The 57,671-nt window shown below is 53.8% G+C and carries 52 protein-coding genes, 2 pseudogenes and 2 riboswitches (2 of these 56 only partly in view); of the genes and pseudogenes, 37 read left to right on the top strand and 17 right to left on the bottom strand.

Annotation, left to right across the window (positions count from 1 at the left end; translation table 11 throughout):
* From EHV15_RS27750 to EHV15_RS27715, 8 genes are all read left to right on the top strand, one after another.
* Positions 1–441: the 3' portion of a cell wall elongation regulator TseB-like domain-containing protein gene (locus EHV15_RS27750; RefSeq protein WP_128634080.1), read on the top strand. 45 nt of this gene lie to the left of the window's left edge; only the last 441 of its 486 coding nucleotides appear in the window; its start codon lies beyond the left edge, outside the window; the stop codon is at positions 439–441.
* Between the two features lie 282 nt (positions 442–723).
* On the top strand, positions 724–1,257 hold the full coding sequence (locus EHV15_RS27745; protein ID WP_128634079.1) for a hypothetical protein: 534 nt from the start codon (positions 724–726) through the stop codon (positions 1,255–1,257).
* Positions 1,250–2,755, top strand: a complete 1,506-nt coding sequence (locus EHV15_RS27740) for an AAA family ATPase (RefSeq protein ID WP_128634078.1) — start codon at positions 1,250–1,252, stop codon at positions 2,753–2,755. The genes EHV15_RS27745 and EHV15_RS27740 overlap by 8 nt, the downstream gene beginning before the upstream one ends.
* 136 nt (positions 2,756–2,891) lie before the next feature.
* Entirely contained in the window at positions 2,892–3,764 is an 873-nt protein-coding gene (locus tag EHV15_RS27735) for a 3-hydroxyacyl-CoA dehydrogenase family protein (RefSeq protein WP_128634077.1), read from the top strand.
* Complete coding sequence (locus EHV15_RS27730; RefSeq protein ID WP_128634076.1) at positions 3,761–4,969, top strand: acetate/propionate family kinase; 1,209 nt, start codon at positions 3,761–3,763, stop codon at positions 4,967–4,969. The genes EHV15_RS27735 and EHV15_RS27730 overlap by 4 nt, the downstream gene beginning before the upstream one ends.
* A 60-nt stretch (positions 4,970–5,029) precedes the next feature.
* Positions 5,030–6,325, top strand: a complete 1,296-nt coding sequence (asnS, locus tag EHV15_RS27725; RefSeq protein WP_128634075.1) for an asparagine--tRNA ligase — start codon at positions 5,030–5,032, stop codon at positions 6,323–6,325.
* 27 nt (positions 6,326–6,352) lie between these two features.
* Positions 6,353–7,045 (top strand): DnaD domain-containing protein, encoded by a 693-nt coding sequence (locus EHV15_RS27720; RefSeq protein ID WP_128634074.1) that lies wholly within the window; start codon positions 6,353–6,355, stop codon positions 7,043–7,045.
* A gap of 145 nt (positions 7,046–7,190) precedes the next feature.
* Complete coding sequence (locus tag EHV15_RS27715; protein ID WP_128634073.1) at positions 7,191–8,099, top strand: ATP-grasp domain-containing protein; 909 nt, start codon at positions 7,191–7,193, stop codon at positions 8,097–8,099.
* A gap of 336 nt (positions 8,100–8,435) precedes the next feature.
* Here EHV15_RS27715 and EHV15_RS27710 read toward each other — a convergent pair whose 3' ends face one another.
* Entirely contained in the window at positions 8,436–8,804 is a 369-nt protein-coding gene (locus EHV15_RS27710) for a DUF423 domain-containing protein (protein ID WP_128634072.1), read from the bottom strand.
* 321 nt (positions 8,805–9,125) lie between these two features.
* Positions 9,126–10,286, bottom strand: a complete 1,161-nt coding sequence (locus EHV15_RS27705) for an asparaginase (protein ID WP_128634071.1) — start codon at positions 10,284–10,286, stop codon at positions 9,126–9,128.
* A gap of 455 nt (positions 10,287–10,741) precedes the next feature.
* Here EHV15_RS27705 and EHV15_RS27700 point away from each other — a divergent pair, with 455 nt between their 5' ends.
* From EHV15_RS27700 to EHV15_RS27660, 9 genes are all read left to right on the top strand, one after another.
* Complete coding sequence (locus tag EHV15_RS27700; RefSeq protein ID WP_246061805.1) at positions 10,742–11,242, top strand: RNA polymerase sigma factor; 501 nt, start codon at positions 10,742–10,744, stop codon at positions 11,240–11,242.
* Positions 11,239–11,685 (top strand): hypothetical protein, encoded by a 447-nt coding sequence (locus tag EHV15_RS27695; RefSeq protein WP_128634070.1) that lies wholly within the window; start codon positions 11,239–11,241, stop codon positions 11,683–11,685. Before EHV15_RS27700 ends, EHV15_RS27695 begins: the two co-directional genes overlap by 4 nt.
* Positions 11,686–11,717: 32 nt before the next feature.
* Positions 11,718–12,809 (top strand): hypothetical protein, encoded by a 1,092-nt coding sequence (locus tag EHV15_RS27690; RefSeq protein WP_128634069.1) that lies wholly within the window; start codon positions 11,718–11,720, stop codon positions 12,807–12,809.
* A gap of 307 nt (positions 12,810–13,116) precedes the next feature.
* Positions 13,117–13,812 (top strand): response regulator transcription factor, encoded by a 696-nt coding sequence (locus tag EHV15_RS27685; RefSeq protein ID WP_128634068.1) that lies wholly within the window; start codon positions 13,117–13,119, stop codon positions 13,810–13,812.
* A 3-nt stretch (positions 13,813–13,815) separates the two neighbouring features.
* Positions 13,816–14,799, top strand: a complete 984-nt coding sequence (locus EHV15_RS27680; RefSeq protein ID WP_128634067.1) for a HAMP domain-containing histidine kinase — start codon at positions 13,816–13,818, stop codon at positions 14,797–14,799.
* A 103-nt stretch (positions 14,800–14,902) separates the two neighbouring features.
* Positions 14,903–15,673, top strand: coding sequence for an ABC transporter ATP-binding protein (locus EHV15_RS27675; protein WP_128634066.1), 771 nt, complete (start codon positions 14,903–14,905; stop codon positions 15,671–15,673).
* Positions 15,648–17,612, top strand: coding sequence for an ABC transporter permease (locus EHV15_RS27670; protein ID WP_128634065.1), 1,965 nt, complete (start codon positions 15,648–15,650; stop codon positions 17,610–17,612). Before EHV15_RS27675 ends, EHV15_RS27670 begins: the two co-directional genes overlap by 26 nt.
* Positions 17,613–17,656: 44 nt before the next feature.
* Complete coding sequence (locus tag EHV15_RS27665) at positions 17,657–18,280, top strand: DedA family protein (RefSeq protein ID WP_128635573.1); 624 nt, start codon at positions 17,657–17,659, stop codon at positions 18,278–18,280.
* Positions 18,281–18,348: 68 nt separating this feature from the next.
* The gene (locus EHV15_RS27660; protein WP_178075981.1) at positions 18,349–19,260 is read left to right on the top strand and encodes an undecaprenyl-diphosphate phosphatase; all 912 of its coding nucleotides are present in this window, start codon (positions 18,349–18,351) and stop codon (positions 19,258–19,260) included.
* Positions 19,261–19,567: 307 nt separating this feature from the next.
* On the opposite strand, the pseudogene EHV15_RS38115 reads toward EHV15_RS27660, so the two are convergent.
* From EHV15_RS38115 to gcvT, 4 genes and pseudogenes are all read right to left on the bottom strand, one after another.
* A pseudogene (locus EHV15_RS38115) lies at positions 19,568–20,077 on the bottom strand (aminomethyl-transferring glycine dehydrogenase subunit GcvPB); the annotation flags it as partial.
* 141 nt (positions 20,078–20,218) lie between these two features.
* Positions 20,219–21,232: pseudogene (gene gcvPB / locus EHV15_RS38110) on the bottom strand (aminomethyl-transferring glycine dehydrogenase subunit GcvPB); the annotation flags it as partial.
* Entirely contained in the window at positions 21,220–22,584 is a 1,365-nt protein-coding gene (gcvPA, locus tag EHV15_RS27645) for an aminomethyl-transferring glycine dehydrogenase subunit GcvPA (RefSeq protein ID WP_128634064.1), read from the bottom strand. The pseudogene gcvPB and the gene gcvPA, both read right to left, overlap by 13 nt.
* Positions 22,585–22,603: 19 nt before the next feature.
* Positions 22,604–23,734 (bottom strand): glycine cleavage system aminomethyltransferase GcvT, encoded by a 1,131-nt coding sequence (gene gcvT / locus EHV15_RS27640; protein ID WP_128634063.1) that lies wholly within the window; start codon positions 23,732–23,734, stop codon positions 22,604–22,606.
* 102 nt (positions 23,735–23,836) lie between these two features.
* A riboswitch (glycine riboswitch) is annotated at positions 23,837–23,978 on the bottom strand.
* Positions 23,979–24,082, bottom strand: a riboswitch (glycine riboswitch).
* Between the two features lie 199 nt (positions 24,083–24,281).
* Here gcvT and gcvH point away from each other — a divergent pair.
* Complete coding sequence (gene gcvH, locus EHV15_RS27635) at positions 24,282–24,677, top strand: glycine cleavage system protein GcvH (RefSeq protein ID WP_246061804.1); 396 nt, start codon at positions 24,282–24,284, stop codon at positions 24,675–24,677.
* 105 nt (positions 24,678–24,782) lie between these two features.
* On the opposite strand, the gene mtnB is transcribed toward gcvH, so the two are convergent.
* The 4 genes from mtnB to proB form a co-directional block, all read right to left on the bottom strand.
* The gene (gene mtnB, locus EHV15_RS27630) at positions 24,783–25,436 is read right to left on the bottom strand and encodes a methylthioribulose 1-phosphate dehydratase (RefSeq protein WP_128634061.1); all 654 of its coding nucleotides are present in this window, start codon (positions 25,434–25,436) and stop codon (positions 24,783–24,785) included.
* A gap of 39 nt (positions 25,437–25,475) precedes the next feature.
* Positions 25,476–26,336: a pyrroline-5-carboxylate reductase gene (gene proC / locus EHV15_RS27625; protein WP_128634060.1), complete on the bottom strand. Its 861-nt coding sequence runs from the start codon at positions 26,334–26,336 to the stop codon at positions 25,476–25,478.
* Between the two features lie 68 nt (positions 26,337–26,404).
* On the bottom strand, positions 26,405–27,652 hold the full coding sequence (locus EHV15_RS27620) for a glutamate-5-semialdehyde dehydrogenase (protein ID WP_128634059.1): 1,248 nt from the start codon (positions 27,650–27,652) through the stop codon (positions 26,405–26,407).
* Between the two features lie 31 nt (positions 27,653–27,683).
* Complete coding sequence (proB, locus tag EHV15_RS27615) at positions 27,684–28,790, bottom strand: glutamate 5-kinase (protein WP_128634058.1); 1,107 nt, start codon at positions 28,788–28,790, stop codon at positions 27,684–27,686.
* Between the two features lie 368 nt (positions 28,791–29,158).
* Between proB and EHV15_RS27610 the strand changes: the two genes are divergently transcribed.
* Positions 29,159–29,425, top strand: a complete 267-nt coding sequence (locus EHV15_RS27610) for a hypothetical protein (RefSeq protein WP_128634057.1) — start codon at positions 29,159–29,161, stop codon at positions 29,423–29,425.
* Positions 29,426–29,880: 455 nt separating this feature from the next.
* On the opposite strand, the gene EHV15_RS27605 is transcribed toward EHV15_RS27610, so the two are convergent.
* Positions 29,881–31,080, bottom strand: a complete 1,200-nt coding sequence (locus EHV15_RS27605; protein ID WP_281281676.1) for a pyridoxal phosphate-dependent aminotransferase — start codon at positions 31,078–31,080, stop codon at positions 29,881–29,883.
* Positions 31,081–31,475: 395 nt separating this feature from the next.
* On the opposite strand from EHV15_RS27605, the gene EHV15_RS27600 reads away from it, so the two are divergent.
* The 7 genes from EHV15_RS27600 to EHV15_RS27570 all read left to right on the top strand — a co-directional run bounded on the left by EHV15_RS27600 (position 31,476) and on the right by EHV15_RS27570 (position 38,615).
* Positions 31,476–32,489 (top strand): LacI family DNA-binding transcriptional regulator, encoded by a 1,014-nt coding sequence (locus tag EHV15_RS27600; protein ID WP_128634056.1) that lies wholly within the window; start codon positions 31,476–31,478, stop codon positions 32,487–32,489.
* 110 nt (positions 32,490–32,599) lie between these two features.
* Complete coding sequence (rpe, locus tag EHV15_RS27595) at positions 32,600–33,259, top strand: ribulose-phosphate 3-epimerase (RefSeq protein ID WP_128634055.1); 660 nt, start codon at positions 32,600–32,602, stop codon at positions 33,257–33,259.
* 29 nt (positions 33,260–33,288) lie between these two features.
* Positions 33,289–33,738: a ribose 5-phosphate isomerase B gene (gene rpiB / locus EHV15_RS27590; RefSeq protein WP_128634054.1), complete on the top strand. Its 450-nt coding sequence runs from the start codon at positions 33,289–33,291 to the stop codon at positions 33,736–33,738.
* A gap of 40 nt (positions 33,739–33,778) precedes the next feature.
* On the top strand, positions 33,779–34,738 hold the full coding sequence (locus tag EHV15_RS27585) for a DUF7916 family protein (RefSeq protein WP_128634053.1): 960 nt from the start codon (positions 33,779–33,781) through the stop codon (positions 34,736–34,738).
* Positions 34,739–35,057: 319 nt separating this feature from the next.
* Positions 35,058–36,932 (top strand): beta-glucoside-specific PTS transporter subunit IIABC, encoded by a 1,875-nt coding sequence (locus EHV15_RS27580; RefSeq protein ID WP_128634052.1) that lies wholly within the window; start codon positions 35,058–35,060, stop codon positions 36,930–36,932.
* Positions 36,933–37,019: 87 nt separating this feature from the next.
* Positions 37,020–37,688: a DUF4867 family protein gene (locus EHV15_RS27575; protein WP_128634051.1), complete on the top strand. Its 669-nt coding sequence runs from the start codon at positions 37,020–37,022 to the stop codon at positions 37,686–37,688.
* Between the two features lie 114 nt (positions 37,689–37,802).
* Positions 37,803–38,615, top strand: a complete 813-nt coding sequence (locus tag EHV15_RS27570) for a carbon-nitrogen family hydrolase (RefSeq protein ID WP_128634050.1) — start codon at positions 37,803–37,805, stop codon at positions 38,613–38,615.
* Here the strand turns inward: EHV15_RS27570 and EHV15_RS27565 are convergent.
* Complete coding sequence (locus EHV15_RS27565; RefSeq protein ID WP_128634049.1) at positions 38,610–39,524, bottom strand: LysR family transcriptional regulator; 915 nt, start codon at positions 39,522–39,524, stop codon at positions 38,610–38,612. The genes EHV15_RS27570 and EHV15_RS27565 overlap by 6 nt on opposite strands.
* Positions 39,525–39,657: 133 nt before the next feature.
* Between EHV15_RS27565 and lepB the strand changes: the two genes are divergently transcribed.
* On the top strand, positions 39,658–40,254 hold the full coding sequence (lepB, locus tag EHV15_RS27560) for a signal peptidase I (RefSeq protein ID WP_128635570.1): 597 nt from the start codon (positions 39,658–39,660) through the stop codon (positions 40,252–40,254).
* 125 nt (positions 40,255–40,379) lie between these two features.
* Here the strand turns inward: lepB and EHV15_RS27555 are convergent, their stop codons facing one another.
* Positions 40,380–40,997, bottom strand: coding sequence for a hypothetical protein (locus tag EHV15_RS27555; RefSeq protein ID WP_128634048.1), 618 nt, complete (start codon positions 40,995–40,997; stop codon positions 40,380–40,382).
* Between the two features lie 238 nt (positions 40,998–41,235).
* On the opposite strand from EHV15_RS27555, the gene EHV15_RS27550 reads away from it, so the two are divergent.
* A complete protein-coding gene (locus EHV15_RS27550) occupies positions 41,236–42,156 on the top strand; it encodes an AEC family transporter (RefSeq protein WP_128634047.1) in 921 nt (306 codons plus the stop codon).
* Position 42,157: 1 nt separating this feature from the next.
* Here EHV15_RS27550 and EHV15_RS27545 read toward each other — a convergent pair whose 3' ends face one another.
* The 4 genes from EHV15_RS27545 to EHV15_RS27530 all read right to left on the bottom strand — a co-directional run bounded on the left by EHV15_RS27545 (position 42,158) and on the right by EHV15_RS27530 (position 46,615).
* A complete protein-coding gene (locus EHV15_RS27545; protein ID WP_128634046.1) occupies positions 42,158–43,279 on the bottom strand; it encodes a GerAB/ArcD/ProY family transporter in 1,122 nt (373 codons plus the stop codon).
* Positions 43,276–44,430, bottom strand: a complete 1,155-nt coding sequence (locus EHV15_RS27540) for a Ger(x)C family spore germination protein (RefSeq protein WP_128634045.1) — start codon at positions 44,428–44,430, stop codon at positions 43,276–43,278. The genes EHV15_RS27545 and EHV15_RS27540 overlap by 4 nt, the downstream gene beginning before the upstream one ends.
* A 4-nt stretch (positions 44,431–44,434) precedes the next feature.
* Entirely contained in the window at positions 44,435–45,913 is a 1,479-nt protein-coding gene (locus EHV15_RS27535) for a spore germination protein (RefSeq protein WP_128634044.1), read from the bottom strand.
* A 237-nt stretch (positions 45,914–46,150) separates the two neighbouring features.
* Entirely contained in the window at positions 46,151–46,615 is a 465-nt protein-coding gene (locus EHV15_RS27530; RefSeq protein ID WP_128634043.1) for a hypothetical protein, read from the bottom strand.
* A gap of 33 nt (positions 46,616–46,648) precedes the next feature.
* Here EHV15_RS27530 and EHV15_RS27525 point away from each other — a divergent pair, with 33 nt between their 5' ends.
* The 9 genes from EHV15_RS27525 to nth all read left to right on the top strand — a co-directional run.
* Positions 46,649–46,924 (top strand): hypothetical protein, encoded by a 276-nt coding sequence (locus EHV15_RS27525; RefSeq protein WP_128634042.1) that lies wholly within the window; start codon positions 46,649–46,651, stop codon positions 46,922–46,924.
* Positions 46,925–47,079: 155 nt separating this feature from the next.
* Positions 47,080–48,504, top strand: a complete 1,425-nt coding sequence (gene leuC / locus EHV15_RS27520) for a 3-isopropylmalate dehydratase large subunit (RefSeq protein WP_128634041.1) — start codon at positions 47,080–47,082, stop codon at positions 48,502–48,504.
* Between the two features lie 27 nt (positions 48,505–48,531).
* A complete protein-coding gene (leuD, locus tag EHV15_RS27515; protein WP_128634040.1) occupies positions 48,532–49,122 on the top strand; it encodes a 3-isopropylmalate dehydratase small subunit in 591 nt (196 codons plus the stop codon).
* A 466-nt stretch (positions 49,123–49,588) separates the two neighbouring features.
* On the top strand, positions 49,589–51,124 hold the full coding sequence (locus EHV15_RS27510) for an N-acetylmuramoyl-L-alanine amidase family protein (protein WP_128634039.1): 1,536 nt from the start codon (positions 49,589–49,591) through the stop codon (positions 51,122–51,124).
* A gap of 38 nt (positions 51,125–51,162) precedes the next feature.
* Positions 51,163–51,777, top strand: coding sequence for a GerMN domain-containing protein (locus EHV15_RS27505; RefSeq protein ID WP_128634038.1), 615 nt, complete (start codon positions 51,163–51,165; stop codon positions 51,775–51,777).
* A gap of 260 nt (positions 51,778–52,037) precedes the next feature.
* Complete coding sequence (locus EHV15_RS27500; protein ID WP_128634037.1) at positions 52,038–53,486, top strand: N-acetylmuramoyl-L-alanine amidase family protein; 1,449 nt, start codon at positions 52,038–52,040, stop codon at positions 53,484–53,486.
* Positions 53,487–53,508: 22 nt separating this feature from the next.
* Positions 53,509–54,117: a GerMN domain-containing protein gene (locus EHV15_RS27495; RefSeq protein ID WP_246061803.1), complete on the top strand. Its 609-nt coding sequence runs from the start codon at positions 53,509–53,511 to the stop codon at positions 54,115–54,117.
* Between the two features lie 70 nt (positions 54,118–54,187).
* Positions 54,188–56,980 (top strand): S-layer homology domain-containing protein, encoded by a 2,793-nt coding sequence (locus tag EHV15_RS27490; RefSeq protein ID WP_128634036.1) that lies wholly within the window; start codon positions 54,188–54,190, stop codon positions 56,978–56,980.
* Between the two features lie 87 nt (positions 56,981–57,067).
* Positions 57,068–57,671, top strand: the 5' portion of a protein-coding gene (gene nth, locus EHV15_RS27485; protein WP_128634035.1) for an endonuclease III. Its footprint extends 68 nt past the window's final position; 604 of the gene's 672 nt are visible here — the first part of the coding sequence; it begins with the start codon at positions 57,068–57,070; the stop codon falls past the right edge of the window.

Here is a 57,671-nt window from a genome sequence, read left to right as displayed (position 1 = left end):
GTGATCGTGCTTTTTGCCCTTCACCGTTTTTATATCTATGTTCTGCAAGATACTTGGGCAAGCGAAAATGCAGTGATTGAGCAGGCGAAACAGGAGACGGACCTGGTCCAGGGCGATAAAGTCTGGAAATCGGTATGGGACGAAGTGTGCTGGGTGGTACAGGGCCAAGACGCATCCGGCCACGAGATGATGGTATGGCTGCGGGAAGGGCATAAACCCGAGGTGCGGCTGCTTTCGGAAGGGGTGTCGGAGACCCAGGTGCGGACGATCATTAACAAAAGCCTGCCCGAAATCAATATCGTCAGGCTGATGCCCGGCATCTATAATGAACGGCAGGTGTGGCAGTTGTTTTATAAACAAAAGGATCATCACTACTACCGTTTTTACGATTTCGGCACCGGCGAGGCGCTGAATGATGTATTTACGCTTCCGAACCGCTGATCCGCCATGGCGTTAACAGAATAAGAGATATGAAGCATACGGTTTCTATGTTCAGCTGCTTGAACGTGGAGGCCGTTTTTTTTGTAAGTGCTTGAGAATTTGTAGCAGTGAACCCATTTAAAATTTGAAATATAGTCATACTTTTTTTCGATATTTGATAGATCATGTGATATACTCTTATTTGTGGATTTGATATACGATTTGATATATCAAGAATGTATCCAATTAGTTCGGTTCTTGCTAAAAGCAACCACTTCAGAATATAGATAAGGGGGACATCACGTGAAACTGCGTATTGGACCAGTTGTGTCGAGTGTTGTCATTTCCGCCGTATTACTGTTTGGCGGATGGTTCATATATCGGCAGTGGGCGATTGAGCGTCCGCTGGAAAATATCGTAAAAACTTATGATGGCGTAAACGGCGTTCAGTTGGATATTAAGCCGAACGAACTTGCCGTGAAGCTGGATCTCGCACCCGGGACGGATCTCAGCAACCTGGTAAAAAAAATAGAACAGGACGGAAAGCGGCAAATCGGCAGCCGGACGCTGAAGCTGGACGTGAAAGATCATTCCTCGCCGGTGTTGGACGAGTTGTGGCAGAAGGCTTTGTTCAGCGTGGCGCAGGCGATGGAGACGAAGAAATATACGGAAATCACGTCCGCTCTGGAGCAAATGGAGCAGGCGAACACCAAGGTGACGGCCAAAGCGGAGATGGACGAGGATAATGTCTACATTACGCTGACGGACGGACAAGCCAGCAAGTTTATCATTTTGCCGCGGACTCCACAGCGATTGGGGGCATGGCCAAATGCGTAAATGGATGGTGGAGGCGGCGGTAGGATTTATTCCGGTGCTGCTCGTGTTCCTGGCGATCGTCGGTTATAACGTCGTACCGCTTGTGATTTTATTTGTTTTGTTCGGCGTGCTGTTTGCGGCGATCAAAATGCGCGGGGGCGGAATTGCGATCGGAGCGGCCCAGGAGCGGAAAAGCCAGCAAAAAGGCCCGGCCAAGCTGACGTTCGAGGAAATCGGCGGCCAGGAAAGCGCCAAGCAGGAATTGCGTGAAGCGCTTGATTTTATGGTGCGCCATGAGGAAATCAGCAAATTCGGCATACGGCCGATTAAGGGGATTTTGTTGACCGGTCCTCCCGGGACCGGGAAAACGCTGCTGGCGAAAGCAGCCGCACAGCACACCAACGCGGTGTTTGTGGCGGCTTCGGGCTCCGAATTTGTGGAGATGTATGTCGGTGTGGGCGCGAGCCGCATCCGCGACCTGTTTAAGGAAGCGAAGACGCGCGCGGCCAAAGAAAACAAGGAGAACGCGGTTATTTTCATCGATGAGATCGAGGTGATCGGCGGCAAACGGGAAGGCGGGCAGCAGCGCGAATACGACCAGACGCTGAACCAGCTCCTGACCGAAATGGACGGGATCTATTCGTCAGACGCGCCGCGCATTCTGCTGATCGCCGCGACCAACCGCAAGGAAATGCTGGACGGCGCTTTGCTCCGGCCGGGCCGTTTTGACCGGCACATTCAGGTCGACTTGCCCGATAAAAAGGGCCGGCTCCACATTCTGGAGCTGCATGCGAAAAATAAGCCGCTGCACGAAAGCGTCAGCCTGGAGAAGGTGGCCGAGGAATCGTTCGGATTCTCGGGGGCGCAGCTCGAAAGCGTCATGAACGAAGCGGCCATCTACGCGATGCGCGAAGGTGCGGCCGAGATCCTGCAGCCCCATCTGTCGATGGCGATCGATAAAGTGATGATGGGCGAGAAGACGGACCGGCAGGCGAACGAGGAAGAGAAGCGCCGCGTGGCGATCCACGAGCTCGGCCATGCGATCGCCGCCGAGGTTGTCGCTCCGGGCAGCGTGAATCAAGTCGCGCTTAGTCCGCGCGGAAGAGCGCTGGGCTATGTACGGCACAACCCGCAGGATGAAAAATATTTGTACACGAAAGACTATCTCGAAGGACAAATCATGGTTGCTCTGGCGGGCGCGGCCGCGGAAGAAATTTATTACGGCGGGCGCAGCACGGGCTCGAGCAACGACTTTGAACAAGCGCTGAGAATCGTGCATACGATGATGACCTCCGGGCTGACTTCGCTTGGCATCGTCAACATGGATATGGTGACGACGGAGGTTTTGATGAACGAAAATACGCGGATTTTGGATGAGCTGGCCGCAAAGACAAAAGAAATGCTGACCCAACATTCGGCAGTATTCGACAAATCGCTCGAGGTTTTATTTAAAGAAGAACGCCTTTCCGGCGAACAATTCCGATGTCATTTTCGTGACAGTCTGCATTTACCGGCATAAAACTTGATGCCGGTTATTTTTTTTACTTTTTCGTCATGCTAAGATATTATTATATGTTGGGTATAAAAAGATGTATTATTCGACATCTGGGGAACAATATTATGCAGAGATCATGAAAGGATGGAGCGAGAGGACCATGAATTACAAGAAAATAGGCGTCATCGGCGGCGGCACGATGGGGCAGGGCATCAGCGAAATGCTCGCGGGCAAAGGGCTCGATGTGCTGCTGGTGGAGGAAACAAACGAAAAATTGGACCATGCTTACAGCATGATTGAGACAAGTCTCGATAAGCAGCTCGAAAAATGGGCGATTACGCAGGCCGAGAAAAAGCTGATTTTATCCCGGATCCATAAAGTAACTCATTTTGCCGAGCTCGGCACCTGCGATATGGTCATCGAGACCATTTCGGAAGATGTGAACGCCAAAAAAGAAGTGTTCAAGCAGTTGGATCAGGTTTGCCCAAGCCACATCATTTTGGCGAGCAATACGTCGACCCTCAGCTTGACGGAAATCGCCGGTTCCACGAAATATCCGGAACGGGTTATTGGCATGCACTTTATTTATCCTGTTGCCAAAATCGACCTGGTTGAAATTATCCGCGGCTTGAAAACTTCGGATTCCACATTCGAAGAAACGAAACGTTTCGTGGAGGAAGTTGTGGAGAAGCGCGGCATCATGGTATATGAATCCCCGGGCTTCGTTACGTCCCGGATTATTTGCGTTATGATCAATGAAGCGCTGCACGTGCTTGGCGAAGGCGTCGCCTCCGCGGAAGAAATCGACGAAGCGATGCGCATGGGGTACCAATTCCAATACGGGCCGCTGGAAATGGCCGACCGCTTCGGCCTGGATTCGGTGCTGGCCGCGCTGGAACGGATGTTCCGCGAATTCGGAGAACTGAAATACCGTCCATCCTTTGTGCTGAAGAAAATGGTTCGCGCCGGCAATCTGGGCGTGAAAACGGGCGAAGGATTTTTCAAATACGATAAGGACGGTGACCGGCTGTGAAAATTTTAGTCATTAACGCGGGCAGTTCCTCGCTGAAATACCAGTTGTACGACATGACGGACGAATCCGTATTGGCCAAAGGGCTTGTTGAACGGATCGGCCTGGATTCCTCCATTTTGACCCATAAACCGACGGGTAAGGAGGAAGTGACCGAGGTCAGCGATATTTTGGAGCACACCACGGCGATGCGCAAAGTGCTGGATAAACTTGTGGACAAAACGCACGGCGTTCTGGATTCCATCGACGAAATCGATGCCGTTGGCCACCGCGTCGTTCATGGCGGGGAAGCTTTCAAGAGCTCGGCGCTGATCACCGGGGAAGTCAAAGCGGAAATCCGCCGCCTGTTCGACCTGGCTCCGTTACATAATCCGCCAAGCATGATGGGGATTACTGCGGCTGAAGCGAACCTGCCGAACGTGCCGCATACGGTCGTATTTGATACGGCGTTTCACCAAACGATGCCGGAGAAAGCTTATCTGTACGCGATTCCGAAAGTGCTCTACAAGAAGCATAAGGTCCGCCGTTACGGTTTCCACGGTACCTCGCATGCTTATGTGAGCAAGACGGCCGCCGAATTTTTGAACCGTCCGATCGAAGATCTCAAAATTATTACTTGCCATATCGGCAACGGCGCCAGCTTGACTGCGGTTAAGGATGGGATTTCCGTCGATACCTCCATGGGAATGACGCCGCTCGAAGGCCTGATCATGGGCACGAGAAGCGGAGATCTCGATCCGGCGATCGTTCCGTACGTGATGAACAAAGAGGAGCTTACGATCAATGAAGTGAACTCCATGCTGAACAAGCACAGCGGGCTTTTGGCCATTTCCGGCAGCAGCAGCGACATGCGGGATATTACGGACGGCTGGGAAGCCGGCAAGCCGAATGAAACGCTCGCTTTTGAAATGTACGAATACCGCCTGCGCAAATATATCGGCGCTTACGCCGCAGCGATGAACGGCGTTGACGTAATCGTCTTTACCGCCGGGGTTGGCGAAAATTCGGCAATCGTTCGTGATAAGGTATGCGAAAACCTCACTTATCTTGGCGTCGAAATCGACAAAGAGCTGAACAAGGTTCGTTCCGGCGATCCGCGCCGCATCTCTACGCCGAATTCCAAAGTGGAAGTTCTGGTCGTGCCGACGAACGAAGAGCTGATGATCGCCCGCGATACGCTCCGGATCGTGCAGGAATCAAAGGGCTGAACCGCGAATTAAATTGACTATAGGTTAAATATATTGTGACGTTAGAGGAGAGATAAAGACATGGCGGTCAAAACCGTGATTCGTCAAGTGAATGAGCATGTCGGGGAGACGGTTGTTATCGGCAGCTGGCTGAATAACAAACGCTCCAGCGGAAAAATCCAGTTTCTGCAGCTGCGCGACGGGACAGGATACATCCAAGCGGTCGTCGTGAAAAGTGAAGTGTCGGAGGAAACCTGGGACCGCGCCAAAAGCTTAACCCAGGAATCCTCGCTGTACGTGACGGGAGTCATTCGCGAGGAGCCGCGCAGCGGGTCCGGTTACGAAATGACGGTAACGGACCTGGAAATCATTCATTTGACCGAAAACTATCCGATAACGCCGAAGGAACATGGCGTCGATTTCTTGATGGACCATCGTCATTTATGGCTCCGTTCCAGCAAACAGCGGGCGATCATGGTCATTCGCGCGGAGATCATCCGCGCCGTACAGCAGTATTTTGACCAAAACGGTTTTACCCTGGTTGATCCTCCGATTTTAACGCCGACCTCCGCGGAAGGAACGACCAACCTGTTCCATACCAAATATTTCGATGAAGACGCCTATTTGACGCAAAGCGGACAGCTTTACATGGAAGCGGCCGCCATGGCGCTCGGCAAAGTGTATTCTTTCGGTCCGACGTTCCGTGCCGAGAAATCAAAAACCCGCCGCCACTTGATCGAATTTTGGATGATTGAACCGGAAATGGCGTTTACGGATCATGAGGAGAGCCTGGTGATTCAGGAGAACTTCGTTACCTACGTGGTGCAGTCGGTATTGAAAAACTGCCGCGCCGAGCTGGAGACGCTCGGCCGCGACATCTCCAAGCTGGAAAACATCCAGGCTCCGTTCCCGCGGATTACCTATGATGAAGCGATTGAGTATTTGCATACGCAGGGCTTCGACATTCCTTGGGGCGAGGATTTCGGAGCGCCGCATGAGACGGCGATCGCGGAACGTTACGACAAGCCGGTGTTCATTACGCATTATCCGGCGGCGATCAAGGCGTTTTACATGAAGCCGGACCCGAACCGGCCGGAAGTGGTGCTGTGCGCCGATATGATCGCGCCGGAAGGATACGGTGAAGTCATCGGGGGCTCCCAGCGGATCGATGATCCGGAATTGATGGAGGCCCGGTTCCAGGAGCATAATCTGTCTCCGGAAACCTATCAGTGGTACCTTGATTTGCGGAAGTACGGCTCGGTGCCGCACTCCGGTTTCGGGCTCGGACTTGAGCGTACCGTCGCCTGGATCTGCGGACTTGACCATGTGAGGGAGACGATTCCGTTCCCGCGTATGCTGTATCGTTTGTATCCATAACGAACGGCGGGAGAGGAAGGTGGGACAATGGCGAAACCCGAGAGTAAAAAATCGCTGGCCAAGGGCATCGCATTGGGGATGCGCAGCGGATCCGTGAATGTGCCTTATCCGCTGCTGGTCCATTACCGCGATCTTCATTTAAGCGATACGGAAGCGATGCTGCTGATTCAATTGCTGGCGTTTCAGCAGGCCGAACAGAACGATTTTCCTTCGATGGAGCAATTGGAGCTGCGGCTGGATATTGCCCCCGGAGGGCTTGCCGCCGTTTTGCGCCGCCTGCTGAAGGAAGGCTGGATCAGCATCGATGAAACGGTCGATGAGACCACGGGGGTTCAGGCGGAGCACTACAATTTGTCGGGGATGTACGAGCGGCTTGGCCAATTTCTCGCCGAAAGGCAAAGCTCCTTGGAAAAGGACTTGCTTCGGGGAGAGCTCGGGGCCGAGCCGCCGGAAGATCAGGAGCGCAATCTCTTCGTCATTTTCGAGACAGAATTCGCCCGCCCGTTGTCTCCGATGGAATGCGAAACGATCTCCGGCTGGGTGGACCAGGATCAATATCCGGAAGAACTCATTTTGCTGGCTTTGAAGGAGGCCGTGTTTGCCGGGAAAGTGCATTTCCGGTACATTGACCGTATCCTGCTTGAATGGAGCCGCAACCGCGTACGGACGGCGGAGGACGCAAGAGCCTACACGCAGCGGTTCCGCAGCGGCATGCGATAAATTGAAAAGGACTGCTCGCTTCTTGACGGAAGCAGCGGTCCTTTTTTTGCATTTTACATGAATCATGATTTAAAAACATACTAGTAACTATCTATCAGCGTATGATTGAATCAGGAGACTGTAAATTTAGCGGGAGGTCGTTCGCATGCAAGGCTGGATCATGTACAAAAGCTCCGCCAATGATGTAAAGCCGGAAACCTATGAAATAAAACGGCTGATGGAAGAGGCTGAAAAGCAGGGGGTCAATGTGCGGGTGTTTGCTCCGGAACAGTTCGAACTGATCGTAACCCGGGACGATCGCAAAAGCGTGATGGTGGGCGGGGAAGTGCTGCAGCTGCCCGATTTCGTGCTGCCGAGGATGGGCGCGGGAACGAATTATTTCGCGTTGGCGCTGATCCGCCACTTGGAGCGGCTGGGGGTGCGCACGTTTAATTCGTCCCAAAGCATCGACACGGTCAAAGACAAGCTCTTCACCCTGCAAATTTTAGCCGAATACAATTTGCCCGTCCCGAAAACGATGCTGATCCGCTCGAAAGTGGATGTAGACCTGGTCGAGAAACATTTGGGTTTTCCGGTCGTCGTCAAGACGATTTCCGGCTCGCAGGGGAGTGGCGTGTTTTTGGCGGAAACAAAATCGAAATTCATCGATTTGCTGGAAATGATCAATGCTTATAAAGAAAATGCAACGATGATCCTTCAGGAATTCGTCGAGTCCAGCCGGGGGATGGACCTGCGCGTACTGACGATCGGCGGGCGCGTCGTTGCGGCGATGAAGCGGATGTCCGGCAACGACAGCTTTAAGGCGAACTTTTCCCGCGGCGGGTCGGTCGAGCCGTTTGAAATCAATCCGGAAATCGAGTGGTTGGCGTTGGAGACCGCAAGGCTGCTAAACCTGGACATCGCCGGCATCGACCTGCTGTTCGACGGGGATCATTACAAAATTTGCGAAGCCAATTCCTCCCCGGGATTTGAGGGGCTTGAATCCTGCTGCCGGGTCAATATCGCCGAGGAGATCTACAACTTTTTGCGGGTGCGGTTGAACGTGTTTGAGTAGGTAAATTTCGGATTGGAGAGGGGCGCGCTGCCACCGTTTTGGTGGAGGCCGCTGAAATAGCGGATTTTTATGTGCTTATTCTCCGGATATGAGTATGTTCATCCCCATTAGCGATATTTTTTGTCCTTATTTCCTTAGAATGGTCCAGATCGAGGATATTTCGCCAACGATTTGAGAAATAACGGCATAATTTTCCTTTATTTCTCTTTCAAAGGGGGATATCGCCGGAATAACGCCATTTTTTGCTCTTATATTTTTGCTGGAGCTTCTAAGGCCGCCGGAGTGAATTACTCCGGCGGTTTTTCTTGCGCTTTGTTGCCTCCCGGTTGACCGGGCTTATCCCTGAATCACCGCCGCCACGAAAATGGCCCACCCCGCCAGGAAGCAAACGCCGCCAAGCGGCGTGATCGCACCGAGCTTGCGGATGCCTGTCAGGCTTAAGGCATACAGACTGCCGGAAAATAACACGATCCCGGCAAACAGGAACCAGCCGGCCAGGACGATCTGCGAAGCGTGCGCGGACTGGGCGGCGGTAAGCCCCAGCAGCACCAGCCCCAAACCGTGGGCGATATGGTACTGGACGCCTGTTTGGTACGTCTTCTGCCGTTCCTCGGTCAGGATATTTTTCAAGGCATGAGCGCCGAACGCGCCGAGGGCCACGGCGAGAAACATCATGATTCCCCCAAGTGCGAGCATGGTTTGCATGAGTGATCACCTCGCTATTATATTACTCTACTGGGGATACGGGAGCAATCGGGTAAAATCTTACGAGGGCGGAATCAGTTAAAATGAACGGCTGATCGAAGAAAAAACCGCCCCGAACTTAAAGAGGCGTTCGGAGCGGTTTCATTTAATTCCGTTTTTTTCGGTCCGCCTGGAGTGAGCCATGCGCTGCGGCCGGCAGCAGCAGCGCCGCGGCGAGGCTTGCGGCCAGCATAATCCTGACACGGTTTGATTTTGCGGAGTGCATGTTACGATCCCTCCTCTAAGGCTGCGCGTCCGTCACGCGTTAGCGGTATAGTCCGGTTATTTTTCCGGAAGTTCGATTTGCCCGTAGCCGATCGTTGTGAACCAGTCTTTGACCGTATCGAAGTCGCCTGAGAAGGACAAGCAGAGCAGGAGCAGGATGCGGGCGTGCGCCGCGTTCAAGTTGTCGCCGGCGATGATGCCGTCTCCGCTCGAGTAGTTGCTGCCCGAGCCGGTGCGGGTCGTCGTGACGAACACGACGCCTTTTTCGATCGCGGCTTTACGCTCTTCGCTCATCGCTTTGGAAATGCCGCCTGCGCCTGTTCCGGCGGTGACGATTCCTTTGGCTCCGCCTGCCACAAAACCGCTGATCGCCCCGGGGCCGGCATCCTGATAGGAGTAGGCGATTTCGACCTTGGCCAGATTGGTTTTGGAGATTTTGCCCAGGTCAAACGGGGTAGCCCATTCACTTGCGGATTTCAACGCCCGGAAGGGGGCGCGGTACACGCGGATGTTGTTTTCGTCGATATATCCAAGAGCCCCGATCTCCGGCGTAACGAAGGTGTCGGTCCGGTAGGAGTTTGCTTTGGTCACTTCCCGGGCGGCATGGAATTCGTCGTTCAGCATCAGCACGGTGCCGAAATATTTCGTTTTGCCGCTGGCGGCAAGCTTGATCGCGTTATACAGATTGGCCGGGGCATCCGTGCCGATAACGGTCCACGGTCTCATCGATCCGGTGACGACAACCGGCTTCGGACTGCGTACGGTTAGATCGAGGAAATAAGCGATTTCCTCCATCGTGTCCGTTCCGCTCGTTACGACGACGCCGTCTTGGGTTTTGAGCGCTTCGTCAACTTTTAAGGACAAATCGTATAATTGCTCAATCGTATAGGCGCTGGACCCGGAATTGCCGAATTGATAGGTGGAGACTTCGGCGATTTTGTCTTTATTCGGGAGGGAAGATACCATATCGGCGATCGGCAGTGAGCCGGCTTTATAGGTCTGGAAGCTCGTTTCATCGGTGGATAATCCGGCGAGCGTCCCGCCGGTGGCGATCACCTGGACTTTGGGCAGCCGCTTGGCGGCTTCGGTTACCACTGTGCCGTTTACGGCCGCTTCGGCAGCGGAAGCGGGGGACAGGTACAGATTGGGAAGCAGGGCGGTTACGGCGAGTCCGGCAATCAATAATGTTTTTAAATTGCGGTAATTCCATTTCTTCATTCGATCAGCCTCCAAGATGTGTGGTCAAGTTAACGATATGTAATATAAAGTGACATGACACGCGTTAACTTGAAATGATTATAGGTTGATGTCATATTATTTGACAATATGGTTGTGGCTTGAAGTAAGCGTTTAAACTCCGTTTTTTTAAGTTATAACAGCTAATTTTCTTTAATTTGAGCATAAAGGAATAAATGGTTTAATTATATAGGCTATTTATTTGTATGTTATATAAATTTACATAAGAGCTAATGCGAATAAGGTTTATTCAGGAAATATCTTTTGGGGTGTACAGGATATACCTATAAGATTGTAGAAGATTGGCGTTCTTAAACGTTAATTTTAAAAAAAGAGTGCAGGGGCAGGACGGACGGCCGACGTCTATTGTTAGGGAGGAGGGGAGAGCGATTGACGAAGCATCGTTTATTTTAAGATTCCAGCAGGGAGATCGCAGCGTGTTCCGCTGGCTGGTTCAAGAGTATGGGACCTACATCTACCGCGTAACTTACTCGGTGCTGCATGATGCCAAAGAAGCGGAGGACGCCGCTCAGGAGACCTTCCTGCAAATCTATAAATCTCTCCCGGAATACCGGTCCCAGGGGCTTAAAGCCTGGATGACGCGCATTGCCGTCAACAAGGCGATCGATCTGAAGCGGCGCCGCGACCGCCGCAAGGAAGAGCAATGGGATCCGGCCGACCTGGCAGTAAAACTTCCCGTTCAGGATGACGAGATTTTACTTAAATTGATGGATGCGGAACGAAACCTGGAGCTTCGCCGCAAAATCGCCGAGCTTCCGGCGGGACACCGCGAAATCGTGACGGAGTTTTATTTGAAGGGAAAAAGCCATGAACAAATTGCCGCGGACCTGAGCCTTGCGGTAAAAACGGTGGAATCGAGGCTGTATCGGGCAAGGGCATACATACGCCGGCATTGGACAAAGGAGGGATGGGGATGAGCGCGGAGAAGGAAATGGATCGCCGGCTGTGGATCGATTATATTCACGGGAACGTGGAAGGCGGGACGGCGGAGCGGATGGAGGCGCTGCTGCTCGGCGATGAGGCGGCTTTTGCCGCTTACGCGGAAGCTTTATCTACCCTGGAACCGGTGCTGCCGAAACCGGAGGATGAGGACGCGTTTATGCAAGGTGTGTTGGCGGCGCTGCCGGAAACGGAGCTGCGGCGGAACGAAGACAGACACAGGAAGCGCTGGAGCGGGCATCCCCTGGTTCATTATGTGATCGCCGCGTCCGTTACCGTGCTGCTGCTTAGCGGCGGCTTTTTTGACCGGCTTGCCGCTGGCGCGAACTATATGATGGACTTGAACCGTTCGCAGGACGCTTCGATCAGCCGGCAAATGATGGATGCCGCTTCGGGCTGGCTTGACAAATGGAAACGATAAATATTCAAACTTGAGGGAAAGGATGGATACACATGCCGTATGAGCGCAATCGGCTGCTCGGTTTGCTATTGAATTTTATTCCGGGTTTGGGCCATTTATATTGGGGAAACCGGGGGAGGGGCGTTTTTTATTCCGTTTGCTTTTTTGGGGGATTGCTGTTCGGCTTTGTAGTAGCGATCGCGACCGATACTGAGGAATTGGCGATGGTAACCTTTGTTGCGGCGATCGTTCTCTGGCTGATTTCGATGTTTGACCTGCTCATTTCCATGCTTCGCGAGCCGGCGGAAGTGAAGGCTTACCGCGATCATATGCGGCAGATGTCCGGAGAGGGGCGGGAGCCGGAAAAATTTTTCACGATTCTGCTGTCGTTCGTACCGGGCTTGGGGCATTTTCAGCTTGGGCTGATGCAGCGGGGCTTGTCGTTTCTGGTCGCTTTTTTCGGATTGATTACGGTCTTGATTTTCGTTACAGGGGTTACTCATGAATCGGGATTCCTGCTGTTTTTGGGCCTATTGCCGATCATTTGGCTCTACGCCATGTTTGATGCGGTGCAATTGGTGCACCGGAAGCTGGCCGGGGAAATACTTGTGGACCGTACTTTGCTGGATGATTGGGAATCCGGGCGGATCGAAGGGCGCCGCAGCAAAGTGCTGGCCACGCTGCTGTCCGCTTTCCCCGGCGCCGGCCAAATGTACCTGGGGCTGCAAAAACGCGGCCTGCAAATGATGGTGCTGTTCATGGGGAGCTTCTACATCATCGACGTGCTGCGGTTGTCGGTATTTCTGTTCCTCATTCCGATCATTTGGTTTTATTGCTTTTTTGACGGCCTGCAGCAAACGAGCCGGTACGGCATTTTGCCAATGGAGGACCGGCCGCTTATTGAAACCGGGGGGAATCATCAGCATTTGCTGGGCATTGTTCTGATCGTGCTGGGGATCTATTTTATCGGCATGGAGCTGATCGTACCGGCGATCGACGCCCGCTTCCCCGAGCTTAGGCTTTACAGCCGGATTCGCGAATATTTGCGCCCGCTTTTTGTGGCCGTGGTGCTGATCGGCGGCGGACTTAAACTGCTGCTCAAACCGAAGCGGCGGGACCCTTTTTGGAGCGGCGAGGATTTGTGATATATAAGTTGAACTAGAGAAATGCGGGAGTTAGGCAAGAGTGTGAAATGATTCTGAAGAAACGGCAGTGGTCGCCTTTGTGACCGGATTTCTACCTTGTATGAATCTACTTAATCATAGAAATCTGGGAGCAACAGCGATCGTAAGAACATTTCACACGGCTGCCCTGATCCGCACAATCAATAGTTCAACTTATATAGATTAGAGAGATTTTTGTCCTAGGGGGCGGGAATCTCTCTATTTTCTTTTCATAGCCCGAATTTGTTACAATGCAAAAGTAGGTTTTGCTAAAAAGGAGAATCGGTCGATGTTTAAAATATTTATCGTCGAGGATGACAAGCAGCTTGTAGTCTTGCTGGAGCAATATTTGCACAAGTTTGGCTACAGCACTTTTGCGGTAACGGATTTTGGCGCGGTGAGAGAGGTGTTCGAGCGCTACGCTCCCCATCTGGTGCTGCTGGACGTGAACCTGCCGAAATATGACGGGTATTACTGGTGCCGCCAGATCCGCAACTTATCCACCTGCCCGATCGTATTTTTATCGGCGAGGGAAGGAAAGATGGATCAGGTGATGGCGCTGGAAAACGGCGGGGACGACTATATCACCAAACCGTTTGATTACGACATCGTTATCGCCAAAATCAAAAGCCAGCTGCGCCGCGCGTACGGAACGTACGCCGGAAACGGGAATGAGCGCCACGTAACGGCGGCCGGCTTGCGCCTGGATCGCGACCGGCTACAGCTCAGCCTGGGCGAGAACCGGGTGGAGCTTAGTCTGACCGAAATGAAAATATTGGATGAATTGATGAGCAAAAGCGAACAGGTGGTCAGCCGCGACCGGCTGCTCGAGAAAATATGGGACGATCAGGCATTCGTCGACGACAACACGCTGAACGTATACGTCACCCGGGTGCGGAAAAAGCTGTCCGCGTTAGGCGTCGACGATGCGCTGCAAACCGTGCGCGGCCAAGGCTACCGGCTGGTGCCGAACTGGGGGGAATAGGGAATGCGTCTGTTTATCCGGGAGCAGCGTCCGCTGATCGTGGTTTATGTGCTGCAGCTCATTGTGATCACGCTCGTTTACTGGCTGGACGGTTACCGTCATTTGACGATCAGCTTGTATGCCGCGCTGCTGAGCACTTGCTTGCTGGCCGCTTACCTCGTTTTCCGCTACCTGACGAACCGGACGTTTTACCGCCGGCTGGAAGAGCCGCGCGGAGCGATTCGCGGGTTTGGCGAAGTAGAGCCGGGCTCGCCGTTGTCCGACAGTTTGCAGCAGCTGCTGAAAACGCAGTACCGTTTTTACTTAGCGGAAATCAGCGAACAACAGAGCAAAATCGACGGGCATCTGCATTTTATCAATCAATGGGTGCATCAGATGAAGACACCTTTGTCCGTGATTCATTTGATGGTGCAAAACGACGACGACCCCAAAGCGGTAGCGATCGGCGACGAGGTGGACCGGCTGCGCAAAGGCTTGGAGATGGTGCTGTATACCGCCCGTTTGGACACGTTCGAGCATGATTTTCTGGTCGAGACGCTTGATTTGGAGCAGCTTGTGAGATCGGTTGTTTCGGCGCAAAAACGTTTGTTCATCCGGCGCAAAGTGTTTCCGGTCATCGAGCTGGAAGAAACACTAACGATCGCTTCCGACGAAAAATGGCTGTCGTTCGTGCTCACGCAAATCGTAACGAACGCCGTGCGGTATACGACCGGGGAAAACGGCAAAATCCGCTTCCGCGCTTTTGCCCGGGAACGGGAGGTGGTGCTGGAGATTGCCGACGAAGGCGTAGGCATACCGGAGAGCGATTTGCCGCGGGTGTTTGATGCCTATTTTACCGGGGAGAACGGACGGAGCTTCCAGGAATCCACCGGGATGGGCCTGTACCTCGTCAAACAGATTTGCGGCAAATTGGGGCACCGGGTGGAGCTGGAGTCGCAGGCCGGCCATGGAACGACGGTGCGGATCGTGTTTTCCGGCGTCTTTTAATCTTACAACGCTGTAAGGTAACTGTAAGATTAAGCCATGGAGCCGGGCGCGGCCGTCTTTATATAATGGAGACATCCCACCGAGTAAAGGAGCTTAAGGCCATATGGCGGTGCTGGAAGTGCATGGACTATCCAAAATATATGAAGGCAAAATCGCCACCAAAGCGCTGGACGGGGTCACGTTCCGGATTGAGAAGGGCGAATTCGTCGGCATTATGGGGCCGTCGGGCAGCGGCAAAACGACGCTGCTGAACGTCATCGCCACCATCGACGAGCCAACCTCCGGAGAAGTGATCCTAAGCGGTCAGGATCCGCACCGGCTGAACAAGGAGCAGACGGCTTTGTTCCGGCGGCGCGAGCTTGGGTTCATTTTTCAGCATTTCAACCTGCTCGACACGCTGACGGCGGAAGAAAACATCGTGCTGCCCTTAACGCTGGACGGGGCGCCGGTCCCGGAAATGAAGGCGAAGGCGCGGGAGATGGCGCGCCGGCTCGGCATCGAAGGCATCCTAAGCAAGCGTACCTTTGAGATGTCGGGCGGGCAAATGCAGCGGACGGCGATCGCCCGCGCGCTGATCCATGAGCCGTCGCTGATTTTGGCCGACGAGCCGACGGGCAATCTTGACTCCAAAGCGTCGCGGGATGTGATGGAGGCGTTCGCCGCCATGAACGGGTCGTACGAAGCGACGATCATGATGGTCACGCATGACGCGCTGGCGGCAAGCTACTGTCACCGGGTTGTTTTTATCAAAGACGGCAAGCTGTATAACGAGATTTACCGCGGGGACAACCGGCAGGCTTTTTTTCAGAAAATCATCGACATGCTGTCGCTGCTGGGAGGGGACAGCCATGACCTTTCGTCAATTCGCCTTTAACAACGTGCTCCGGAACAAACGGACATATGCCGCTTATTTCCTGAGCAGTTCGTTTTCCGTGATGATCTTTTTTGTCTGCGCGCTGTTCCTGTTTCATCCCGGCCTGCGCGGGCAAGTCGTGTACAGCTCGGCGCTGCTCGTGCTCACCACGGCGGAAGTGGTCATGTATGTGTTCGCTTTTTTCTTCGTGATCTATTCCGTAGGCTCGTTCCTGCGTTCCCGCAAACGGGATTTCGGCATTATGCTGCTGCACGGGATGACGGAGAGGCAGCTGCGCAAGCTCGTGTTTCTGGAAAATATGCTGATCGGAGCAAGCTCCATATTGTGCGGAATCGGCGCCGGGCTGCTGACGGCCAAGCTGTTTTTGCTGGCCGCTTCCGAGCTGCTGGGCGTATCTTCGCTGCCGTTTCGCGTCCCCTGGCCCAGCCTGCTGCTGACGGTCGCCGCGTTTTTGCTGCTGTTTCTGCTGATCTCGCTCTGCACGACGCTGCTGCTCGGCTCCCACCGGCTGATCGAGCTGTTTCAGGCCGGGATGAAGCCGGCGGGGCCGCCGCGGACGTCGGCCGCCTTATCGCTGCTCGCGGCCGGGCTGCTCGGCGGCGCATATACGCTGGCGGCGACGGCGACGGCCTCAAACGTGCTGATCCGCATGCTTCCGGTAACGGCGATGACGATCGCGGGAACGTATTTTTTCTATACGCAGCTCAGCGTCTTTTTGATCAAGGCGGCGCAAAAACGGCTGCGTTTTTATTGGAAAAAAACGAATATAGTCACGGTGTCGAGCCTGGCCTACCGGATGAAGGAAAACGCGCGGATGTTTTTTCTCGTCACCATCATCGCGACGATGGCGTTTTGCGCAGTAGGGACTTTTGCCTCGATTAACCGGCTGGCGAACGGGTTTGCGCAAGATTACCCGGCCGATATCGGGTACGTCGCCAAGGCGGGAAGCAGTGTGGAGGAGAGCCATCTGCGGCGGATTCGCGGCGAGCTGGACGCTAAAGGAGTGCCGTATCGTACGGAAAGTTTGCCGATTAATTATGCCAAGGTCGTATCTTCGACTTCCGATTTTCCCGTAGCGTGGATGCCGCTGATTTCGTTTTCCGGCTATAAACGGGCCGTGACGGCGGCGGGGATCGCTTTTGACGAGAAGGAACCCGCGGACGGGGAGGCGTTGATGCTGCTCAGCTCGGAGCGGGAGTTTCGGCTGCTGGAGCAACGAAAACCGGACGTGTATGTGTTCGCCGGAGGGGCGGGCATCCAGGTCCGGGAAAGCGGACTGACGCGGCATGTAGCCATCCCGGAATCTTTGATCGAGCGGGCGGGGAATGATCTGGAGGGCACCTTTTCCGGCCTGGTCGTAAGCGATGAACTGCTGGAGCGGCTGGAGGCGGCAAAGGATGCGCCGCAGCGGGTCGACCGTTTCACCGGATTCTATGTTGATAAGCTGGAATCGACGCTTGGCGTAGCGGCGGAGCTGACGGATCACGGGAGAATGCGCTACGACATGGGTAAGCCTTATGCCTTGACGGTAAGCGGCACGTTATACGAGGTGCAGCGGACGACGTACCGGGCGCTGCTGCTGTTTGCCTTGCTGGTCGGAACGGTCTTTTTCATCGCGGCGGGAAGCTTCCTTTATTTTCGGCTGTACAGCGATCTGGAGTATGACCGGCGGCAGTACGGGACACTGGCGAAGCTGGGACTGACGGAAAAAGAACTGGCCGGCATCGTCACCCGGCAGGTGGGCTTGTTGTTTTTCGTTCCGATTGCGCTGGCGATCGTGCACAGCTTATTCGCGTTTAAGGCGATGCAGAGTTTGTTCAGCTTCTCCGTGGCATGGCAGACGGTTGTGATTTTGGCCAGCTTCTTGCTTGCGCAAGCCGCCTATTTTCTGATGATTCGGGCCCGTTATTTGCGCAATGTGAAAAAAGCGATTCGATAAACGTTTGGAGGTACGACGTGGAAAATAATTGGATTACGGATTTTATGGAGCAGTACGGGTATTTCGGTGTTTTTCTGCTCATCGCCCTGGAAAATGTGTTTCCCCCGATTCCATCGGAAGTGATTTTGACGTTTGGCGGATTTATGACTACTTACACCAGCCTGACTCCGGCCGGGGTCATCATCGCCTCCACCTTGGGTTCGATCTTGGGGGCGGTGATCCTGTACGGGATCGGTTTGCTGGTTAACGTGGACCGGCTGGAGGGCTGGATTGGACGCTACGGGCGTTTTCTCCGCCTCAAGAAGGAGGACATCCGCAGAGCGGACGCCTGGTTTGACCGCTACGGCTACTGGACGGTGCTGTTCTGCCGCATGATCCCGCTGATCCGCAGCCTGATTTCCGTGCCGGCAGGGATGTCTAAAATGAAGTTCGGACTGTTCCTGCTGTTTACGACGATCGGTACGTTGATTTGGAATGTGGCCCTCGTATTGGTCGGTGCGGCGGTGGGAGGCTCCTGGGAAAAAATCGTCGAGTTTATGGACGTTTATTCCCATATCGCCTACGGGGTGATTGCCGTAGCCGCGGCGGCCGTGCTAGTGCTTTGGCTGCGCAGAAGAAGAGGCGCCGCCCGCCGGACGCCGGAGCAGCCGGAGAAGTCGGCGGACTAATGGACGAGATCATAGGCAGAATGGTAGAATGACGGATGGATTGATTGACTAGCAAAGGAGAAGCTGAAATGATTGATTTTTTGCATCTGATCAAAGCGATTATTCTGGGGATGGTGGAAGGACTTACGGAATTTGCTCCCGTCTCGTCGACAGGGCATATGATCATTGTGGACGATATGTGGCTGCGGACCGAACAACTGCTGGGCTCCAAATACGTAGCCAACACGTTTAAAGTCGTGGTGCAGCTTGGCTCGATTTTGGCCGTGGTCGTCGTGTTCTGGAACCGGTTTATGGAACTGCTCGGACTGTCGCGTTTTTTTGGAAAAAAAAGGGGCTCTTCGGAGTGGTCCGACGAGATGATGGTGGCGGAGGACGGGTCGTATCAGCCTCGACAGCTTAAACATGGCGGCGGTTCGCGCCTCAAGCTGGCCCAGGTCATTGTCGGGTTGATCCCGGCCGGAGTTTTGGGCGTTTTGCTTGAGAATTATATCGATGAGTATCTTTTTTCGACGGCAACGGTATTGATTGGTTTGGTGGTTGGGGCCGTGCTCATGATTGTGGCCGACCGCTTTGCGCCAAAGCGGGCCAAGGTGGAAACCGTCGATCAAATTACTTACAAGCAGGCGTTTGCGATCGGCCTTTTCCAATGCTTGTCGATTTGGCCGGGCTTCTCCCGTTCGGGATCGACGATTTCCGGCGGGGTACTGCTGGGCTTAAGCCACCGGGCGGCCGCCGACTTCACCTTCATCATGGCGGTGCCGATTATGGCCGGGGCGAGCGCCCTTTCGCTGGTCAAAAACCTGGAATATTTTACACCGGCCGCGCTGCCGTTTTTTATCGCCGGGTTTATAAGCGCGTTTGTGTTTGCGCTGCTGTCGATCCGCTTTTTCCTGAAACTGATCAACCGCGTCAAGCTGGTACCATTTGCGATATACCGGATTTTGCTGGCGATCGTGATCTATTTCGTGTTCTTCTTTTAAGCCGGGTCTTATACGTGGAACATAAATTAACCGCCTTCCCGGGAAGGCGGTTTTGCTTTTTCAGTGTCTTCGTTCCCTAGTTGTCTTGGCTTATTGCGAGGAAATGCAAAAGTACATTTCATCTGTCGCAAACTCCCATTTTTGAGCGTTTGAAATGCAAAAGTACAGTTAATTCGGCCTAAATTGGGAAATATTAGTGTTTTATCTGGAAATGAACTGCACTTTTGCACCTGATCAGCCGTTTTGGGGCGTTTTGGCGAAAATCAACTGCACTTTTGCATCTGGTGTGACGTACAGTGATGTCTGTTTACCCGCAGGCGCAGTTCAGCACCGGCTTGCGGGCGGCGCCGGTTTCGTCCAGGCGTGTGACCGTTGTGGTATACGGCGCGTTTAGCAGCACTTCCGGATTTGTCTCCGCTTCCTTGGCGATGGTAATCATACAATCGATAAAGCCGTCCAGCGTCTCCTTGCTTTCGGTCTCCGTCGGCTCGATCATGATGCATTCCTCGACGTTCAGCGGGAAATAGATGGTCGGCGGGTGGTAGCCAAAGTCCAGCAGGCGCTTGGCGACGTCAAGCGTGCGAATGCCGTATTGGGCGAGCCCGCTGCCGGACATGACGAATTCATGTTTGCACGGCTGATCCGGGTAAGGGAGCTCGTAAAAAGGTGCTAGGCGCTTCATCATATAGTTGGCGTTCAGCACGGCGTTTTCCGAAACCTGGCGGAGTCCCTCCGGGCCCAGGCTGCGGATATAGGCGTAAGCGCGGACGAGAATGCCGAAATTGCCATAAAACGCTTTGACCCGGCCGATGGAGGCTGAGCCTTGTGTGCCCGGCAAGCCGCCGCCGCCTCCGGGGGCTGAACTGGGTGAGCCGCCGGAGGCGGCAGAAGCCGGAGAGACGGACGAGCCGCCGGAACCAACCGAGCCAGCCGAACCAGCCGAACCAGCCGAACCGGGCGGGTTTTCCGTGCCTGCCGGCGGGACGAAGCCTGCCGCTCCTTCCGCGCGCCGGCCGCGGATGGCGTAACGGCCTGATTCGTCCAGGACGACCGTCGGATCGGGGAGAAACGGCGCGAGCAGCTTTTTGACGCCGACCGGGCCCGCACCGGGGCCGCCGCCGCCATGCGGCGTGCTCATCGTTTTGTGCAGGTTGAGGTGGACGACGTCAAAGCCCATGTCGCCGGGCCGCGTAATCCCCATAATGGCGTTCGAATTGGCGCCGTCATAATACAGCAGGCCGCCGGCCGCATGGACGATTTCGGCGATCTGCACGATTTGCTGCTCAAACAGGCCGAGCGTGTTCGGGTTGGTGAGCATGAGGGCGGCGGTATCTTCGCCGACAGCCGCCCGCAGCGCGTCCAGATCGACCATGCCGCGTCCAGTGGAAGGGATGGTCACCGCCTCAAAGCCGGCGACCGCAGCGCTGGCCGGATTGGTGCCGTGCGAGGAATCCGGAACGATCACTTTCGTCCGCTTCTCGCCGCGGCTTTCGTGATAGGCGCGGATCATCATCAGGCCCGTCCATTCCCCGTGCGCCCCGGCGGCCGGCTGCAGGGTGACCTCGTCCATACCGGTAATCCCGGCCAAGTCCCGCTGCAGCCGGTACATCAGCTCCAGTGCACCCTGCAGGCTGTCCTCTGGCTGATACGGATGAATTTTGGCGAAGCCGGGATAACGGGCCACATCCTCGTTGATTTTCGGATTGTATTTCATCGTGCAGGAGCCAAGCGGATAAAATCCGTTATCAACGCCGAAATTGCGGCGGGACAAGGCGGTATAATGACGCACGACATCGACCTCGTACACTTCCGGGAACGAAAGCCCCTCGCTGCGCAGCATTTCCGGCGGCACCAGATCCTCCTTTGGCACGGCGGGAACATCGCATTCCGGCAGCGAGTAGCCGATCCTTCCGGGACGGCTGCGTTCGAAAATTAGCAATTCCTCCGGCTTGGTTTCATTTATTTCGCGCATATCGATTCCTCCATTACGCTGGCGAATTGGTCAATCTCCGCTTTGCTGCGTTTTTCGGTTACGGCGATCAGCACATGTCCGGCGAGCTCGGGATAGCTTCGCCCCAAATCGTATCCGCCGATAAATCCGGCCTCGAGCAGATCCTGCTGCAGCTGCTGTGGCTCGGCATCTTCCGGGAGCCGGATGACGAATTCATTAAAAACCGGGGCCGGGAAGGGGAGGCTTACGCCCGGGACGGAAGCCAGGCGCGCTTTGGCGTAATGCGCTTTTTGCAGATTCAGCTCCGCGGCCTCGGCCATGCCTTGTTTGCCCATGAGCGACATATACACGGACGCGGCGAGGGCGAGCAGCGCCTGGTTGGAGCAAATGTTGGAGGTCGCTTTTTCGCGGCGGATATGCTGCTCCCGGGCTTGCAGCGTCAGCACGAACCCGCGCTTGCCGTTCCGGTCGGTTGTCTGCCCGACGATCCGCCCGGGCATCCGGCGCATATAACTTTCGGCCACGGCGAAAAATCCGCAGGTCGGGCCGCCAAAGGAAGGCGCGATGCCCAGCGGCTGCGCGTCGCCGACGACGATATCCGCGCCGAGTTTGCCCGGCGCTTCCAGCAGGCCCAGCGACAGCGGGTTGCAGCTGACGATCAAGAGGCCCCCGCGAGCATGAATCAGCTCGCCAATGGCCCGGATATCTTCAAGGGAACCGAAGAAATTCGGGTTTTGCACCAGCACGGCGGCGGTGTCTTCCGTGATGGCCGCCTCCAGCGCCCCACGGTCGGTTACACCCGCATCCCAGCCGACCTCCGCGATCTCCAGATTCAGGCCGCGCGCGTAAGTCGCAAGCACCTCGCGCGCTTCGGGGTGAACGGTCCGGGCCACGACCAGCCGTTTGCGCCGGGTGGCGGCCGCGGCCAGCGAACCGGCTTCCGCGAGGGCCGTCGCCCCGTCGTACATGCTGGCGTTGGCCACCTTAAGGCCGGTCAGCTCGCAGATGTAGGACTGGAACTCAAAGATCGCCTGCAGCTCGCCCTGGCTGATCTCCGGCTGGTACGGCGTATAAGCCGTGTAAAATTCGGAACGGGAAATGACATGTTGGACGACGGAAGGAATATGATGATCGTAAATGCCCGCGCCGAGGAAGCTGGCGTAACGGTCGGTGTCGGCATTGCGCGCGGCGAGCGCGGACATGTGCCGGATTAAAGTGTATTCGTCCAGCCGCGGGGAAACCGGCAGTTCGTCTTTAAAGCGGATCTCCCCGGGAATATCCTGAAACAGCGCTTCGATCGAAGGGGCGCCGATCGCCTCCAGCATTTCGTCCCGGTCTTGTTCGGTCAGCGGCAAATAGCGGTGTTTTAGCATAGGTTTTCTCGTTCTCCTTTCACGGCTTGGCGAGTGCGTTGCGGCGATAAAACGGCAGGGGGACGACTTTGGCTTTCAACCGTTTGCCGCGGATTTCAACCTCGAGTTCGGTGCCGGCCGCCGCATGGGCGCTGGCGATCAGCGCCAGGCCGAGGTTTGTTTTGAGCGTCGGGGATTGTGTGCCTGTGGTTACTTCGCCGATCGGGCTCTCGCTGCCCGGCGCATATACCGGGTAATGCGTGCGCGGAATACCCCGGTCGATCATCTCCAAACCGACCAGCCGCCGCGGAACGCCATCTTCACGCTGCTTGAGCAGCGCCTCGCGCCCTATAAACGAGCCAGAGTCCCATTTCACGAACCGGCCGAGGCCGGCTTCCAGCGGCGAGATGCTTTGCGACAGCTCCTGCCCGTAGAGTGGGAGGCAGGCCTCAAAGCGCAGCGTATCCCGGGCGCCGAGCCCCGCCGGAACGAGTCCGCGAGCCTCGCCGGCTCGCATCAGCGCGTCCCAAAGGGCCGGGGCGTCTTCCGCAGCCGCATAAAGCTCGAACCCGTCCTCGCCGGTATAGCCGGTGCGCGCGAGCAGCGTTTTAATGCCGCAGGCCCGGGCCTCGGGATAAAACGTGAAGGGGCGCAAAGCGCCGGGATCATGCCCCTCGCAGAGCGGGGAAAGGATGGAGGCCGCCAGCGGTCCCTGCAGCGCCAGCAGCGCCGTGGCCGCGGAAACGTTGCGCAGACTGACGCCTTCGGCGGGCAGGTGCCGCCGCAGCCATTCCCAATCCTTGTCGATGTTTGCGGCGTTGACGACAAGCATATATTTGCCTTCGTCCCGTTTATACACCAGCAGATCGTCGACGACGCCCCCGTCCGGATAACAGAGCAGGGTGTATTGGGCTTTTCCCGGCCCCAGCAGGCTCACGTCGTTCGTGGTCATCCGCTGCAAAAAGCTTTCCGCTCCAGGACCTTCGGCGTAAAACTCGCCCATATGCGATACGTCAAACAAGCCGGCCCGCTCGCGCACGGCCTCGTGCTCCTTCTGAATGCCGCTGAACTGCACCGGCAGCTCCCAGCCGCCGAAATCGATGCAGCGGACACCTTCATACCGGGAGTAACAAGAGTGCAGCGGCGTTCGTTGCAATAGGGGTTCGGACATCTCATCACCTCGTTTGGCCGCGGTGGGCCGTATTTTACCTGCACATATCATGAAAAAATAAAAAGACAGGCCAAGAAATTCCGACCGGCAACGAATCGGATATTTCCGGCTCTGTCCTTTGTACCTGAGAGTTACCCTGCGGCAAACGCCAGCATCGTGCGCTTCGGCATTTTGATAAAGCAGGTTTCCCCTTGGGTGATCCGCCTTAAACTAAACCTTAAAAGACGAATTCTCTCCAGAGACGCGTCCGGCAGAAGTCCTTTTGCCTGAGAGATTCACCGCTTCCGCGCGGCTTGCTCCTTCGGCGTTACAATTTGTTGGAATTGTAATCTCTCCCTCTGCCTTCAACCGCTGATTACATCTTCATTAATACTCAAAACCGCGAAATATGTCAATAAACTTATCATAAAAATATAAATTTTATTTTATTTTTGTATAATGCAACGCTTTCATTTTTTGAATCTATAAATTATGTTAGTAATATTGACATCGTAGCTAGGTTTGGAATAATCTGAACGAGAAAGATCCGGAAAGAGGAGGAATGAGCTTGTCTGCCAACATTAGAGAAAATCTGTGGTATAGCGATGAACATGAATGGGTGCTGGATTTGGGGGACGGCACGGTAAAAATCGGCATTTCCGACGTGGCCCAGCATCGCTTGGGCGATATCGTGTTTGTGGAGCTGCCGGACCTTGGAACGGAAGTGGAAGCGCAGGACGGCATCGGCACGATCGAATCGGTCAAAACGGTGGCGGATTTGTTTACGCCGGTCAGCGGAACGGTGCTGGAGATCAACGGGGAGCTGGAAGCGGCGCCCGAACTGGTGAATGAAGAACCTTACGACGGGGGATGGATGGTGCGGATTCAGCTTCATGAAGATCCCGCCGCCGCTTTTTCCAAGTTGATGGATGCCAAAGCTTACGCGGAGTTTCTCGAAAGATAGAGGCCCTGTGACAGTCAAAAATAACCTCGCGGCAGCGATGAGAATGCGGCTTGCTTATCGCATTGCGTCTTTTTGCTTCGCTGGCCGCGAGGTTGCTTGGTCCGGTCATTTACGTTTGGGCGGGAGCAGGAGGAAGCGGTACAACGCCTCGAACATAAATTCGAAGGCTTCTAGACGGGATACGGCATCGAACGCGGTGGAGCCCCATGCGTAGATGCCATGGCCCCGCAGCAATAAGCCGGGAACGCGGGTGTCGAGCGCGGCGGGAATCCGCTTCTCCAGCTCGGCGATGCCGGCGTAATTCCGCACGACCGGGATGCGGACAGCGGCGTCCTCCTCCCAGATGCCCAGCTCTTTGATCAGCTCGTTGCCCTGTATTGGGACAAATCCTTCGTCGCTGAAATATTCGCTGAGCACATTGTTAAACACGGTGTGCACGTGGAGAATCGCGCCGCAGCCGGTCATCCGGTAGATCTTCGCGTGAATGGGCGCGTCCTCGCCGGGCGTTAGCATTGTGGCTTCGCTTGGCGTTGCGGCGGCGTCCACAAACAGGAATTCCTCGGCCTGAAGCTTCGTCCGGCCTTCCATGCCCGACGTCACCGCAAAATGATAATTGCCCGGAGCGAAGCCGCCGACCCGAACGGACAAGCTGCCGCTCATGGCGGGAAGCCAGCCGCGGGCGGCAAGCTGTTCCTTGACGCCGCGCAGTTCGCTGAGCGCAGCTTGTTTTTCTTCCAACGGAATGTCCGAAAAATTCATGTTGGCCGTCCTCCTTCGTGCTTCACCCAGAATAATGGCTTACAGAAGCGACTTTCGAACCGCCTCGCCCATTTCCAAAGACCGTTCGGCGGCCCGGTGCACCGCGGCTTTCACATTCGGCCGGAACCCGCCCGCTTCGAGCACCTCCAGCGCCGCCTGGGTCGAGCCGTTTGGCGAGGTGATGTCGGCCCGGAGCTTGGCCGGATTTTCGCCGGTTTCCTCCATCATCAAGGCGGCGCCAAGCACCGTTTGCACCGTCAGCTCGCGCGCCTGCTCGGGTGTTAGGCCGCCTTCGACGCCTGCTTCGATCATCGCTTCCATCATGTAATAAATATATGCGGGGCCGCTGCCGGAAACACCGGTCAGAATTTCCATCCGTTCCTCCGGAATAACGCTAACCATGCCAACCGCTTGAAACATAGACAATACCTGCGCTTTTTGCTCCTCCGACATTTCGGCGGAGAAGGAGATCCCGGTTGCGCCGCGGCCGATGGAGCAGGACGTGTTCGGCATCGTCCGGGCGACCGGAATTTTGCCGCCGAGCAGCGCCTGGATCGTCTCGATCGACAGGCCGGCGATCAGGGAGACGATCATTTGCCCTTCGCGCAGCATCGGGCCGAGCTCGCTTAACGCTTCCCCGGCATCCTTTGGCTTCATCGCCAGGACAATGATCGAAGCTTCCCGGAGATGCTGCCATTTGGCGGCTTCCTCGTTTGCGGCCGAGACGCGGTAAGTTTGCGACAAATAGGCAAGCCGTTCCTGGCTCGAGCGGTTCAGCATGGCGATCTGGTCCGCGCCGGCGACGCCTTTATGGATCAGTCCGCGCACGATCGCTTCGGCCATCGAACCGGCGCCGTAAAAGCAAATCGAGGCGGAGGCGAGGGATATGTTCGGATTCATGGGAATTACCTCCTGATGTAGGGAATGGATATTGGCAAACGAGGATTTTTTTCAGGCTTATTGCAGGTTTACTCCCGAATTTGCCCGTTCCCCAAAATGATATATTTGCTGGATGTCAGCGCAGGCAGACCCATCGGTCCTCTGGCGTGCAGTTTTTGCGTGCTTATGCCGATTTCGGCGCCAAAGCCGAATTCAAAGCCGTCCGTAAACCGGGTGGACGCATTGTGGTACACGGCGGCGGCATCGATTTCCTGCTGGAACAGCTCCGCAGCTTGCCGGTCTTCGGTAACGATGCATTCCGAGTGTTTGGTGCCGAAACGGCGGATGTGATCCAGCGCTTCCTCCAGATTGCGAACGACCTTCACATTCAAAATATAGTCGTTGTACTCGGTCGCATAGTCTTCATCGGTTGCCGGATTCGCCCAGGCTATGAGGCGTCTCGTCGCTGCGCAGCCTCTTAATTCGACGCCCGCCTCCTTGAAGCGGTCCGCCAAATCGGCCAGATGCCGGGCTGCGAAGTCTTCGTGAACGAGCAGCGTTTCCATCGAATTGCATACCGATGGGCGCTGTACTTTGGCGTTGAGCGCGATGGAAGCGGCCATTTCCGGGTTCGCGGAGGCGTCCACATACGTATGGCAGATACCCGCTCCCGTCTCGATGACCGGCACGGTGGCGTTTTGTACGACCGTTTGGATTAGCGAACTGCCGCCGCGCGGGATGATGACATCCAGCAGCCCGTTCAGCTTCAGCATTTCGTCGACGGACGAACGGCTCGGGTCCTCGATGAGCTGCACGGCGTCGACCGGAATGGCGGTGGCGCGCAAGGCCTCGTGGATGATCTCGACGATTTTGCGGTTGGAGGCGAGGGCGGAGGAGCCGCCGCGCAGCACGACCGCGTTGCCGGTTTTGAGGCAGAGTCCCATCGCATCAACCGTCACGTTGGGGCGGGCTTCATAAATGATCCCGATGACGCCAAGCGGTACGCGCTTTTTCACGATGTGCAGCCCGTTCGGGCGGTCGATCGTCTCCAGCACGTCTCCGACCGGATCGGGCAAAGCGACGATTTGCCGCAGCCCTTCGGCGATTCCTTCAATGCGTTGCTCGTTTAAGGCCAGCCGGTCCAGCATCGACGAGGAAGTGCCGTTCTCCCGGCCGCGCCGTAAATCCTCCTCATTCGCCGCGATGATCGCTGCGCTGCCGTCCACAAGCGCTTGTGCGGCGGCCAGCAGGGCTTCGTTTTTTTGCTCCGTCGTCAGGCGGTTCAGCGCGGATACGGCGCCAGCGGCCCGCTCGGCTTTTTGTCTGACTTCACTCATGGTTTTAGACCTCCTCTTATGATTCCTCGAATTATGATTTTAACGAAATCCATTCGTCCCGGTGGATAACCTCCAGCCGATGGACGATATCCAGCTTTTTGATAACCTCGGCGCTGGGCAGCCCGAGAATTTCCTGCAGCTGCTCGGCGTCATAATTGACGATCCCGCGTCCGAGCACTTCTCCACTGGGATTGACGACTTCCACGACATCTCCCGTATGGAAGTGGCCGTTCGCGGCTTTGACGCCTACCGGGAGCAGGCTGCGTCCGCCGTGAATGAGCGCTTCTTCGGCGCCGTCGTCGACCGTCAGCGTCCCGAACGGGGTGGAGAAGAAGCCGAGCCACTGCTTTTTGCGCGGCAGGGCGGCTCCGTGCGCTTCGAAGTAAGTGCCGCGGCCATCTCCCCGCAGCGCGGCCTGAAGGTCGCCGGGCTCCGCCACCTTGCCGACGAAGACGGGAACGCCGCCGATCGAGGCGATTTTGGCCGCGTCGATTTTCGAGCGCATGCCGCCCGTGCCGACCGCAGAGCCCGCCCCGCCGGCGATCGCGTACAGCTCGTTTGTGAATTCCGTGACGCGGGTGATGCGGGTCGCATTTGGATCAAGGCGCGGATCTTTGGTGTAAAGCCCGTCCATATCCGTCAAAATGAGCAGATGCTCGGCTTTGATCAAATTGGCGACCAGGGCCGACAACGTGTCGTTGTCTCCGAATTTCAACTCGTCCAGCGATACGGTGTCGTTTTCGTTGATGATCGGCAGAACGCCTTGGCGCAGCAGTTCTTCGATCGCCATGCTCGCGTTGCCCGTCCGTTTGCGGTTCTGGAAATCGGAGCGGGTAAGCAGCACCTGGGCCGCAGATACGCGATGTTCGGCGAGCGCTTCGCGGTACGCTTGCATGAGCAGCGCCTGGCCTACTGCCGCGGCCGCTTGTTTCTCATGCAGCAGCTTCGGCCGCTCGGGGTAGCCGATTTCGCGGAAGCCGGCGGCCACGGCGCCGGAGGTGACGAGCAGGGGCTGGAATCCGGCCTGAATGAGGCCGGCCAGCTCGGCGGCGAAATAACGGACGGCGTCCCGGTTTAATCCTCCTTCCGACGAAGTCAGTGAACTGCTTCCGATTTTGACGACGATGCGACGCAGCATGGGTGACCACTCCTCCAAAACTTGAATAATCAACTCCCGCAAAATAAAAAAACTTCCGCCTTTGCACGCAAAGGACGAAAGTGTGACTTCCGCGGTACCACCTTTATTGATGAGGTTCTCATCCGACTCGGATTGCCCGGTAACAGGGGCGCTGTCCGGCTTTGGGGCCGGCCGCTCGGGGGTAGGGTTCGGAAAGGGCAAGCATGTAAATTCTCTCAGCCGCTGGAATTTACTCTCTGGAGCGCCGCGTTCTTTCTTACTGGTCCCGTCTTTGCGTTTGTATGGATGTCCGATAAGAATATGATTACTGTTAGGATACCATCGTCCTTGCTTTTTTGCAAAAGAAAAGCGCTAAAAGGGGCTTAACTTTGAATTTGACGTCCGATAGCCCGCTGCTGGAACGACAAATCGTTGGTTGGGCCTTCAAAAATAGCGGCACTTTATGTACTTATGATCCGGAGCCAGGCCTGTTCATCCCCGTTAGCGGCATTTTTAGTCTTTATTTTCCTATGAATGGCCCGAAACGCGGGCATTTCCTGGCGAACGGGAAAAATAGCGACATAAATTACCTCTATATTCTCTTAAAATGGGGGGATCGCCGTAATAACGCCCTTTTTTGCCCTTATGTTTACTAGCGATGCATTAACTTCTTGCACAAGACAACTTGTAGCTCTGATACAATCAGAATTCCCGCAAAAGCTCAAGTTTTCGAGCCGATACGATCGCCCGCCGGAAATCTAACGGTTGTTGCAGCTGCTATTTTACGAAAAAAGACCTTTTCTAAATTTTAACGGTTATGAGCGCCGTTATTTGCCTGAATTTAAGCGAAAATAGCAGGGTTTTAGTGAAATAAGCGCTAAGGCAACCGTTACAATTTGAAATCAATGTTTTTGGGACAAATAGCGGTAGTGGCAACCGTTAGAATAGTTTCGTGGTTAGAAATGTATCTTGTCCGATTTGATGCAATGACTGGTACCTTATGTTTTTCGCTAGAGCGGCCGTGGGAAATGTTCTTATGATCGCTGCCCGTCGCGGATATCCTTAATCAACTAAATTCAGTACTCTTGCCTAACTCCGCCATTTCCTTAGTTTAAAACAAGCCAAGCCGTCCGATGCGCCGCGCGGCTTCCTGCATGCGGTCTTCGCCGCTGAGCAGTCCGATGCGGACGTAACCTTCGCCGTGCGTGCCAAAGCCGCTGCCCGGCGCTACCGCGACTTTGGCTTCCCGAAGGAGCAGTTCGGCAAACGCGGCGGAGGTGAAACCTTTCGGAACCGGGAGCCAGCTGAAGAAAGAGCCCGACGGTTTGGAGGCATGCCAGCCGATTTGCTCCAAAACCTCAAAAAAGGCGTTGCGGCGTGACGCATACCGCGCTACGAGTTCCGTTACGCAATCCTGCGACTCGGTCAGCGCCGCTGCGGCCGCCGCCTGAACCGCGCCGAACAGGCTGACATAAATGTGATCCTGCAGCAGGCTCACAAGCGAGATGATTTCGGCGTTGCCCAGCGCAAAGCCAACCCGCCAACCGGCCATGTTGTAGGTTTTGGACAAGGTGTAGAATTCGACCCCGACTTCTTTGGCGCCAGGGGCCTGCAGGAAGCTGACCGGGCGATGCCCGTCATAACCGATGGCTCCGTAGGCGAAATCGCTGGCGACGACGATCCGGTTGCGGCTGGCGAATTCCACGGTATCTTCATAAAAAGAGAGCGGAGCGGTCGCGGCGGTCGGGTTGTTCGGGTAATTCAGGTACATCAGCTTTGCCTGCTTTAAATCGGAGGCTGGGATGGCATTGTAATCGGGCAAAAACGCATTTTGCTCCGATAATGGCATAAAGGCCAGCCGCGCCTTGGCCAAGGCCACGCCGGACCAGTAATCCGGGTAACCCGGATCGGGCACCAGGCAGGCGTCCCCCGGATTCAAAAGCACCTGGGGCAGCTGGACAAGTCCGGTTTTTCCGCCGAACAAAATGGCCACCTCCCGCTCCGGATCAAGCTGTACGCCGTAATCCTCCAGGTAGCGCCGGGCAATCGCTTCTTTCAGAAACTCATGACCTCTAAAGGGAGAATATTTGTGGTAAAGCGGATTTTCCGCCGCCTGCTGTAGAGCATGAACGATATGAGGCGGCGTAGGCAGGTCGGGATTTCCCTGTCCCAAGTTAATGACGTCATGGCCCGCCGCGATTTCTTGATTGACATTCCGTACAAGGCCCGCGAAAAATTGGCTCGGCAGCCCCTGCATAACATCGGCAACCGGCAGGGGGAAAGCCATGGAAGACGGTTTGACTTCCTTCATTGTGATCACTCCGGTCTGGTTGAAAAATGATAATGTTAATTTATCATGAGAATTTCGAGGTGTATAGGGGGAATAAAAGCAGGAATAAATTTCCGCAACATGCCCGCGAATTTATGGTTTGACAGCCCTAAGATGTGGTGGTAAGATACGAATAAATAAATGAGTAATCGATTACCCGTTTATGAATTGCAGCAAATTATATGAGGGGGGACCATCATAAAGTAAATAAATATATTGAGTAATCGTTTACCCGATAGGCGGCGTTTGGTCAGGAAAGCATAAAGTCCGATCCTTACCCTCTGAAACATTGACACTCCAAGGAGAAACGTGTTACATTGATATCCAGAATGAGTAAACGATTACTCAGATTCGCTATCAGTGAGGGGTGATGTGCAATGAAAAAGGGCAACCACATTTCAATTAAGGAAATCGCTCGCTTGAGCGGCGTTTCGGTGGCCACGGTTTCCCGCGTCATCAATGATAACGGCCGTTTTTCCGACGAGACGCGGAAGAAGGTCATGGATGTGATCAACAAGCACCATTATGAAACCAATTTTGTGGCCAAAAGTTTGCGCATGAACAAATCCCAGACGATCGGTTTGCTGGTTCCCGATATCAGCAACGAATTTTTTGCCGCGATCGTTCAGGAAATCGAGCGTCTCTTTTTTGAAGAGGGTTATTCCACGATTATATGCAATACGGCCAAAAGCGCCGAGAAGGAAAAGGAATATTTGAAAACGCTTGAGGGGAAAATGGTGGACGGACTGATCTGCATCTCCGGCCAGGAGGAGATTCTGACCGATATTTTGCGGAGAAACGTTCCTATCGTTTGTATTGACCGCCGGCCCAAAACCAACCAGAACGTGGCTTTTATCGAATCGAATCATCTTGAAGGCGGACGGCTTGCTACGGAGGAATTGATCCAAAAAGGGTGCCAAAACATTCTGCTCTTGACCAAAAGGAACAATTTATCTTCCGTCAATGAGCGGCTGAAGGGCTATGAGGAAGCATTAAAGCAGCACGGTTTTCCGGTTCATGAACAAAATGTAGTTTATATTGATGAGCACAGCAATAATCTGGAGGGTGCACGAAAGGCTATCCAGGAAGTGCTGGAGGCGAATTTGTCTTTTGACGGCATTTTCGCCACGAACGATTGGCTGGCATTGGGAGCGATGCTTATGCTGCAGGAGAAGGGCTACAACATTCCTGAGCAAGTGAAAATCGTCGGATTCGACAATAACCAGATTTCCAAGTACTGCAATCCGCCGCTGACCACGATCGATCAGGATGAGGCGACTCTGGCCAAATATGCCTACACGAACCTGCTGGACATGATCAACGGCTCCGCCGTAAAACATGGACAGCACACGCGCGTCCCGGTCCATTTGGTGGAAAGAAAGACAACTTAGAATTTAGCGACAACTCGTCAAAACATTTGTAACTGCCTTAAAAGAATCAAGGTGTTACAAATGCACGAGCATTGAGTAATCGATTACCCTACTATAAGAAGGTGATTTTTATGGGCAAACTATTATGTCCTTCGATGATGTGCGCCAACTTCAAGTCGTTGGAAAACGAAGTGGCCGCATTGGACGAAGCGAATGTGGATATTTATCACATCGATATCATGGACGGGAAATTCGTTCCCAACTTTGGCATGGGGCTTCAGGATTTGGAATTGATCCGCAAGCAAACCGGCAAGACGGTCGATGTTCACTTGATGATCGACAGCCCCGGCGACTACATTGATTTGTTTGCCGCAAAAGGGGCGGATATCATTTATTTTCATCCCGAGGCGGATAAGCATCCGGCCCGCACTATCGATCGAATCCGGGCCCATGGCGTTAAAGCCGGCATTGCCCTCAATCCCGGAACTTCCCTGGCTGCTGTGGACCCGCTGCTGGGCTTGGCCGATTATGTGCTCGTTATGACGGTGAACCCGGGATTTGCCGGACAGAAATATTTGCCGTATGTCGACGAGAAGATCAAAGCGCTGCATGCCTTGAAACGGCAAAAGGGGCTGCCGTTTACGATCGTCGTTGACGGGGCGATCTCGGAAGAGAAAATCGAAGAGTTGTCCGAATACGGCGTTGAAGGTTTTGTCCTGGGAACGTCGACCCTGTTCGGCAAACCAGAATCTTATAAAACGATTATCAGCAGATTAAAAAGCGGAGCTTAAAGGCCGCAAAGCGAAGGAGGAAATTTTGCATGAAAATCGCCATTGGAAGCGATCATGTTGCAGTGGAGCTAAAGTCGGTCATCTCGGCCTATCTCGAAGAGCTGGGGCACGAGGTCGTCGACTACGGACCGCAAACCGCCGAACGCACCGATTATCCCAAATACGGCAAACTGGTTGCCGAAGCGGTAGCCGGGAAACAAACGGATGCGGGGATTCTCATCTGCGGGACAGGCGTAGGCATCTCGATCTCCGCCAATAAAGTCAAGGGAATCCGGGCGGTCGTGTGCAGCGAACCTTATTCGGCCCAGTTGTCCAAGCAGCACAACAATACCAATATTTTGGCCTTCGGCGCCCGCGTTGTCGGCAGCGAATTGGCGAAAATGATTGTAAAGGCATGGCTGGATGCGGAATTCGAGGGTGGACGCCATGCGGACCGGATCGCGATGATCGAAGGTATTGAACAGCAATACCTGTGTTAAATAGATAGCCTATAAATAACGATATCTGGAGGAGATTGCAGTGGCTAAACGACTGATAGCATGCAAGAAAAGCGAAATCATGAAAATGAATGCCATGGAGCTGAAGGAAGCGATCTTTGCTTCCGAAGGCCGGGTCATCATGGGGCAGCATCTGGTCAAGATCAATACGGGATTGGTCGATGGGGTGACGAACGCCGAGATTCAAGCCGCATTTGGGGCGGATATGGTGATGCTCAACGGCTTTGACATGGTGAACGAGCAGGCCAATATCGGGCTCCGGGAGATGGAACACGGAAAAATGGCCGACAAGCCTTACAGCTTAAACCAAGTTAAAGAATGGGCCGGCGTCCCGCTCGGCATTTATTTCGAATGCCCCAGCCCCGAAGCCAAAGTGGCGGGCGAGCGGTATGTGGAAGCGAAAGAAGGAAGGGTGGCTTCCCAAGAGAACTTCCTGCGCGCGCTGGAGATCGGCGCCGATTTTATCGTACTTGGCGGCAATCCGTCGGCCGGAACGACCTTTGAGCGAATTATCGCGGCCACGAAACTGGCTAAGGAAACGCTTGGAGATCAAATGCTGATTTGCGCGGGTAAGTGGGAGGATGGCACGATCGAAAAAGTGTTGGGCGACCCGCTCAGCGAAAGGTCTTCCAATGAGATCATCAAGGACCTGATCGATGCCGGCGCCGATGTGATTACCCTGCCAGCCCCCGGTTCCAGACACGGCATTACGGTAGAACATGTCAGAAGCTGTGTGGAATTCGTCCATTCCTACAAACCGGGCACATTGGCCCTTTCCTTCCTGAACAGTTCTGTCGAGGGGGCGGATGTACAGACCATTGCCATGATCGCCTTGATGATGAAGCAGACGGGCGCGGACATCCATGCGATCGGAGACGGGGGATACGCGGGCACGCCGCTGCCGGAGAACGTATACCAACTGGCTTTATCGATCAAAGGAAGAAGACACACGATCAAAAGAATGGTGGGCAGAAGCAGATAAGGGAGGTTTTCTGTCAGACTCTATATGCCGAATTTTCGTTTATAGAGGTTGTTCAAAAAGTCATCTTTTGATCACGAGGCAACTCGAGAAGCGGTTTCGACATCGAATCTTGAATTCAGCCGGGCCTTCCGTTGCTCACGTAGGTTCGCCTACGCTCCGCTACTCAGTCCCTAGCTTCATCCAACCTTCTCGGTGCTGAAAACCTGACTTTTTGAACACGCACTTATAGAGTCTTTAAACTGCAAGATATGAAAACGGTTACGTTGTGCCCATGGCCTTCAATGAATAGCGTTGCAAGTTAAATAAAGGGGCGATCATCATGTCAAATGAAAAATTGGCGAAGGATATCTTAACCTCCGTCGGAGGAACGGAAAACGTGGCCAGCGTGGTTCATTGCGCAACCCGGCTGCGTTTTAAACTGAAGGATGCCAAGCTGGCCGACAAAAATCAAACGAAAAACATCGCGGGCGTTATTACCGTGGTGGAAAGCGGCGGTCAATATCAGGTCGTTATCGGCAACACGGTAGGCGATGTCTACAAAGAGCTTGTAAAAGCCGGCAACCTCGGCGAAGAATCCGGCCAGGCTTCGTCAAACTCCGGCAGCGGCGGGAACTGGTTCAATAAAGCCGTCGATATTATCTCCGGCATCTTTACCCCTTTTTTGGGCGCATTGGCGGCATCGGGTATATTAAAAGGCCTGCTGCTCATCCTTACGACGCTCGGCTGGCTTTCCAAGGAAAGCGGCACTTACATGATCTGGTACGCGGCGGCGGACAGCATCTTTTATTTCCTGCCGCTGGCCATCGCCGTAACGTCGGCCCGCAAATTCGGCGCCAATATGTTTGTGGCGCTGGCCATCGCCGGGGCTCTGGTGTATCCGAGCATCATTTCGCTGTACAACGATAAGGCGGAGGTCGCTTTTTTCAATATCCCGGTTATTCTGATGAGCTACACCTCTTCGGTGGTTCCGATCATCATTGCGGTCTGGTTCCTGTCCATCCTGGAGAAATATTTGAATAAAATTTTTCACAGCAGTATCCGAAACTTTTTAACGCCGCTGATCTGCATTATGGTCATCGTTCCGCTGACGCTGATTGCGGTCGGACCGGTAGGGACCTATGTCAGCCTGGGACTCGCCCAAGGCTATACCTTCTTATATAATCTCAGCCCGATCGTGGCCGGCATCATCTGCGGGGCCGGATGGCAGCTGCTGGTTGTCCTGGGGCTCCATTGGGCGTTTATCCCGATTATGTACAACAATATCGCGGTTTATGGCAGCGATACGTTAAAACCGCTGTTCGCTCCGTCCAACTTTGCTCAATCCGGGGCGGCGCTGGGCGTGTTGCTCAAAACGAAAAATCCGAAAGTGAAAGCCATCGCGGGCCCAGCGGCGGTAAGCGGCTTGTTCGGAATTACCGAACCGATCATTTACGGGATCAGCATCCGCTACAAGAAGCCTTTTGTTTGGGCGACGATCGGCGGGGCGATCGGGGGAGCCATTACGGGCGCGGCCGGTTCGGTGGCGATTGCTCCCGGCATCCCGGGGCTGTTGTCCATCCCTCTTTTCTACGGACAAGGTTTTGTCGGATTTCTGATTTCCATCATCGTCGCTTACTTCTTCACGGCCATTGCCACGTATTTCTTCGGATTCAACGATGCCATGGAGAAGGAAATGGTTGCGGCCAAGGAGCAAACGCAGAAGCAGACCGCCGGTGTTTCTGAAGGAACGCCGGGTTCGCAAAACGAAGAAATCGGCAGTCCTTTGTCCGGCCGGATCATACCGTTATCCGAGGTCGCGGACGAGGCGTTTTCGAGCGAAGCGATGGGTAAGGGAGTGGCGATCGTTCCGGAAGAGGGCAAACTGATCGCTCCGTTCTCGGGAGTTGTTGCGAACGCTTTCCGCACCGGCCATGCCATCGGCCTGATCTCGGACCGCGGAACGGAAATCCTGGTTCATATCGGACTGGATACCGTCAAGTTGAAAGGGCAGCACTTTAAAATGCACATTGCCGAAGGCGACCGGATCGAAAAGGGGCAACTGCTGGCAGAGTTCGATGTCCAAGCCATTAAAGATCTGGGTTATGACGTAACCACGCCCGTGATCGTAACCAATACACCCGCGTTTTCGGACGTGAAGACGCTGAACGTAGGCCAAGTGCGGGTACATGATCCGTTGCTTGAGGTTAAAGGATAAGAAGCCTGCACTAGGGACTATGCAAAGACGATAATTCAAAATAGAGAAAACGATTACCCCAACGGAAGCGGAAGGAGCCTTACTGCCATGTCATTGGAACAACTGAATTCCATCAATAAACCGCTTGTGATTCACGATATTTTGAGCGAGGCGTTTCGTCCGTTCGGCAAAGTGTGGACCAGCATTCATGCCGATGAATGGATCGCCTACGCGCAAGGGCATATTGAAATTCCCGGCGAGGGGAACCGTTATGTCCCGTCCATCGCGGAGTTGGAAGCGTTCGCCGCAGCGCGCCGGATCCAGGAGGAGATTTACGGCGAACTGCCGATCCAAATCGGCTTCTGCGCCGGAGGGAACACAAAACTTACGGGTCTCGAATACCATCAAGGCAGCGAGGTCGTGGTGGCCGCGACGGACTGCGTGCATTTCCTTGGCCGGGTCCAGGACATTCACGACTATAGTTATCACAGCGGCAACGCAAGAGCGTTTTTTCAGCCGAAAGGGACGGTGGTTGAACTATATTCCACGACACTTCATTATGCTCCCTGCAAAGTATCGGATCTTGGGTACCTGACGCTGGTCGCACTGCCAAAAGGCACGAATCAGCCGCTTGAAGCGGGCGGAAGTGAAGGCGGAAATCTACTTTTGACCAAGAAAAATAAATTTCTTATGGTGCACGAGACGCAAACCGAAAAAATTGCTTTAGGGACTCATCCGGGACTAAAAGGCAAGCTGCTGGAAATTAAGACTATATAACGGCAAACAAGGGCAGGTAATGAACTGCCCTGTTTTCTTTTTTTATTGGCTTATTGCCACCCGTGAAGCAGCAAGCTATCATATCTGGTATATAGCTCTAAAGGAGTGAATAATATGGCGGAGCTTCAACAAGGAAAATGGCGGGTGGCCCTGGTTCAGGGCGATATCAGGTTGGGGGAACCGGAGGAAAACCGTAAACACATGCAGGAACTGTTGGGGCGGACGGTAGCGGAGCATCCTGACCTCGATCTGGCCGTGCTTCCGGAAATGTGGAATACGGGTTACGCCTTGGACCGGATTCACGAATTGGCCGATGCCGAAGGCAAGGCGACGCGGGAGTGGCTGTCGGCGTTTGCCGCCAAACACCGCATTCATATCGTCGGCGGCTCCATTGCCGAGAAACGAGACGGGAAGATTTACAATACCATGTATGTTTTTGATCGCGAAGGAAAAGAGACGGCCCGCTATGCCAAAATCCATCTGTTCCGGCTGATGGAGGAGGAGAAATATCTAGCGTCCGGGGAACGGAACGTCGTCTTTGAATTGGAACGCATGAAAGCCGGAGCGTCAATCTGCTTCGATATCCGGTTTCCTGAGCTGGCCCGGACGCTGGCGCTGCAGGGCGCCAAGGTTCTGTTCGTCCCCGCGGAATGGCCGCATCCCCGGCTGCATCACTGGCGTACGCTGCTGATGGCCCGGGCGATCGAAAATCAAATGTACGTTGTGGCCTGCAACCGGGTGGGCAGCGGGGGCGGAGCGGACTTTTTCGGGCATTCGATGATCATCGACCCGTGGGGCGAAATCGTAGCGGAAGGCGGGGAAGGGGAGGAAATCGTCACCGGAACCGTCGATCTCTCGCTCGTGGATGAGGTTCGCGGACGAATCCCGGTATTCGCCGACCGCCGCCCGGGGTGCTACGAATTATAAAGCGCAGTTGCGCTGCTCCATCGTCGCCTTGAACGTTTCGATAAAAACCTCCGCCGCTTTGGATAAATATCGGCCTTTGCGGTAGGCGATGACCAGCGTGCGGCTGGGCACGGGCTCGGCGAGCGGCAGATAAGCCGGGATCAGCTCGCTGCGTTTGGCCCGGGCGATAAAGCGCGGAACGAGTGTGATGCCCATCCCGGCCGCGACCAGCGATTGCACCGTTTCGATGTTGTTGCTCTCGAATACGACGTTCGGTTCAAAGCCCGCGCTACGGCAAAGGTCTACCGTCAGCTTGCGGAAGCCCTGCCCTTTTTTCAGCACGATAAACGGTTCGTCCCGCAATTGCTCCAGCTTCACGCCTGTCCTCGCTTCTTCGGTAGAGGCGAGGCGGTGATTCGACGGCACGGCCAGGTCGATGATTTCTTCGCCGATCGGCTCATAAGCGAGCGTCGGCTCCTGCAGCGGCAGCGACAGCAAACTTAGATCTGTGCCGCCGCCGGCCGTCAGCTTCTCCAGATTGAGCGATGTATCTTCCAGCAGGGTGATTTCGATGTCCGGATACGCTTCTTTGAAGGCGGGCAGCACGTAAGGCAGCAGGTGGGAGCCGGTGATCGGCATGCTTCCCACGACAACGCGGCCGGCCCGCAGCTGGGAAATGTCGTCCATTTCCTGCCGCAGCTGCGCCACGGCGTCCATGATTTTTTGCGCGTGCTCAATAAAGCTCGATCCGGCGTAGGTCAGCTCAACCGTGCTCGTATTGCGCTGGAACAGCTTGACGCCAAGCTCTTGCTCCAGCTTGGACAGCTGCTGGCTGAGGGAAGGCTGGGCGATATGCAGTTTGTCGGCGGCGCGGGAAAAGTTTTTCTCCTCGGCGATTTTCAATGTGTACAGAAGTTGCCTTAGTTCCATATTTATCATCCCTCTTATAAGAAATTCCTATAAACAAGTATACTACATATAGGGAGGGGATGCTCGTTATCGGCAGTACAACCGGGTTGGGATATTCAGGAAAATTTGTTTTGTGTCCCTATTCCCCGTTATAATGGATGAAAAAGCTAAAGTTATTATTTTGGAGGTTTTACGTTTGAAGAAATGGTTGAAAGAAGTTGTCGGATGGGGCGGATCGATCGCGCTTGGATTTGTGCTAAGCATGATTATCGGCATTTTTGTGATTCAGCCTTACCGGGTAGACGGCCATTCGATGGAACCGACGCTCAACGACAAGCAGCGCATTTATGCCTGGAAGTTCGCGCACGTGCTGGAGAAGCTGCCGGATTACGGCGATATCGTCATTATCGACAGCCGGGTTGACCGCAGCCGTACATTCTTGGACGATATCAAGGAGCATCCCTTGATAACCTGGTTATCCGGCAGTGGACAGGAGGATTTTTTCTATGTCAAAAGAGTGGTCGGCCTGCCCGGAGATACGATTGAAGTGAAGGACGGGCACGTGTTCCGAAACGGACAGCAGCTAGACGAGCCTTATATTAAGGAAAAAATGAATGCAGGGGCCGCTGAGGTTTGGAATGTCCCGGACGGCTATGTGTTCGTCATGGGCGATAACCGGAATAACAGCAACGACAGCCGCAGCATCGGACCGATTCCGCTCGACCATGTGATGGGGATCGATTCGTTTTAGTGCCGAGAGTTGAACCTGCCGCTGCGAGCACGAATATTCATATAAAAAACAGCTCCTTCAGGTGAACCTGCCTGGTGGAGCTGTTTTTTCGATTGCCGCAGATTTCCCAAATCTAACCTTTTTGGCTAGGCCGTTTCGCTTGTCTCGCCGCTCCCGTCTTTAAGGGTTCCTTCCGAGTATTCGGTCAGAAGATCCCATAAGAAGGGAGGGATCCCTTCGGCTTCGGAAGGGGGAGCCGGAGGACGTTCTTCCCCGTTTCCGGGCGGAGCCTGCTCCGGCCGCGGCGGGCGCAGCTCGGCGACGGTCTCGGCGATATCGTCAAACAGCGCGTCGATTTCTTCTTCGCTGGCTGATTCCGCATCGAATTCGCTCAATTTTTCCTGCAGCGTCGAAAGCAGTTCGCCGAGCGGATCGGCCGCTTCTTCGCCGGAGGCGGCGGAACCGAATGAATAGGAGCTCAGTTTGCTTTGCAATTCCGCCAAAATCGATTTTTTCTCGTCCGTGGTAAGCGGGTCCGTATTTTGTCCGGTTGCTGCGCTGTAGGTGGAGTCTGCGGCGGCTTGATTTTGTAAGTTGGTCAGGTAGGCGAGATATTCCGGGCTTAGTTCAAGGGAATCACCCGTACTAACCGTTACTTTGCCGCTTTGTCCGGAGTCTGCTTGTTTGTTGGCGGCGGTCGTTTTTTCCCACGAGCCAATGCTGTAAGAATAAGTGCTGCTGTATGGATTTACAGATAATGACATGCTTTTGTTTCATTCCTTTCATGCTAAAATTTTAGATTTGCCGGATCGATTCGGGAAGCCTGCAACAAAGATATCGAATCCGAATCTGAAAATAAGCTGAAGGACGGCTTAAAATACGCGGAAAAGTTATAGGGAATAGCTATCAGCTATATTGTTTTCATGTCTTGGACGCGCCCCGCGGACCGGGTTACAATAGGGCAAAACAAAGCTATCAAGCGAGCGGAGGAGTCTGGCAACTATGATACATACGGTTTTATCTACACTGCTTCATGTAATCGTTCCGCTTTCGATTCCGGTGATTGCCGGCGCGCTGCTGGCGCGTTTTCGCGGTTTGGACACCAAGCCGCTGCTGACTTTATATTTATACGTGCTGAGTCCGGCGATCATTTTCGATACGCTGATGAACGCGCATATTTCATCGGGAGATGTGTTCAGTACGATCGGGTTTTCCTTGCTGAACCTGGCGCTGATGTGGGGCATTGCCAAGGCGGGGGGACGGCTTCTGAAGCTGGGGCCGCCGGAAGCGGCCGGACTTACGCTTATATCGACGCTGACGAACAGCGCCAACTACGGATTGCCGCTCGTATTGCTTGCTTTCGGTCAGCTTGGACTCGACAAAGCTTCGCTTTATGTTATCACGCAGATGATTATCGTTAACACGGTTGGCGTGTATTTTGCCGCCCGCTCGCAGTTTTCCGTGCAAAGCGCGATCCGGTCGGTGTTTGCCCTGCCGGCGATCTATGCTGCGGCCCTGGCGTTTTTTCTTCGCCTAACGAATCTGCAGCTCCCGGCGGAGATCACCCAAGGGGTTTCCATGGTGGCGGCCGCTTATTCGCCGGTTGTGCTGACGGTGCTGGGCGCGCAGATGGTGAAGGTCGGAAGGCCGGACGCCGCTGCCGCGCAGCGATCCGCGGTTTGGGCCGGCATTGCCGTGAGGCTGGCCGCGGCGCCCATTGCCGCCTATATCGCCTTGACTGTATTGGGCATTACGGGTACGCTTTTTTCCGTCCTGTTCATTTTGGCTTCGATGCCGGTCGCCGTAAACGCCGTCGTTCTGGCCGAACGGTTTGACGCCGCGCCCGGGCTGGTGTCGAGATGCATCATGTGGACGACGCTGGCTTCGTTTGTCGTGCTGCCGGTGCTGCTCGTGCTTGTTTAGTTCACCGAGAGTACGCATTGAGGCTTCCTTTTCGGCGGAAAATGAAGGATGAGATCAACAGCAACAGCGGTATTACAGCGCAAGCAACGACTCCGAAATAACCCGTGAATTGGCCCATCCTGTCGATTTCCACAAAATTTTGAGGATACATGGCTGCGGCAAACAGTAAAACTAACGGAAGGTAATAGATGTACCTGTTCCATTTTTGCGTAAGTTGGCTGAGTCCGGCGACAATGTAAAAATAGTAATTTGCCGTGGTCATGTAAATTTTAATCGTCCACAAGACGATAAACAACAATTCAAACCGTTCCAGGAACGCGCCGGGAAATTCGATTTGCTGGGCAAAAGAAACAACCGGCCACTGCAAGCGGGAAACTTCTTCCACGGACATGCAGGCGATGACCATCGTCACCATGAGGAGATACAACCCCATGGCGACGGAATAGCCGATCGCTCCCGCCTTCCACGCCTTTTGCGGATGAACCATGAAACTCGTTAAGATGAGCATGGATTCGAAACCTAGGGTTGAAAAGGGAACTACCTCCAGAGATTGAAGGATCGGCCTCCATCCCTTATGAAAAACGGGACGCAAATAATCCGGATCGAAGTGGTTGATATTGAGAATAATCAGCAGCAAAAAAACGACAAAGGTTAAGGGAAAAAAAAGCTCCACCAACCGGACCATCACATGAAGGCCGCCCGAGGTCAAATAACCGACAAGCAGCAGAAACGGGATAAGAATCGCGCTTATCGGTGTTCTCTCCAGGGCCAGAGCTTTGATAAATTCCGCCATCATTCTTACTACATGCGAGCAGACCAACAGGCAGTATACAATAAATGAAAGGTTGATGAGGTGTCCGATAAATTTACCCGCAACCCGTGTACTTATCTTATAAAACGTCTCCCCGGGAAATCGCCGGCATAAGCTCACATTGATAAAAACGGCGACCAACCCCAGCAAGCTGGACAAGAGCAGTCCCTGCCAAACATCGGGAGTTTGCGCCTTTTCCGCTATACTTCTGGGCAAACTCACAATTCCCACGGCGTACACGGTCGAGGTGACCGTAAGAACGGTTTGTAGAGTGGAGATTTTTTCATGTTTCATGGTAGGCAGATTTGTCATGGCGACCCCGCTCCTTTAGAATAAGCTCCCGTTTGCCTTACTTCGGCATCCACCAGAACGTCGATCGGGATTTGACTGAAAGTATCCGGCCAGTTGTTCTTCACGCGATCCCAGGCTTCGGGATAGTCCGTTTTTATTTTTGTGCGAAAACCGGCCACATCCGCTTTTTCCTTCCGAAGTTTGCTTAAAGACCGAAGCACGCTCTCTTTGATTTCTTCCTGCGCCGCTTCCCTGGCCGTTTGCAGAAACGGTTCCTTCAGAAGATCGGCAGAGACAACCCGGTTCTCGTTCAGATTAAGGGCGGTTTTAATCCGGACCGTAAATGAGATATCCTGTCCATTGGCACGCGGGATGAGTTTTCTCTTCACTTTGTCGACTTCAAATACCATCGCGTGGTTCGTCCGCGGATCCTCGGCTTTAACAACAGTCCCCTCCGTGTTTCCCAGCATCCAATTGATCCCGCTGATATCCTCCTCGTCTAGCCAGCCGGCAAATTTCTTCGTTTGGCCGCTGATCAGGGCCGCGCCTGTCAGACGATTGCCGCCTTCGCCGGTATCCAGCCGTTGAATTAAAAAATCGGCTCCCTGCGAAATCCGGATCGAAATGTCTCCCAACGTGATCTTTGGTGGTATTTTTTCGTTTAAAGCGCTGTTTTTGGCTAGATCCCTCAAATCCACGGAAGGGATGTCTTTATGTTTGCCCATCTTCGCCAGAGCTTCTTTGGCACTGCCCTTCACAACCATAACAACCGAATTTCGGCTCGTTTTGTAGGAGCGGTTATACGTATCCAGCAATTGGTCGATCCGCCACTTCCGCAAAGCCTGATCGCTGATCAAGACCAGCCGGATAAAATTGTACAAGGGTGCACGAGCCACCTGTTTCGCCTGTTCTCTAGAGGCATACTGGATGGAATCCCCGTAAAGCGTTGTTATGTTGGTGTATGCATTTTCTTGTTTTTTCTGAGCGATTAAATGCTGATAAGTAAGTTCAAGCATATCCTGATCCATATCGATGGCAACGCCGAGAATGATGCTCAAGTCTTCGATTTCCCTGCTGTCCCAGCAACCGGCAAGCACGGCGCAGGCCATCCATCCGGCAATGCATTTTTGCAGCAGCCGGATGCGGCGGAACCGAAAGATAAAAGCTGTCATAGGTTTACTTCCTTTTTCTGTGGGACAATGTCTCGTCCTGAGTTTTTAACGTTAATGAACGCTTTTTGAGATACCTGAAAGGAACGCGAACCCAAGTATCTTGCTGATCTCTTAATCGGATCGGGGCCAAAGGCGCCATGTAAGAAACGCCGAAGCTTTTGATCCGAACCATATGGGCACCCAGAAATATGAACGACAGGATCACCCCGTAGAGCCCGTATACCGAGGCAACCAGCATAACCGGGAAGCGCAGCAGGCGGATGCCGATACTGCCGCTGTATTGCGGACTCGCAAAGGATGAGATCGCGGTAACCCCGACGATAATCACCATGAAAGGACTGACGATCGACGCCTCAATGGCCGCTTCCCCGATGACAAGCCCTCCAACAATGCCGATGACCTGGCCTATGCCTTTGGGCAGCCGCAAGCTTGCCTCGCGCAGGATTTCCAATGACACTTCCATGATTAGAGCCTCGACAAAGACCGGAAAAGGGATGCCTTTCCGCGAGGCCACAATGGACATGACCAGATCGGGCGGGATGAGCCCGGGATGGAAGGAAACCAAGCTGACGTATAGGGAAGGCAGGAAAGTTGCTATAAACAACGCCATTAGACGAAGAATGCGAAAAAATGACCCTAACGGGAACCGTTCGTAATAATCCTCCGGGGATTGGGCCAGCATCCAGAAAGTCATCGGAGCTATCAGCACGAACGGCGTGCCGTCCAGCATGATGACAACCTTTCCGCCCATCAGGGCGCTCACCGCTTTATCCGAGCGTTCCGTCGCTTGAAGCTGCGGAAACGGAGACCACGGTGTTTCCTCGATCAATTGCTCTACGATCCCGCTATCTTGTACATCGTCGATGTCGATGGATTCAATCCTTTTTTTGATGTCCTGAACCAGTTCCGGATTGGCAATGTCGGCGATATAGAGCACGGCCAAGTTTCGGGAAGATCTTTTTCCAACCCGGTATTTATCGATTTTGAAACTGACGTCCTTCACAAATCGTCTGATCATGGCAAGATTGCTGGCCATGTCTTCGACAAAACCTTGCCTCGGTCCTCTTACCAAAGTTTCGGTAGCGGGTTCTTCCACATTTCGAGCAGGGAAATTTGCGGTCTCTACAATCAGCGCTTCATCGATTCCTTCAATGAGCAGGCAAGTCTTCCCCGACAATACTTCCAAAACACACTTATCCAGAAACTCGCCCGTTTCAATTCCGATCGGCGAAGCGGTCTTCTGCAGCAGGTCTTCCTTTAATGTTTCCGGGGCATACGCAGGTTTATTGTCCCCGAGCCCCGCCAGAATCAACGGTTTGACGATTTGTTCATTAATTGCATTGATGTCCGCGATCCCGGAGAGATAGACAATGATGACTTGAAAGCCGGTTTGCCCTACATCCAATTCCTTGAAGACGGCATCGGAAAAATGGCTAAGGGTGCGCTTCAGATATTCCACGTTTGCTTCAAGCGGCCTTGCCATGGCGATCCTCCCTCGGAACCGTATCCGTGAACTTCAAAAGGTAATATGTGTAAAAATAATTTAAATATTCGTATGCCTTCCAATTCAAAAAGCTGCCGCCGGTAGTTTACCGACAACAGCTGTATCCAGAATCTAGCCTTGTCAATCGTTGCGTTGGTTAGGACGACTCTGAAACGGAAAAGAAACGATATAAAGCCCTGAGAGAGCTTAAAACTCCCAGGGCTTCTACGGTGTGGATTATAAATTCGGTGTGTAGTTAGGGTTATTCAATATTTGATTTACAATATAGAGGAGGTCGTCATCATTTACGGTTTCATCGATCACCTGGTCGGCTTGGTGGTTGACTGTATCTGTATCGGCAACAGCATTTCCAAAGTAAAACGCATCGATAGCGAGGTCAACCAATGTATACTCCCCCGACTTATTTACGTCCAAAATAGCCGGTGCAACTACGGTTACTGTATCCTGTAAGCAGTTTTCTTCGTCCAAATCATATTCTTGCTCTGTATCCGCGATTCTACCCTTTAAGGCGTCTACGTCCCCCGTACCGACTGCGATTGCTTTGAATTTAAGTTTAACAATAACCGTATCCTCATCGATACCATAGTCCTTGCCTTGGCTGGCGATAATAAAACGGATGTTGCCATTATTGTCTGTAGGATCATTATATACCTTGTAACCCGCTACTTCTTCATATCCCAAGTATTCAAACAAACTAGTAATGGGGGAATTAACATGTTGAAATTAATAAAAAAGCTGAGCTTCTGGCTACCGCTGCTTTCATTGGTTGTTTGTGTTTATAATCTCATGGGATACGATGACAAAAACCTGTTGCTCGCTCTTACAAGCCCACCGTTATTATGGTTTAATCCCGAGTTGACGAAATTGCACCATACGATGAATAGCGAACTATTGTGGCAGTTAGTTCTTTATGGGATTCATTTTTCCTTCTGGTTGCTTTTTGGTCTTGCAATAGACTGGATTATTTCAAAAATAAAGGCATCCTTATAGGCTGACCCTATCACAATTATAGTTATTATATCTTGGAACAATTAACGGGAACGTGCTATATTGAATTCAACATACAAAGCGCTGGCCAAATTGGTTGTAAAACCGCCGGCATTCCGCTTTGTTCCAGGTTCGATTCCTTGTGTGGGGTGAAAAAAATGAGCAGTAAAAAAACGATGTATGAGAAAATTTGGGATAATCACGTGATTTATCAGGAAGAGGGCAAACCGAGCATTATTTATATCGATTTGCATCTCGTGCATGAGGTCACTTCGCCTCAGGCGTTTGAGGGTCTGCGGCTGAGCGGCCGCAAGGTACGCCGTCCGGAACTGACCTTCGCGACGATGGACCACAACGTTCCGACCAAAGACCGCTACAATATCAGCGACCCGATCTCCAAACAGCAGATCGACACGCTGTCGCAAAACTGCCGCGATTTCGGCGTGACTTTGTACGATTTGGACACGATCGATCAAGGCGTCGTTCACGTTATGGGTCCGGAGCTGGGCCTTACGCATCCGGGCAAAACGATCGTTTGCGGCGACAGCCATACGTCGACGCACGGCGCGTTTGGGGCTTTGGCCTTCGGGATCGGCACCAGCGAGGTAGAGCACGTGTTGGCTACGCAATGCTTGCAGCAGGCTAAAGCCAAAACGCTGGAAGTGCGGTTCGTCGGCAAACGTAAGCCCGGCGTAACGGCCAAAGATATGATCCTCGGCGTGATCGCCCAATACGGCACCGATTTTGCGACCGGGTATGTCATTGAGTATACGGGCGAAGCGATCCGCGAACTGTCGATGGAAGAGCGGATGACCGTCTGCAACATGTCGATCGAAGCCGGCGCCAGAGCGGGGCTGATTGCACCGGACGATACGACGTTTGATTATTTGCGCGGGCGTCAGCATGTGCCGCAAGGCGCAGCGTTCGAGCAAGCGGTGGCCGAATGGAAGAAGCTGGTGACCGACGAAGGCGCGGAATACGACCGCGTGGTCGAATTTGACGTGGATTCGCTGATTCCGCAGGTTACCTGGGGCACAAGCCCGGGCATGGGCACCAGCATCGACGGACGCGTGCCGAATCCGGCCGATTTCACTACCGACAACGAACGCAAAGCAGCCGAAAAGGCGCTTGAATACATGGGCCTGACGCCAGGCACGCCGATGGCGAACATCGAGATCGACTATGTGTTTATCGGCTCCTGCACGAACGGACGGATTGAAGACTTGCGCGCCGCGGCGCAAATCGCCAAAGGCTACAAGGTTTCCGGCAAAGTCACGGCGATTGTCGTACCGGGCTCCGGCCGCGTAAAAATTCAGGCGGAGCAGGAAGGCCTGGACAAGATCTTTACGGAAGCCGGATTTGAATGGCGTGATGCCGGCTGCAGCATGTGCCTGGCGATGAACCCGGACGTTCTCCAGCCCGGACAGCGCTGTGCTTCCACCTCCAACCGGAACTTTGAAGGACGGCAGGGCCGCGGCGGCAGAACGCACCTCGTTTCTCCGGCGATGGCGGCCGCGGCTGCGATCAAGGGACGTTTTGTCGATGTTCGCGAGTGGGAAATCAAAAGCGAAGTCCTGAGCTAATCAAGGTAAAAAGGGGAGAATCGATCGATGGAAGCATTTAAAAAACTGACCGGCACCGTCGGTCCTGTGGACCGCGTCAATGTCGATACCGACGCCATTATTCCTAAGCAATTCCTTAAACGCATCGAACGTACGGGGTTTGGACAGTTTCTGTTCTACGAATGGCGTTTTGACACCGAAGGGAACGTCAATCCCGATTTTGATTTAAACAAATCGCGTTATGAAGGCGCGTCGATCCTCATTTCGCGCGCGAATTTCGGCTGCGGCTCTTCGCGGGAACATGCGCCGTGGGCGATCCTCGATTACGGATTCCGCTGCGTCATCGCGCCGTCTTTTGCGGATATTTTCTACAACAACTGCTTCAAAAACGGCATTTTGCCGATCAAGCTGTCGGAGGAGCAGGTTGAAGAGCTGTTCCAGCGCACGGCGGCCCATGAAGGCTACAAGCTGACGGTGGATCTGGAAGAAAAGACGATTAAGGACGAACACGGCCTGAATATCGCGTTTGACCTTGACGAGCACCGCCGCCAATTCCTGCTGCAAGGCCTGGACGACATCGGCCTGACGCTGCAGCACGAGGATTTGATCGCAGCATACGAGCAAAGAAGATTCGGTTAAACTTTAGCCGTCAAAGTACAGGAGCTCCCGGTTTATGACCGGGAGTTTTTGCGTTCATAAGGCGGTGACGGCCACATTTGCGGGAGGCCGCAGAAATAGCGGCACTTTATGTTCTTATTGCCTGGAGCCAGGCATGTTCATCCCCATTAACGGCATTTTTTGTCCTTATTTTCCCATGAATGGTCCAGATCGCGGGCATTTCCTTGCTACAGGGGAAAATAGCGACATAAACTGCCTCTATCTCTCTCCAATGGACGAATATCGCGGGAATAGCGACACTTTATGCCCTTATGTTTTTCGTTGGACAGCTCGCGCGGAATCGAATGTCCGTTTTTGTCTCTCTCTGAAAATATAAGTCTATCAGGGGACGTTTTTTTCTGATATCATGGAAGTAATTAGCAGCCTTTTGCGGATGAGGGTTCTTTTTGTCGGTAAATTTTACTAGGGTGAGGTAGGGATGAGGTTGATGAAGAAAATCGGCTTTTTCTTGTTTGCATGGCTTTTTTTGCTTGGGTTGCCGGGTTTAAGCCATGCGGCTTCTTCCGGCACGCACATTTATTTGGACGGCCAAGAGCTGGTGCAGCCGGAAAATGCGCAGGCCGGGATTGTCCATGGAAGCGTGATGGTACCGATCCGCGTGATCGTCGAAGGGCTTGGCTACGACGTCAATTGGGACAAAGCGAATAGTACGTTGACGATCAAGCAGGGAGAGACCAACCTGAAGCTGAAGATCGGCGAGGAAACGTCCGTTGTGGATGAACGAAAAGTGAAGCTGAACGGCGCTCCTTTTCTGCAGGGCGACACGACTTTGGTTCCGCTGCGATTTGTCGGCGAACAAATGGGGTTAAATGTAAGTTGGAACAACGAATCCAAATCCGCGTATTTATATAGTCCGGTTGGCGGTTCGGCTGACGGCGTTCTGCCCGGGCATGTCAGCGGGGCCGCGGCGTCGGACGATGAAATCAAGGTGCCGGCGGATGAGCCGGGGCAAGACAGTACATACACGCCTTCGAACGATGATGAAGGCATGACCGCGGATACGCGGGAAGAAGAAGGGAAAGATGGAACGGAAAGCGAGGTGACCGATCCGGCGCTTATTACGGGGATCAGCTTCGGAGAAAACCGTTTGATGTTTGCGGTATCCGGCAGCGTTGAACCAAACGCGTTTACGATGACCGGTCCGGACCGGATCGTCGTTGACGTGCCGAATGCCGGTTTTGACGAGTCCTTTCTGAAGCAATATCCGTTGGACGAGAGTAACAAAGGGGAACTCGCGGTAACCGGATATCCGGACGTGTCGAAAATCCGCTATTCGTTATACAGCGCAGAACCGGGGACGGTCCGCTTCGTGATCGATTTGAACCGCAGCAGCCAGTTTAAGGTGACGAACAACGGCGACGGCCTCGTTACCGTTGACTTGACCGCGGACGCCGTAAATGGAGGCTGGGATTTCGGGGCGGACGGTAAGCCGATCGTCGTCATCGATGCGGGACATGGCGGCACTCAGCCGGGGGCGACCAGCATAACGAAGCGGCAGGAGAAGGATTTTACGCTGGCTGTGGCGTTAAAGGTACAGGCTTTATTGGAGCAGGAAACGGAGTTTGATTTTGTAATGACCCGGGATTCGGACGTGACGTTGTCGCTGCAGGATCGGGTAAAAATAGCCAATGATATCGGCGCCGACGTATTTGTTTCCATTCACGGCAACAGCATTGATCCGCCGGCCAATCCGAGCGGTTCGGAAACGTATTATACCAGGGAGGAAAGCATTCCCCTCGCCAATGTGATGCACAGTCATCTCGTCCAGGCAACGGGTCTGGCGGACCGCAAGGTGCGCTACAGCAGCCTGCACGTCACCCGCGAGACGACGATGCCCGCGGTTCTTCTTGAAGTGGGGTACCTCAGCAACAAGAACGACGAGTCTCTCATGTATACCGAGGAACTACAACAGCGCGTTGCCGAAGGTATAGTGGCGGGGATTAAGGAATATTTGGGCCTGTGATTTTGTCGAAAACACGCAATAAAGAAGGGGGTAGCGGCATGAGAAAAATGGGATATCTTTTGCTGATCATCGCTCTGCTGGCGCTGGCGGGCTGCGGACAAAAGCCTGCAGCTATGCCGGCGGATACCGGGAATGCTTCGAACGTCGCGGAAGGCGGCGCGGATCATAGCCAAGGCGGGCCGGTCGATTCCAGTCAGGGGGCCGGCGGTGAGGGAGCGGGTCAGACTGATGCAAGCGGCCCGCAGCAAACAGCGGAGCAAGTTAAGCTGACGGTCGAGGTTTATTTTACGGATGAAGATCTGATGGAATTGAAGCCGGTTCAGCGGGAGATTGAGGTGCCGGAAGGGCACAGCAAATATGAAGAAGCGTTTAAGGCATTGCAGTCGGCCGATCAAGGTTTGATTTCCTTGTGGGAGAAAGTGAAGCTCAACAGCGCCGCTTTTTCCGGGGCGAACGGCGAATTGGCGCTCGATATTGAACTGCCGGACGAAGCCCGGCTCGGCGCAGGCGGCGAGGCGCTGGCCATCGAAGCGCTGAAAAAGACGATGTTTCAGTTCGACGAGGTGAAACGAATCGAGGTCACGGTAGGCGGGGAGAAGGTTGAATCGCTTATGGGCCACGTGGACCTCGAGCACCCAATCACCAGAGAATAAAGGAAGTCTTTAAAAGCTGAAAACAGGCTGTCTCAAAAGGTCATAAACTTGACCTTAGGGACAGCCTTGTTTTTTTCTCAAAATCAGGCAACTCAGTAGTTTGAGAGGAAGCAGTAGCAAATTATACGCAGAAAAATGCCATAATTTCGCAACTTTTCAGGGCTTAAAGCGTCTAATATGTCGTCTGGTGATGTCGAAGTTTTGAGTGATTTTTTATCGGTCGTCATGAGGCAAAAATACTAGGATGGTAGGGGTGACGGATGAGGAAAAAAAATTTAGCGGCAATGTTGTTCACTTTGATTTTTTTGTTTGCGTTTTCGCAAACGGGACATGCTGCCGCGGGTAGTACCAGTGTTTTTCTGGATGGCAGGGCGCTAACCTTGCCCAAAAATGGACAAGTTCAAAATGTTAATGGAAATGTGATGATTCCAATTCGTGTCGTCGCGGAGGAGCTAGGGTTTGACGTCAACTGGGAAAAAAAGACGGGCACGGTAACCATACAGCAACCCGGAACAATTCTCACTTTGGCCGTCAACAAGACGACGGCAACGGTAAACGGCAGTGAAGTCAAGCTGCCTGCCGCTCCCAAGCTGGCTAAAGACACCACGCTTGTCCCTCTGCGGTTCGTCGGTGAGCAGATGGGGCTTACGGTATCCTGGGATAATTCCAAGAAAGCGGCTTATTTATTAAGCCCGAGCTCCGGCAGCGGAAGCGGCAGTACAGGCAACCCCGCGTCGGGCAACGAATCGGGACAGCCAGGAGCGCCGGTTGACCCGGAAAATGGCGGCGAATTGGCTTCCGTCAACGGGATCAGCTTTGTTAACAATCGTTTGATGATCGCCGTGGACAAGAACGTGAAGCCGAACATTTTTACGATGACCGGCCCCGACCGGCTGGTGGTGGATCTGCCGCAAACCGCTTTTGCCGAGTCGCTTGCGACCGGCCAAACACTGGACAGCAATCAGAGCGGCATGATGGAAGTGACCGATTATCCGGACGTTTCCCGCGTCAGATTCGCTTTGTTCAGCAGCGACCCTTCGACCGTACGCGTCGTGCTGGACCTGAATCATCAGGTGAATTACGCTCTGGTAAACGAAAATGACGGACTTATTATCGTTGATTTGAATGCCGACGCAACTAATCCGTGGGACGGAACGGACGTGGACGACGGATTGACTACGGTCGTGATTGATGCCGGGCACGGAGGAAGCGATCCGGGAGCGACCAGCATTACGAAGAAAAGAGAAAAGGACTTCAACCTTGCCGTTGCGCTGAAAGTACAACAGCTGCTTTTGGAACAAGGGCCGGACATTAACGTCGTGATGACGCGGGAGAGCGATACATATCCGACGCTGCAGGATCGGGTGAAGATTGCGGAAAATGCCAATGCGGACATTTTTATTTCCATCCATGCGAATGCCGGCTCGGCGACGGCGAGCGGGGTTGAGACGTATTACACCCGCTCCGAAAGCGCGGGTTTGGCGAAGGTCATGCACAAGCATCTCGTGGAATCGTCGGGCCTTCCGGACCGCAAGGTACGCACGCAAAGCCTGCACGTCACGCGCGAAACGACCATGCCTGCCGTGCTGCTGGAATGCGGATATTTGAGCAACAAAAACGATGATGCGCTGCTTTATACGGAAGAATTCCAGAACAATGTGGCGCAGGGAATCGTTGACGGAATTAAAGAATATCTCGGCGTAAACTAAACGCGGGGAAGGAGGAACAACCGTGAACAGAAAAGGATGGATCATGGGGATGCTGGTTGTTTTGCTCTTGCTGAGCAGCGGCTGCGGCCAAAAGCCGCAGACCGCTCCGACTACCGGAACGGGAAACGCTGATTCGAACGGGGCCATCGGGGAGCCTGTGGCGACGGCTCCGCAAAACGAAGGGCAAACGCAGGGCTCGCAAGGCGCGGATAACGGTAAGGAGCCAGAACAACCGCCGCAGCAAACGGCATCGATCGAGGCTTACTTCACGGACGATAACATGCTGGAGTTAACGAAGGAAACCCGGCAAATTTCGTTTGAATCCGATAAGGACAAATATTTAGCGGCTTTAAAAACGCTGCAGTCCAGCGAAAAAACGGACTTGTTTGCCCTCTGGGAGAAAGCCGTCTTTCATTCGGCCGCGCTTGCGGACGGGGTATTGACGGTCGATATGTCGCTGCCGGATGAGGCGCACCTTGGCGCCGGCGGTGAGGCGCTGGCCATCGAAGCGCTGACCAAAACGCTGTTTCAATTTTCGGAAGTGAATGCCATCGAACTGCTCGTTGACGGGGAAAAGGTGGACACCTTGATGGGGCATGTCGAATTAGACCACCCGCTGTCAAGAAATTAAGGAAATTTGAAGGAATTTGCCTGCCTATCGTCGAACATGAAAAGAGAACTTTTTATAAGGGGAGAATTGGATGGCATCATTTAAACGCAGTTATCAAAGAAATGCCAAAAGAGCGGTTTCCGCCATGCTCGTGACGGCGATGTGCCTTAGCGGAGGCGCAGCGGTGTTTGCCGATGAGACGTCTTCCACGTCCACGGGGGCTTCACAAACAGGAACTTCGCAAACTGGAACTTCGCAAACGGGAAGTTCACAAACGGAAACTCCTCAAACCGTTTCCTCGGCGCAGCTGTTCAGCGACGTAGCGAACGGCTTTTGGGCGGAAAAGCATATATACAAGCTGGCGGCCGAAGGGATCATCCTCGGCGATGCCGGAAAATTCCGGCCGGGGGACGTCGTAACGCAGCAGGAAGCGATCACGATGGCGATCCGGCTGATGAACCTGGATTCCCAATTGGGCGACGGCTCGGGAGCTCCGGCCGATTTGAAAGTCGGCAACTATTTCAAGCCTTATCTGGAGCTGGCGTTGTCCAAGAATCTGCTGGATAAAAACGAAGAAGTCGCCGCAACGGCGGACAAAGAATCCTGGGGCGAGAAAAAAGCGACGCGCGAATGGGTCGCCAAAATTCTCGTGCGGGCTTTGGGCAAAGACGCGGAAGCGAAAGCCTCGGCTACCTTGTCCACGGGTTTTGCCGACCAATCGAGCATTTCCGCGAACGCTCGCGGATACGTGAATGTGGCGGTCCAATTGAAAATTACGACCGGGGTTGAAGGCAACAAATTCGAGCCGCAGGGCAAAGTAACGCGCGCCCAAATGGCTACGTTTTTAAGCCGGGGCGGCCAGTATGTCAGCGCCAGCTATGAGGACGTATATGAAGGCATCGTCACCAATTTGACGGACAACGGGCTGACTTTGTACGCGAACGGACAAACGAAAACCCTTGCTCTGGACAACCGTACCGTTTATTTCACCAAAGACTCCGAAACCAGAGTCGCTAAAAGCCAATTGAAGCTGTATACGAAAGTTATGGCGATCGATAAAACGGGTTCGGCCGCTTACGTTGAGATCACCGATCCGGCGGAGCAGTTGGACAGCCTGGAAGGAACGCTGCTGCGGGTACTCAGCGACAACCGGCTGCTGCTGCTCGTCGATGACGATTCCGAGACGATTACGTATGACGACAGCACAGTGTTCCTGGATCAAAGCGGCAAAGCGATCAAACCGGCCGATCTTGCGTTGGACAGCAAAGTGATCGTTAAACGGGAAACTTTTTCCGGCCAGCGCAAGCCTGTAATCATTCAATCGACCGTATTAAGCAAAAGCGGAACCGGCGTGGTTGATGCGGTTGATGCGGACGGCAACACCGTTACGATAAAAGATAAAGACGGTTCGACCTACAAGTTTGAAGTCGATAAAAATGCGCTGCTCCAGTATCAAAATCAACTGATGAGCTTAAGCGAATTGCAGAAGGATGCCACTGTTGAATATAAGGTGACGAATAGCGTTCTCGTCTCCCTCAAGGTGACCGAAAGCACCGAGCGGACGATCGAAGGGACGCTGCTGGAAATCGGCGCCGACGGCAGCATGCTGACGATCAAAAGAAGCAGCGGTGCGCTGGAGACGAAGCTGCTTGACGAAGAGCCTAAAGTGAAGATTGGCGGGATTGCCGCTCCCGGCATCGATGATTTGATCGCCGATTTGAAAGATGGCGACCAGGTCAAGCTGACGCTGAACGGCGACGATGTCGTCACTGAAATCGAAGTTCTCGGCCGCAATTCGGAGCAGCTTGAGCAAGCGACCGTTGTTTCCTACGATCCCAAGCTGCAGGCGCTTATGGTGATGGATAAAGACGGGAATGTGGACGCATTTACGCTGGGTGACGAGACCACTTTCGATTATGATTCCGGAACCAAGGAAAAAACGCTGGCAGGAATGGAAGCTCTTCTGACCAAAAACCGGGTGGTCAATATTACGCATCTCGGCAAACGAGCCCTCTCCATTCAAATTGTATACAAATACGAAGGCACGCTGGTGAACATCGACACCTCCGAAGAAGAAATCGAACTCAAGCTTGCGGGAGGAGAGAAGGTAACTCTGCCGTATGATTCCAGCATCGATGTGGAAATCTACGGAAAATCCAACCCGACTTTGCGCGATTTCTCCAAAGGAGATTCGGTTGTGGCGGTTTTGAACTCCAAGCAAAATGAAGTGGAATTGCTGGGTGCCAAAATTTCCGAACAATTTAAAGTGGACTCCGTAAATTCTTCCAATCATCGAATCAGCGCAAATAAAGGCAAGGTGTCCAACTATATTTATGCGGAAAAGGCACAGTTGATTGATGAAGAAGGAAAAGCCATCAAGCTGTCCGCTCTGAATGCAGGGGATACGATCAACGTTGACTTTGAAGGCTTGACGGCGGTTAAGGTGCAGCGGGTCGAAATTACGTTGGGCGTGGTAACCAGCGTTGATGGTTCGGCTTTAACGATCAAAACTTATACTGACGGTTCGGAATCGTTCAACGCGAAAGACGGCAGCGTAACCGTAGAACGTGACGGCAAAACTGCGGAAACGCTGAGCGGTCTGTCGGCGGGTGACCGGGTTGTGGTCAGCAAAACGACGGACGGCGGTCTCTCTGTTAAAGTGTTGACTTCCATTAGCCGGCCTTTCTCCCGTTATGACAGCGTAAATAAAGAAATCGTCGTAAAAAGAGCGAGCATTGCCGATGATGCATATATGTATGCGGTCACCTCGGATACTTATATTCACCAAGGTGACACAACGATTTCCGTGCAATCGCTCCAGGAAAATGATAAAATTGTTTTGTATTTCAACGGAGACGAGCTAGTTGAAATCGAAAAGCAATAATTGATCATTTTTCGTGAGATTAACCGTCTTGATGCGGGATGTTTCCCGGATTCAAGACGGTTTTTTCTCGGATGAAGGGGTGGAGACATGAATGCTGCAGATGTCCGTCATATTTTGGACACCATCGGTGCCATGTTTCCGGATGCGCGCTGTGAGCTGAACCATAGCAACGCTTTTGAGTTAACGATTGCCGTGCTCCTGTCCGCGCAGTGCACCGATGCGACCGTGAACAAAGTCACGGCGGATTTGTTCCGGAAGTATAAAACGCCTGAAGATTATCTTTCGGTTCCGTTGGAGGAGCTGGAGCAGGACATTCGCAAAATCGGTTTGTTCCGCAACAAAGCGAAGCATATTCACAACCTGTGCCGGATTTTGCTGGAACGATACGGGGGAGAAGTGCCGCACGAACACGAGGAGCTGGTGCAGCTGCCCGGAGTCGGAAGGAAAACGGCCAATGTGGTCGTTTCCAATGCGTTTGACGTCCCGGCGATTGCGGTTGACACTCATGTGGAGCGTGTCAGCAAACGGCTTGGGCTTGCAGGTTGGGACGACTCCGTCCTGGAGGTCGAAAAAAAGCTAATGAAGCGGGTGCCGCGGGACGAGTGGACGTTAACGCATCATCGGCTCATTTTTTTCGGGAGATACCACTGCAAGGCGCAAAACCCGAAATGCGAAGTTTGCCCGCTCCTGG

The organism is Paenibacillus oralis (genome assembly GCF_003863965.1).
Lineage (GTDB): Bacteria > Bacillota > Bacilli > Paenibacillales > Paenibacillaceae > Fontibacillus > Fontibacillus oralis.
The sequence above is the reverse complement of the archived record's forward strand: the minus strand, read 5'-3'. Positions and strand labels throughout refer to the sequence as shown.

What these genes read in the sequence shown, in the direction of transcription:
- EHV15_RS27740 (WP_128634078.1), top strand. Translation starts at nt 1,250, where the DNA reads ATGCGTAAATGGATGGTGGAGGCGGCGGTAGGATTTATTCCGGTGCTG.
- EHV15_RS27735 (WP_128634077.1), top strand. Translation starts at nt 2,892, where the DNA reads ATGAATTACAAGAAAATAGGCGTCATCGGCGGCGGCACGATGGGGCAG.
- asnS (WP_128634075.1), top strand. Translation starts at nt 5,030, where the DNA reads ATGGCGGTCAAAACCGTGATTCGTCAAGTGAATGAGCATGTCGGGGAG.
- EHV15_RS27720 (WP_128634074.1), top strand. Translation starts at nt 6,353, where the DNA reads ATGGCGAAACCCGAGAGTAAAAAATCGCTGGCCAAGGGCATCGCATTG.
- EHV15_RS27715 (WP_128634073.1), top strand. Translation starts at nt 7,191, where the DNA reads ATGCAAGGCTGGATCATGTACAAAAGCTCCGCCAATGATGTAAAGCCG.
- EHV15_RS27710 (WP_128634072.1), bottom strand. Translation starts at nt 8,804, where the DNA reads ATGCAAACCATGCTCGCACTTGGGGGAATCATGATGTTTCTCGCCGTG.
- EHV15_RS27705 (WP_128634071.1), bottom strand. Translation starts at nt 10,286, where the DNA reads ATGAAGAAATGGAATTACCGCAATTTAAAAACATTATTGATTGCCGGA.
- EHV15_RS27695 (WP_128634070.1), top strand. Translation starts at nt 11,239, where the DNA reads ATGAGCGCGGAGAAGGAAATGGATCGCCGGCTGTGGATCGATTATATT.
- EHV15_RS27690 (WP_128634069.1), top strand. Translation starts at nt 11,718, where the DNA reads ATGCCGTATGAGCGCAATCGGCTGCTCGGTTTGCTATTGAATTTTATT.
- EHV15_RS27685 (WP_128634068.1), top strand. Translation starts at nt 13,117, where the DNA reads ATGTTTAAAATATTTATCGTCGAGGATGACAAGCAGCTTGTAGTCTTG.
- EHV15_RS27680 (WP_128634067.1), top strand. Translation starts at nt 13,816, where the DNA reads ATGCGTCTGTTTATCCGGGAGCAGCGTCCGCTGATCGTGGTTTATGTG.
- EHV15_RS27675 (WP_128634066.1), top strand. Translation starts at nt 14,903, where the DNA reads ATGGCGGTGCTGGAAGTGCATGGACTATCCAAAATATATGAAGGCAAA.
- EHV15_RS27670 (WP_128634065.1), top strand. Translation starts at nt 15,648, where the DNA reads ATGACCTTTCGTCAATTCGCCTTTAACAACGTGCTCCGGAACAAACGG.
- EHV15_RS27665 (WP_128635573.1), top strand. Translation starts at nt 17,657, where the DNA reads ATGGAGCAGTACGGGTATTTCGGTGTTTTTCTGCTCATCGCCCTGGAA.
- EHV15_RS27660 (WP_178075981.1), top strand. Translation starts at nt 18,349, where the DNA reads ATGATTGATTTTTTGCATCTGATCAAAGCGATTATTCTGGGGATGGTG.
- gcvPA (WP_128634064.1), bottom strand. Translation starts at nt 22,584, where the DNA reads ATGCTAAAACACCGCTATTTGCCGCTGACCGAACAAGACCGGGACGAA.
- gcvT (WP_128634063.1), bottom strand. Translation starts at nt 23,734, where the DNA reads ATGTCCGAACCCCTATTGCAACGAACGCCGCTGCACTCTTGTTACTCC.
- mtnB (WP_128634061.1), bottom strand. Translation starts at nt 25,436, where the DNA reads ATGAATTTTTCGGACATTCCGTTGGAAGAAAAACAAGCTGCGCTCAGC.
- proC (WP_128634060.1), bottom strand. Translation starts at nt 26,336, where the DNA reads ATGAATCCGAACATATCCCTCGCCTCCGCCTCGATTTGCTTTTACGGC.
- EHV15_RS27620 (WP_128634059.1), bottom strand. Translation starts at nt 27,652, where the DNA reads ATGAGTGAAGTCAGACAAAAAGCCGAGCGGGCCGCTGGCGCCGTATCC.
- proB (WP_128634058.1), bottom strand. Translation starts at nt 28,790, where the DNA reads ATGCTGCGTCGCATCGTCGTCAAAATCGGAAGCAGTTCACTGACTTCG.
- EHV15_RS27605 (WP_281281676.1), bottom strand. Translation starts at nt 31,080, where the DNA reads ATGAAGGAAGTCAAACCGTCTTCCATGGCTTTCCCCCTGCCGGTTGCC.
- EHV15_RS27600 (WP_128634056.1), top strand. Translation starts at nt 31,476, where the DNA reads ATGAAAAAGGGCAACCACATTTCAATTAAGGAAATCGCTCGCTTGAGC.
- rpe (WP_128634055.1), top strand. Translation starts at nt 32,600, where the DNA reads ATGGGCAAACTATTATGTCCTTCGATGATGTGCGCCAACTTCAAGTCG.
- rpiB (WP_128634054.1), top strand. Translation starts at nt 33,289, where the DNA reads ATGAAAATCGCCATTGGAAGCGATCATGTTGCAGTGGAGCTAAAGTCG.
- EHV15_RS27580 (WP_128634052.1), top strand. Translation starts at nt 35,058, where the DNA reads ATGTCAAATGAAAAATTGGCGAAGGATATCTTAACCTCCGTCGGAGGA.
- EHV15_RS27575 (WP_128634051.1), top strand. Translation starts at nt 37,020, where the DNA reads ATGTCATTGGAACAACTGAATTCCATCAATAAACCGCTTGTGATTCAC.
- EHV15_RS27570 (WP_128634050.1), top strand. Translation starts at nt 37,803, where the DNA reads ATGGCGGAGCTTCAACAAGGAAAATGGCGGGTGGCCCTGGTTCAGGGC.
- EHV15_RS27565 (WP_128634049.1), bottom strand. Translation starts at nt 39,524, where the DNA reads ATGGAACTAAGGCAACTTCTGTACACATTGAAAATCGCCGAGGAGAAA.
- lepB (WP_128635570.1), top strand. Translation starts at nt 39,658, where the DNA reads ATGGATGAAAAAGCTAAAGTTATTATTTTGGAGGTTTTACGTTTGAAG.
- EHV15_RS27555 (WP_128634048.1), bottom strand. Translation starts at nt 40,997, where the DNA reads ATGTCATTATCTGTAAATCCATACAGCAGCACTTATTCTTACAGCATT.
- EHV15_RS27550 (WP_128634047.1), top strand. Translation starts at nt 41,236, where the DNA reads ATGATACATACGGTTTTATCTACACTGCTTCATGTAATCGTTCCGCTT.
- EHV15_RS27545 (WP_128634046.1), bottom strand. Translation starts at nt 43,279, where the DNA reads ATGACAAATCTGCCTACCATGAAACATGAAAAAATCTCCACTCTACAA.
- EHV15_RS27540 (WP_128634045.1), bottom strand. Translation starts at nt 44,430, where the DNA reads ATGACAGCTTTTATCTTTCGGTTCCGCCGCATCCGGCTGCTGCAAAAA.
- EHV15_RS27535 (WP_128634044.1), bottom strand. Translation starts at nt 45,913, where the DNA reads ATGGCAAGGCCGCTTGAAGCAAACGTGGAATATCTGAAGCGCACCCTT.
- EHV15_RS27525 (WP_128634042.1), top strand. Translation starts at nt 46,649, where the DNA reads ATGTTGAAATTAATAAAAAAGCTGAGCTTCTGGCTACCGCTGCTTTCA.
- leuC (WP_128634041.1), top strand. Translation starts at nt 47,080, where the DNA reads ATGAGCAGTAAAAAAACGATGTATGAGAAAATTTGGGATAATCACGTG.
- leuD (WP_128634040.1), top strand. Translation starts at nt 48,532, where the DNA reads ATGGAAGCATTTAAAAAACTGACCGGCACCGTCGGTCCTGTGGACCGC.
- EHV15_RS27510 (WP_128634039.1), top strand. Translation starts at nt 49,589, where the DNA reads ATGAAGAAAATCGGCTTTTTCTTGTTTGCATGGCTTTTTTTGCTTGGG.
- EHV15_RS27505 (WP_128634038.1), top strand. Translation starts at nt 51,163, where the DNA reads ATGAGAAAAATGGGATATCTTTTGCTGATCATCGCTCTGCTGGCGCTG.
- EHV15_RS27500 (WP_128634037.1), top strand. Translation starts at nt 52,038, where the DNA reads ATGAGGAAAAAAAATTTAGCGGCAATGTTGTTCACTTTGATTTTTTTG.
- EHV15_RS27490 (WP_128634036.1), top strand. Translation starts at nt 54,188, where the DNA reads ATGGCATCATTTAAACGCAGTTATCAAAGAAATGCCAAAAGAGCGGTT.